Origin of the sequence: Sphingosinicella flava (assembly GCF_016025255.1) — a bacterium.
Lineage (GTDB): Bacteria > Pseudomonadota > Alphaproteobacteria > Sphingomonadales > Sphingomonadaceae > Allosphingosinicella > Allosphingosinicella flava.
This window is the reverse complement of the sequence record NZ_CP065592.1, coordinates 956,012-1,008,701: the sequence shown is the minus strand read 5'-3', so window position 1 is coordinate 1,008,701 and position 52,690 is coordinate 956,012. Positions and strand designations below refer to the sequence as shown.

Here is a 52,690-nt window from a genome sequence, read left to right as displayed (position 1 = left end):
GGGCGAGGTAGAGGTGCCCGCGCTTCACGATCTCCGGCATTTCCTGGAAGAAAAAGGTCATGAGCAGGGTCGCGATATGGGCGCCGTCCACGTCCGCGTCGGTCATGATGATGACACGATCATAACGGAGCGCATCGGGATCGCAGCGGTCGCGGAAGCCGCAGCCGAGCGCCAATCCCAGGTCCGCGATTTCCTGGTTGGCGCCGATCTTCGCGCTGTTGGCGCTGGCGACGTTCAATATCTTGCCGCGGATTGGCAGGATGGCCTGCGTCTTGCGGTCGCGCGCCTGCTTGGCGGAGCCGCCCGCGCTGTCGCCTTCGACGATGAAAAGCTCGGTGCCGGCCGGATCGTCGTTGGAACAATCGGTGAGCTTGCCGGGCAGGCGGAGCTTGCGCGAACTGGTCGCGGTCTTGCGCTTGATCTCGCGTTCGGCCTTGCGCTTCAGCCGTTCGTCCATCCTGTCGAGCACGAAGCCGAGCAGGGCGCGGCCGCGCTCCATATTGTCGGCGAGATAATGGTCGAAATGGTCGCGGATCGCCGATTCCACCAGGCGCGCAGCGTCGGGACTCGTCAGGCGGTCCTTGGTCTGGCTCTGAAATTGCGGGTCGCGGATGAAGACAGACAGCATGATCTCCGCGCCGGACACGATGTCGTCGGCCTGGATGTCCTTGGCTTTCTTCTGCTGTCCGACCAGCTCGGCGAAGGCCCGAATGCCCCGGGTTAAAGCCGCGCGAATGCCCTGTTCGTGGGTGCCGCCGTCGGGCGTCGGAATGGTGTTGCAATAATAAGAGGATCCGCCCTCGCTCCAGAGCGGCCAGGCGACGGCCCATTCGACGGAGCCCTGGCTGTCCGGAAATTCCTGCCGTCCCTTGAAGAATTCGTTCGTCGCGCAATTCCGCGTGCCGATCTGCTCCTTCAGATGATCGGCAAGGCCGCCGGGGAATTGGAACACGGCCTCGGCGGGAACGCTGGCGCCCTCGATCAGCGCAGGGTCGCATTTCCAGCGTATTTCCACGCCGGCGAACAGATAGGCCTTGGACCGCGCGAGCCGGTACAGGCGCGCGGGCTTGAATTTTGCGTCGGGGCCGAAGATTTCGGGATCGGGCGTGAAGGCGATCGTCGTGCCGCGCCGGTTTTGGGTCTGGCCGATTTCCTCCAGGCCGCTGGTGGGATGCCCCTTGGCGAAGGTCTGGCGGTAGACCTTCTTGTTGCGCGCGACCTCGACGGCCGTGTCGATCGACAGCGCGTTCACCACGCTGACGCCAACGCCGTGCAGGCCGCCCGACGTGGCATAGGCCTTGTCGCTAAACTTGCCGCCCGAATGGAGCGTGGTGAGGATCACCTCCAGCGCCGACTTGCCCGGATATTTGGGGTGGGGGTCGATCGGGATGCCGCGGCCATTGTCGGCGATGGTGAGGCGATTGCCCGGCTCCAGCGTTATTTCGATACGGGTCGCGTGGCCCGCCACCGCTTCGTCCATGCTGTTGTCGAGCACTTCGGCGGCGAGATGGTGGAAGGCGCGCTCGTCCGTCCCGCCGATATACATTCCGGGCCGCCGCCGGACGGGCTCCAGCCCTTCGAGGACTTCGATGGCGGAAGCGTCGTAGGTTTCGGGCGTGGACGAGGAAGGCGACGCGAACAGGTCAGTCATGCCCGACCTATAGATGCGCGCGTTCGTCGTGCAAAGCGGGGTGATTCGTAGAAAGATCGTTGAGACCGGGCCCGGAATGACGGAACCGGCGGAAAGGCAAAAAGTTAAGGAATCATGACCGTCATCAAATCGGACCACGTTCAGGATGCAAGGCGGGTTATTTTCCCGGCCATCGCCGCCGTGCACTCGTCTGATGCGGGGGATTTTCAAAAAGGCATAACCCACGCCCCAGCAAACGGCGATACGATTGGCTTCAATTCGCTGGCCTGGAAAAACGCGTGCCGCCTCACCTATGCGGCCTGCGAATCGCCTTCTTCGCTGTATATGCGGTCCAGATACGCCGTCGCCATCTGATAATGCGCCTGCACGGCTGCTTTGCTCTTCGCTTTCTGCGCCAGCTCGAGAGCCGCTTCGGCCCGGCTCTCATAATATTCGACTTCCTCGCGCGACATCGCCCGATTCCCAAATCCATCAATGTTAAGAAGCCGGGCGCTGAGGCCCGGCATCAGGAGTGACCGCTAAAACGGCGAGAATCCGGGACAGTTCCCCGGATTTCTAACGGATTCGCGGGCCGCCGAACGGCAGCGGCGGCGGGGGGCGGCGGTCGCGGCGCGGCATCTGGGCCTGATAGGCGACGCCGCAATGTTCGACGCAATAGGGAAAGCCGGGATTGGCCGGATTGCCGCAAAAATGGAAATCCGGCTCGCCCGGATGACCCATCGGCCATTTGCAGATCTTCTCGTTCAAATCGAGGAGACTCGTCTTGTCGGCGACCTCGGCGCTCGGCTTGGCGGGCACCAGGCGGCGCGGCGGGGCGGGCGGGATCGGCGCCTGCTGCTCGCTCGGCGTCTGACGGATGAAGCCGCCCGGGCCGATGGAGCGGATGATGGGCTGCGATTCCGGTGCAACCTGCGAACGGGCGGGGGCGGCGGCAGCTGCCGGAGCTTCCGCGCGCTGCGTGGGAGCAGAAGGTGCGGCTTCGACGCGCGGCTTGGGCGCGGGCGTTTCCGCCGCGGGCTTCGGCGCAGCTTCCGGCTTGGCTTTCTTCGCCTTGGCCGCGGGTTCGTTCGCCTTGACCGGCGACGGGCGCGACTGCAGGCCGAGGCGATGGGCCTTGCCGATCACGGCGTTGCGGGAAACGCCGCCCAGCTCGTCGGCGATCTGGCTCGCCGTCATGCCCTTGGTCCACAGGGCCTTCAAGCGATCGATCCGTTCATCGGTCCACGACATATCTCATCCTTCAATCGGCTTCACGGGCTTGCGGCTCACAGCGTCCTAAAGTAGCGACGGCGCGATGAACGACCAGCCTTCGAATTGGGTTAGGACCGCCCCCGGCGTCCCCGTCATACGGAGCGTGAACTGGGGCGGCCTCAAGACTCTCTATTTGAAGGAGGTGAGGCGTTTCTTCAAGGTCCAGCTGCAAACCATCTGGGCCCCGTCGATCACGACCCTGCTGTTCCTCATCATTTTCACCGTCGCTCTGGGCGGCGCGGGGCGGACCGTCCTCGGCGTGCCCTTCGCCGATTTCATCGCGCCCGGCCTCATCATCATGGGCATGATCCAGAACGCCTTCGCCAATTCCAGCTTCTCCCTGCTGGTCGGCAAGATCCAGGGCACGATCGTCGACTATCTCATGCCGCCCCTGTCGGTCGGGGAGCTGATCGCCGCCCTGGTCGGCGCCTCCGTCACCCGCGCCATTCTGGTCGGCATCACCGTCTGGCTCGCCATGCTGCTCTGGCCCGGCGTCCATGTCGCGCCCGTCCATCCGCTCGCGATCATCTGGTTCGGCCTGATGGGCAGCATGATGCTCGCTTTCTTCGGTGTGCTGACCTCGATCTGGGCGGAAAAGTTCGACCATGCCGCCGCCGTCACCAATTTCGTGGTGGCGCCGCTGTCGCTGCTGTCGGGCACCTTCTATTCGATCGAAAGCCTGCATCCCACCTTCCAGGCGGTGAGCCATGCCAATCCTTTCTTCTACGTCATTTCCGGTTTCCGCTACGGATTCCTGAGCGAAGCCGACTCGCCGGTCTTGTTCGGCGCCTTGCTGCTGCTCGGCATCAACGTCGCGCTTTGGGCGGCCTGCTACACGCTCCTGCGCAGTGGATGGAAATTGAAGAACTGATACAAAGCCGCGACGTTGTTACGCGGCTGAACCGAGGCTGACAGGTCCGTTCAGAACTCGAACAGCCGCGAATCGGTAAAAGCCTCCTTGTGAATACGGCAAGGAGTATGTGTCATGCGTAAGGTTCTTCTTTCTCTCGTCGCGGTGTCGACGCTGGCCGTCGCGGCCCCCGCCTCCGCCCAGCATTACAGCCATCGCGGCTCGGGCATCGAACGTCAGTTGGACGAAATCGCCAACCGCATCGAGCGCGCCGAACAGCGCCGTGCCATTTCGCGCCGTGAAGCCGCTTCGTTGCTGCGGCGCGCGGACCAGATCGACCGGCTGCACGATCGCTACGCCCGCAACGGCCTCGACCGCCGCGAAATGGCGCAGTTGCAGCGCCAGATCCACGACCTGCGTCAGGATCTGCGTTTCGAACGCCGCGACCGCGACGGCCGGCGGGGCTGATTTTTTCCCGCTGGCTTGGGGGGAGGGCCGGTCCTGTAATTGACTGGCCCTCCCGTCAAACCCTATAGAAGGGGCATGAAAGGCGACCGTCATGGTCGCCTTTTTTGTACAATTGCGATGAAGGAATTCGCCATGGCCATCACCCCGCTCATGCCCGTCTACCCGCGTTCGCCGGTGCGGCCGGTGCGCGGCGAGGGCGTCTATCTCTATGGCGAGAATGGCGAGAAATATCTGGATTTCGCCAGCGGCATCGCGGTGAACCTGCTGGGCCACGGTCATCCGCACCTCACCAAGGCGATCCAGGATCAGGCGGCAACCCTGATCCACGTGTCGAACCTCTATGGCAGCCCGCAGGGCGAGGCGCTGGCGCAGCGGCTGGTCGACGCGACCTTCGCCGATACCGTCTTCTTCACCAACTCCGGCGCGGAGGCGGTGGAATGCGCGATCAAGACCGCGCGCCGCTACCATCATGCCAAGGGCAATCCCCACAAGCACAAGCTCATCACCTTTTCCAACGCCTTCCACGGCCGGACGATGGCGACGATCAGCGCGACCAATCAGGAAAAGCTGCGCGACGGCTTCGCGCCGCTCCTTCCCGGTTTCGAGGTGGTGGAATTCGACGATCTCGACGCGGCGCTGGCCGCGGTCGACGATCATACGGCGGGTTTCCTGCTGGAGCCGGTGCAGGGCGAGGGCGGCATCCGTCCGGGAAGCCGCGAATTCATTCAGGGCCTCCGCCAGGCTTGCGATGAGCGCGATCTGATGCTCGTGTTCGACGAAGTTCAGTGCGGCTATGCCCGCACCGGCAAGCTCTTCGCCTATGAACATTACGGCATCGAACCGGATATCATGGCGGTCGCCAAGGGCATTGGCGGCGGCTTTCCGATGGGCGCCTGCCTTGCGACCGAAAAGGCCGCGGCGGGGATGGTAATCGGCACCCACGGTTCCACCTATGGCGGCAACCCGCTCGCCTGCGCCGCCGGTCAGGCGGTGCTGGATGTCGTGAACACTCCGCAATTCCTCGATCATGTCACCCGCATGGGCGAGCGCTTGCGCGGCGCGCTGGAGCAAATGATCCCCAATCACGACGATCTGTTCGAAGGCGTGCGCGGCATCGGCCTCATGCTCGGCATCAAGATGAAGGCGGACAGCCGCGCCTTCGTCACTTATTTGCGCGATCACGGCCTCCTCACCGTCTCGGCGGGCGACAATGTGATGCGCATCCTGCCGCCGCTCGTCATCGAAGAGGCGCATATCCAGGAATTCGTGGAAAAGCTGTCCCAGGCCGCCCGGCAATATGAGGTGCCAAAGGCTGCCTGACTTATACCGTCACTTCCCGGATCAAGTCCGGGGTGGTGCCCTAAGAGGGGATGGCTCGGCCGCCAAATCGCAATGGGGCTGAAATCTTCACCTTCGCTTCCTAAATCAGGCTCATGGTTTCCGATTCCGACACTCTTTCGCCCGCCGCCCATCTCGATCAGGCGGTCGGCTTCACGATTCCCGATCGTCATGCCCGGGGCCGCGTCGTGCGGCTGGGCCCGGTGCTCGACGACATTCTGTCCGCGCACGATTATCCGGCGCCGATCGCGCGCATCCTCTCCGAAGCCTTGGTGCTGGCCGGTCTTCTCGGCGCGATGCTCAAGGATGCGGGCGGGCAATTGACGCTTCAGGCGCAGACCAAGGACGGCATCGTCGACCTGCTCGTCTGCGACTATAAAGGCGGCGAATTGCGCGGCTATGTCCGTTTTGACAAGGACCGCCTGGCGGCCCAGCAGCAGGTGCCGCATCTGCAGGAGCTGTTCGGCGAGGGCTATCTCGCCATCACCTTCGACCAGGTTGCGACCGGCGAGCGCTATCAGGGCATCGTGCCGCTCGAAGGCGCGAGTCTTGCCGAAGCCGCGGAAAGCTATTTCGGCCAGTCGGAGCAGATACCGAGCCTCGTTCGCCTTGCCGTGAACGATACCGGCCATGTCGCAGGCGGCATTCTCATCCAGCATCTTCCCGAAGGCGAAGAGGGGCGGGAGCGTCTGCACACCCGTCTCGATCATCCGGAATGGGAGCATGTTCGCGCGCTCGCCGAAACGACGAAGGCGCACGAATTGTTCGATGCGGACCTGCCCCTCGAAACCCTGCTCTGGCGGTTGTTCCATGAAGAGGAGGAGGTGCGCGTCACCAATGGAATCGCATTGTCCAAGGGATGCCGGTGCAGCTTCGAATATATTCAAAGCGTCATCTCCCGCTTCGGCGCGGAAGAGCGCGGGGACATGGCGGACGACGATGGTTTCATCAGCGTCGATTGCGAATTCTGTTCGCGCGTTTTCCCGATCAAGATGACGGACCTGGATGCATGAGGAGCTTGTTGCTTCGCGCGGCTTTGGGATTGGGGATCGGTCTTGCCGCGACAGCGGCGGCAAGCCCTGAAACAGCACGGGATCTTTCCGCTCTATCGGCGCTCGATTCGGGGCGCTGGCAAATTCGCGATCTCGATAGCGGTGCCTCGCAGACCCTGTGCGTCGGCGATCGCCGGGTGCTCATGCAGATCCGCCATGGCGCCGCGCAATGCGAATGGACAGTGATCCGCAACGAAGCGCGGCAATCGACCATCACCTACAGCTGCCCCAATGGCTCGGGCCGTACCGCGATGCGCTTGGAAACGCCCCGGCTGGCGCAAATCGACTCGCAAGGGGTGCTGAACGGCATTCCTTATGGAATGCGGGCCGAGGCGCGGCGGACCGGCGCCTGCCGCTGACGCAGCCCGGCGCCCGATTGTTAAGCCCCCGTTTAACCTGCGGAGCGTACAGCATTTTTCGTGCCGAGAAGGGCACGCTTTCCTCCCTTGGACCCATAGGTCCGACCTGGGCCGTCTCGAATGAAAAGAGGCGGCCCGTCTTTTTCGCGTTTGCTTGCGCTGACCGGCCAACAGGATTAGCCCGCGCGCCATGAATGCATCGTCCCCGCTTGCCGTGGTTCTCCTGTCCGGCGGCCTCGATTCGATGGTCGCCGCTGGCCGCGCGCGGGCGGACGGCTATCGCGTGCTGGCCCTCACCGTCGATTACAACCAGCGCCATCGGATCGAAATCGCCGCCGCCCGCCGCATCGCCGCTGCGTTGGACGTGGAGCGGCACATCGTCCTGCCCCTCGACCTGACCGGCTTCGGCGGCTCCGCGCTCACCGCCGACATCGCCGTGCCGAAGGGCGGCGTGGTGGACGGCGAAGTGCCGGTGACCTATGTCCCCGCCCGCAATACGATCTTCCTGTCCCTCTCGCTCGGCTGGGCGGAGGCGGCGGGCGCGCGCTCCCTCTATATCGGCGTCAATGCGCTCGATTATTCGGGCTATCCCGATTGCCGCCCGGATTTCATCGCCCAGTTCGAACGGTTGGCCAATATCGCGACCAAGGCCGGCGTCGAAGGCGACCGCTTCAAGATCGAAGCGCCGCTTCTCCACATGAGCAAGGCCGATATCGCCGCCGAAGCCGCGCGTCTCGGCCTGGATGCCGGGCTTTCCTGGTCTTGTTACGATCCCACGCCGAAGGGCGAACATTGCGGCTATTGCGACAGCTGCCGCCTGCGCGCCAAGGGCTTCGAGGAAGCGGGCCTCTCCGATCCCACGATCTACGCCGCGCATCCATGAGCTACGCGGTCAAGGAAATCTTCCTGACCCTGCAGGGCGAAGGCGCGCAGGCCGGTCGACGCGCCGTCTTCCTGCGCTTTGCGGGCTGCAACCTGTGGACGGGCCGCGAACAGGATCGGGCCGGCGCCGCCTGCACCTTCTGCGATACCGATTTCGTCGGCATGGATGGCGAAAATGGCGGCCGCTACGATGCCGATGCGCTGGCGGCGAAGGTTGCCGCGCTGTGGGGGGAGGGGGAGCGCCCCTATGTCGTCCTGACCGGCGGCGAGCCGCTCTTGCAGGTTGATGCCCCCCTGATCGCGGCGCTCCATGCGCGCGGCTTCGAGATTGCGGTGGAAACCAACGGCACGCAGCACGCGCCGGACGGGATCGACTGGATCTGCGTCAGCCCGAAGGGAAATAACCCGGTCGTCCAGACGCATGGCGACGAGCTGAAACTGGTCTGGCCGCAGGACGGCGTCGATCCCCGCGCGATGGAAGGCTGGGCCTTCGATCATTTCCTGATCCAGCCGAAAGATGGGATGGATCGAGACGTTTGGCTGCGCGAGGCGATCGCTTTCGTGATGGCCCATCCGCGCTGGCGGCTATCGCTTCAGACCCATAAATTGCTGGGGTTGCCGTAACTCCCCCGCGTCATTCTCGACGCTCCCGCGTCTCTTACCTCCCCCACGTCATTCCGGCGAAAGCCGGAATCTCATAACGGAAAAGGCCCTACCCACAGGAAATCCCGGCTTTCGCCCGGGTAGCGGCATCGAGTTACACCGTGACGTATTGCCCCCGGCACTTCTTCCGCAGCCGGTCCTTCTTGTCATAACATTTGGGATCGAAGGTCGGCAGGACGAGCTGGCGGACCATGGTATGCGGATTATATTGCCACGTCCGCGCGCCGCCGGCCGGGATCAGGCTGTTGCGCAGCTCCCGCATGCGCTGTTCGGCGGTGACGTGAAATTCGCCCTTGGGCCGGCGCAGGGCGTCCTTCGCGATGTCGGCCGCCGTCTGGCAAAAGCCGACCTGCGCGTGGAGCGTGGAGAAATTATTGTAGGTGATGGTCGAATAATCGTCGAACAATTTCTGGCCCGGCTTCGCGCCGTGGACGCGCTTAAAATAGCTGCCGACGGTGGTGTAGGCGTTCATCAATTCCTTCGAATGATGCGCCAATATGTCGTTATAATTGTCGACGACGCGCAGATAAGGCGAGAATTGGCATTGCAGCGCCGCGACGTTGAGGCCGGCGCGCAGGTTCCAGACCAGGCTGGCGGCATATTCCTGCGCCGTCGCGCCGGGAAGGGGAAGGCCGACCAGCGGATCGCTCGCGCTGATCGCGCCGGGCTTGAAATCGGGATTGTTGAAGAAAAGCTGCGCGGACGCCGCCTGCGGAAACGTCAGGCCCGTCATGGTTGCCGCCGCCAACAGGATTTTTCCGACCCGATACGCCATTTCACTCTCCGCACGGCGGTTTAGCCGTCTCTTCCTGCCATTATGCTTAACGGGAGCGATGCCGCAATGCCAGAGCGATAGGACGAATGATCCTTTCGGAGATTGGACCGGAAATCCCCTCCTGACGCCTTAAGCATGGAAAAGGGGCCGCCCGGCATGCCGGGCGGCCCCTTCCCAAAAAAGAACCAACGGAAAATTACATTCCGTTGGTCATGTCCGCATCGGCGGTGGTGTTGGTCGCGGTAGTCGCGCCGGTCGTGTTGGTCGCCGACATGTTGGCGTCCATGGTCATGTTGCTGTCCATGGTCATGTTCGCGCCGGAATCGACGGCCTGCATGTCGTTCGTCATGCCGTCCATCATCATGTCGTTGCTGTCCATTTCCGTCATGGCGGTGTTGTTGACAGCAGCGTCTTCGCTGCCGCCGCACGCCGCGACGAGAAGGGCCGCACCGGCAACCATCGAACCGGTCATTACCTTCGAAAGAAGTGCACGCATCCAATTAACTCCCTCGTTAGATGATTTGGTCGGGGTGGCCCCTTTTCTGCCAAATCGACTGCTTAATAATCCGAAAGGAAAGGGGCCTCAACCCTCCTTGATCGTCAAGTCCAACGATCCAAGGAAGGCGGGCAGCGCGTCTTTCAATGCAACATCGAAACGCGTCTTGCCTTCATTTACGCCCAGCTCACTCAGACTGGTCACCGGAAATTCGGCGATCCCGCAAGGCACTATGCCCGAGAAGTGGGAAAGTTCCGGATCGGCGTTGATCGAAAAGCCGTGCATCGTGATCCAGCGGCGCACGCGGACGCCGATCGCGCCGATCTTCGCTTCCGTCCCGCGATGATCCACCCAGATGCCGATCCGGCCCTCGGCCCGGCGGGCGGTGACGCCCAACTGCCCGAGCGCCGCGATCAGCCATCCTTCCAGGCTGTGGACGAAATGGCGCACGTCCCGGCCGCGGCGGTTGAGATCGAGGAGGATGTAGCCCACGCGCTGCCCCGGCCCGTGATACGTGTAACGGCCGCCCCGGCCCGCATCATAAACGGGAAATCCGTCCGGATTGAACAATTCGGCCGGATCGGCGCTCGTCCCCGCCGTGTAGAGCGGCGGATGTTCGAGCAGCCAGATGAGCTCGGGCGCTTCCCCGGCCAGGATCGCCGCCTGCCGCATTTCCATCTCGGCAAGCGCGTCGGGATAAGGCGTCAGGCCCGGCGTCTCGCGCCATTCGATATCCGTTCCGGTCACGCGCGGCATGTGGCCTGCCCGGTGCGGCGGTGCAAGAGCCGCATTGCGCGCCCGAAACTATTGCGGCTATCGTCCGGAGCGAACAGGGGAGTGCTGCCATGAAACCGCTTTCGATATCCGCCGCGTGGAACGAAACCGCCGCCTTCGTGAAGCGGGAAGCGGGATTGCTTTTCCCCATCGCGCTCGCGTTTCTCGCCTTGCCGAGCATCGTCGTGCAATTTTTCATGCCGGAAGCCGCGCCGGGCCAGCAACCGGAATTGGGTGCCTGGATGTTCTTGCTCCTGCCGCTGATCCTGCTGACGCTGATCGGTTCGCTCGCCATCACCGCCCTCGCTCTGCGCCCCGCGCAGAGCGTTCAGGAGGCGATCGGGCATGGCATGCGCCGCATCCTTCCCGTCCTTGGCGCCGCCTTTTTGCTCGGCCTCGGCAGCTTTACCATCGCCTTGCCCGCGAGCATTCTCATCGCCCTCCTTGGTTTGGCCGAGCGGACGACGACGATCCTGATGGTTCTCCTCTTCCTCGCAATCCTCACCTTCCTCTGGATTCGTTTCATCCTGCTCACGCCCGCCGCGGTCGCCGAACCGCTGGGGCCGGTCGCTCTCTTGAAGCGCAGCTGGAACCTGACGAGGGGCCATTTCAGCAAGCTGATCGGCTTCATCACCGTGCTGACCATCGTCGCCCTGATCATTCTCATCGCGGTCAGCCTGATCTTTGGCACCGTCATCGCCCTGCTGTTCGGGGCGCCGGAGCCGCGCAACCTGTCCTATGTCCTGACCCTGATCGTCAGCGGCGTGGCAAGCGCGGTCTTCTCGGTCTACATAACCGTCGCCATCGCCCGCATCTATGCGCAGCTGGCGGAAGGCTCGACGAGCGGGATCTGAGGTGCGATATCGCACGGCAGCAGGCCGGAAAGACGCGGATCGGGAAAGCTCTCGAAAGCGCGGCGGCAGGCGGTGAAGCCAGCCTTCAGATAAGCGGGCAAAGCGGCGGGATGATCGAGCGTACAGGTGTTGACGATCACCCGTTCGACCCCCGCCCGCCACGCAAGCTGCGCGACCTGCGCGAACAGCCAGCGGCCATGCCCTTTGCCCGCCAGTTCCGGCACCAGTCCGAGGAAGCGGATGAGGCAGGTGCCTTCCTGCGCGAAATCGAGCTCGATCATGCCGACTTCGACACCGCGCGGATCGAGCACGGCATGCACCTCGCAGATCGCCGCGGTGAGCGCCCGATCGTCCATCGCCAGCCGCGAATACCAGAGCCAGCGGCCTCCGACGCGTTCGAACAGCAGCCGATATTTGCGCGGATCGGCCTCCGCCCAACGCTGCAAGCGGAGCGGCGAGGGCGGCACTGGCCGCGGCTTCGGCCGTTCCGTCATTTCAAGGAAAGTCACCACCGTGCCGACATGACCCGGCGGGATGTCGATGATCTGCTCGCCGCTCATAATAGCCCTCCCCCATCAAGGGGGAGGGGCTTCGGAAGAACGACCTTCAATTCCACGTCGCCTCCGGCGGCAGGCTCATCAGGATCGCGTCGACATTGCCGCCGGTCTTGAGCCCGAACAAAGTGCCCCGGTCGTAGATCAGGTTGAACTCCGCATAGCGCCCGCGCCATTCGAGCTGACGGGCCTTGTCCTCCGGCGTGAAGGGCGTTTCCATCCGCCGCCGCACGATCGCCGGGAAGATGTCGAGAAACGCCTCGCCGACCTCGCGGGTGAAGGCGAAATGCGGATCGAATAGCCCTTCGAGATGGTCGTAGAAAATGCCGCCGACGCCACGATGGACACCCCGGTGCGGGATGAAGAAATATTCCTCCGCCCATTTGGAAAAGCGCGGATAATAAGTCGGGTCGTGCGCCGCGCAGGCCGCCCGCAGTCGCGCGTGAAAGGCCTCGGTGTCGTCGTCATAGGGCAGGGGCGGATTGAGGTCCGCGCCGCCGCCGAACCAGCGCTTGGTCGTGCACAGGAACCGCGTGTTCATGTGCACCGCGGGCACATGCGGGTTCGCCATGTGCGCAACAAGGCTGATGCCGGTCGCGAAGAAGCGGGGATCCTCTTCGGCGCCGTTGATCGTGCGCGCGAATTCCGGGCTGAACGTGCCGCCGACGGTGGAGACGTTGACGCCCACCTTTTCGAACACCTTGCCCTTCATCAGCCCGCGCACGCCGCCGCCGCCGGGCGCGTCGCTATGGTCTTTCCGATCCCAAGGCAGATATTGAAAGGCCGCGTCGCTGCCCGCCTCCCGCTCGATCGCTTCGAATTCCGCGCAGATGCGATCCCGCAGCGATTCGAACCAGGTCTTCGCCGCCAATTGCTCTTCGTCGAGCTCGATCATAGGGGCCACCCTTCCGTCTGTCTCAGCGCCTCGCCGAGCGCGATGCCCGCGGCGACGGCGATATTCAAGGACCGGGTGTCCTCTACCTGCGGAATCCGCACCCGCGCGTCGGCCCGGGCGTGGACATCGTCCGGCACCCCTCGGCTTTCGGACCCCAATAAAAGGATGTCGCCGGGCAGGAATTGCGCTTCGTCGAGACGCACGCCGCCTTTGGTGGTCAGCAGCACGATCCGTCCGCCCGCCGCCGCCTCGAATGCCTCCCAGCTCGCATGACGCGTGACATTCGCCATTTCGGCATAATCCATCCCCGCCCGTTTTAGCGCCCGGTCGGAAAACGGAAACCCGCACGGCTCGATCACGTCCAGCGGCACGCCAAGGCACGCGCAAAGCCGCAGGATCGTCCCGACATTGCCCGCTTGATCGGGCTGGTAGAGGGAAAGGCGCATGTGTTGCCCTTAATTCAAAACTTCGATCCATAAAGCCCTCCCCCTTGATGGAAGTGTCGGATGAACAGCGCCCCGCGCTGTTCAGGCCATGCCGGGGGCATGGCCGACCCGGCGCTGGTTGGGTGGGGGTGATGCCTCCGGAAACACTCCGCTTTACGTCGTAGATCACCCCCACCCAGCCTCCCCCATCAAGGGGGAGGAGCTTCCCTGCGAAAATCGCTGTTGGCAAAGCGGCATGGGGGCGGCTATCAGGCCGCAAGCCGCGACAGGGGGAACCAGGAGCGGTCATGCGGAAAACCGCCGTTTCCGAAGGATTTCGGGAGGGGCGGCATATTCGCATCCTCATATTGAATCGCTTGAAGGGTGATGATGGCGACGGTCGAAAACACCGATGGAACGGCAGGAGGGGCGCCCGACGGCGTTCGCCGCCGCGATTTCATCAATATCGCAGCAGTCAGCTTCGCCGGGGTCGGCGCGGCGGCGGTGGTCTATCCGCTGGTCAATCAGATGAACCCGTCCGCCGACGTGCTGGCGCTCGCCTCGGCCGAGGTCGACGTGTCGCAGATCCAGCCCGGGCAGGCGATCAAGACCATCTGGCGCAAGCAGCCGGTCTTCATCCGCAATTTGACGGAAAAGGAGATCGCGGAAGCCAACGCCGTCAGCGTCGGTTCCTTGCGCGATCCCCAGACGCTTGCCGAGCGGACCAAGGAAGGCAAGGCCAATTGGCTTATCACCCTGGGCGTCTGCACCCACTTGGGCTGCGTGCCGCTGGGCGCCGCCGAGGGCGAGAATAAGGGCGAGTTCGGCGGCTATTTCTGCCCCTGCCACGGTTCGCACTACGATACGGCCGCCCGCATCCGCAAAGGTCCGGCGCCCAAGAACCTCGAAGTGCCGGAATATGAATTCACCTCCGACACTGTTGTCCAGATCGGCTGAGGAAGAACGAGATGAGCTTTCCCTGGGCGGAACATTATACCCCGAAAATGCCGCTGATGCGCTGGCTGGACGAACGTCTGCCGCTGCCGCGCCTCGTCTATAATGCGGTCGGCGCCGGTTATCCGGTTCCGCGCAACCTCAATTATTTCTGGAATTTCGGCGTGCTGGCGGGATTCGCGCTCATGCTGCAGATCGTCACCGGCATCATCCTCGCCATGCATTATGCACCGGCGGGCGCGATCGCCTTCCAGTCGGTCGAGCATATCATGCGCGACGTCAATCAGGGCTGGCTCTTGCGCTACGCCCACGCGAACGGCGCGAGCTTCTTCTTCATCGTGGTCTACATCCACATCTTCCGCGGCCTCTTCTACGGATCGTACAAGGCACCGCGGGAAATGGTGTGGCTCCTCGGTCTCGTTATCTTCCTGCTGATGATGGCGACGGCGTTCATGGGCTACGTCCTTCCCTGGGGCCAGATGAGCTTCTGGGGCGCGAAGGTCATCACCGGCCTGTTCGGCGCCATCCCGCTCGTCGGCGAGCCGATCCAGCAATGGCTCTTGGGCGGCTTCGCGCCGGACAATGCGGCGCTTAACCGCTTCTTCTCGCTTCACTATCTGCTGCCGTTCGTGATCGCGGGCGTCATCATCCTGCACATCTGGGCGCTGCACATTCCGGGCTCGAGCAACCCAACCGGCGTGGACGTGAAGGCGCCGCAGGACACCGTGCCCTTCCATCCTTATTATACCGCAAAGGACGGTTTCGGACTCGGCATCTTCCTGATCGCCTATAGCCTGGTGCTGTTCTTCGCGCCCAACTATCTGGGTCACGCGGACAATTACATTCCGGCCAACCCGCTCTCGACCCCGGCGCATATCGTTCCCGAATGGTATTTCTGGCCGTTCTACGCGATCCTGCGCGCCTTCACCGTCGACTTCATCCTGCCCGCGAAGCTCTGGGGTGTGCTCGCCATGTTCTCGGCGATCCTGCTGCTGTTCTTCCTGCCGTGGCTGGACAAGTCGCCGGTGCGCTCGGGCAATTACAGGCCGCTGTTCAAGAAGTTCTTCTTCTTCGGGCTCATCCCGTGCGTGCTGATCCTCGGCTATTGCGGCGGCGCTCCGGCTGAAGAGCCCTATGTCATGATCAGCCAGATCGCGTCGGCTTATTATTTCGCGCACTTCCTCATCATCCTGCCGCTCATTTCGAAGTTCGAGAGGACGCTGCAGCTGCCCAATTCGATTTCGGAATCGGTGCTGCACGGCGAAAAGCAGGAAGCGGCGCCCTATGGCGTCGACAGCACGAAGCCCGTGACGGCTTAAGGGGGACTAAAAAATCATGGTTCGTTTGATTGGTTTCCTGGTCGGCCTCGGCTTCGTCGGCGTCCTGATGATTTCGTTCATCAGCGGCGCGGTTACCTTCGCCACCGAAGAGAAAGTGGAAAGCGTCGAGCATCGCTTCCACAAACCTGTGAAAGAGGTGCATTTCGCCTCCGACGGCCCGCTTGGTCATTACGACCGCCAGCAGCTTCAGCGCGGTTTCCAGGTCTACAAGGAAGTGTGCGCCGCCTGCCACAGCCTGAACCTCGTCGCGTTCCGCAACCTTGCGGATCTCGGCTACAGCGAAGCGGAAGTGAAGGCGATCGCCGACCAATGGCAGATCGAGGTTCCCTCGATCGACCCGGCGACCGGCGAACCGAACACCCGCAAGGCCATTGCATCGGATAATTTCCCGAGCCCCTATGCCAATGAGACGGCTGCCCGCGCCGCGAACAACAATGCGCTGCCGCCCGATCTGTCGCTGATCACCAAGGCGCGTCATCACGGCCCGGCCTATGTCTATTCGCTGCTGACCGGATATCAGAACCCGCCGGCCGACCTCCCGGCGGAAAATCGTCCGGGCACGGGGCTGCACTACAACCCCTATTTCCCGAACCTCAACATCGCGATGCCGCCGCCCATCACGTCGGACGGCCAGGTCACCTATGCCGACGGCACCAACGCCACGGTCGACCAGATGGCGAAGGATGTCGCCGCTTTCCTCACCTGGACGGCGGAGCCGAAGCTGGAGAATCGCCACCGCACCGGCATCGCGGTTCTCTTCTTCCTGCTCATCGCGACGGGCCTCGCTTATATGGCATATCGCAACATCTGGGCGGAAAAGAAGTACCGCTGAGGCGCGACTTCCCGGAACATAGTAAAGGGCGTCGCGGCTGGCCCGCGGCGCCCTTTCTTTTTGCGGCTGCTCCGCTGCCGGTTCAGCCCAAGTTCAAGCCGATTGTGCAATCTTTTTAACGGGATGGTGAGCGGGCATTCGGGAGAATGACGATGCTTGTATCGCGTATCAAAACCCTCACCTTGGCCGCCCTCATTCCCGTGACCCTCGCGGCCTGCGTCTATGACGATAATCGTTACGGCTATGGCTATAATCGCGTCGCGGTCGGCTATGGCAGCGGTTACCGCACCAGCCCTTATTACGGCTGGTACGGCGATTATTATTATCCCGGCCGCGGCGCCTATGTCTGGAACCGCCATGGCGACCGCCACCGCTGGAACGACCGTCAGCGCCGCTATTGGGAAGACCGCCGCCGCGAATGGCGCCGCGAGCATCGCGGCGATTACCGCGAAAATTGGTCCGGCTACCGGCGCGACTGGCGGCGGGACCGGGATCGCCGTTCTCGCAGTGACGAAGATGCCCGCCGTTACTGGCAGGACCGGCTCGGCCGCGACGATTGAGTGTTAAAGGGTGGCGCCGATCGCCCGCGCGGCCCCGTCCGGATCGTCCGCCTGGGTGATCGGCCGCCCGATCACCAGCACGCTGGCGCCATTGTCCAGCGCCGCGCGCGGCGTCATCACGCGCTTTTGATCGCCCGCCTGCGCGTCGGCGGGGCGCAGGCCGGGCACGACGAAGAAGCCGTCCGGCCACAGCGCCTTGGCGGCCGCGACCTCATTGCCGGAACAGACCACGCCGTCCAGGCCGGCCTCCCGGGCGAGGGCGGTCAGCCGCTCCACCTGGGCATAGGGTTCGGACGCGACGCCGATGGCGGTGAGATCGCTCGCGTCGAGGCTGGTGAGGACGGTGACCGCCACCACCTTCGTGCCCTCGGGCGCCGCCGCTTTGGCATCCTCCATCATCGCCCGCCCGCCGGCGGCATGGACGGTGAGGATGGCCGGATCGAGCGGGCGCAGAGCCTGCACCGCCTTTGCTACCGTGTTCGGAATGTCGTGGAGCTTCAGGTCCAGGAAGATGGGCAGGCCGATCTCCGCCATCTCGCGGATGCCCTGCCGCCCGTTGGCGGAAAAGAATTCAAGGCCGAGCTTCAGGCCGCCGACATGGTTCCGGACCTGGCGCGCAAGCAATTTCGCGCGTTCGATATCCGGCGTGTCGATGGCGACATAGACCGGGCTGCTCATATCACCGGCCCCTCCTCATCGCCGGAAACGGGCGCGGGTGCGGCCGGAGCGGACAAGGCGGAAGCCTGCGTGTCGAGCTTTGCCTGCCGCTCATAATTGCCGAGGCGGCGGTGGAGGGTCCAAAGCCGCGTCCGGAAATAGGCGAAGGTCGGTACGAAGCCCAGCAGGAAGGCCGCGAGGATCAGCACGGGCAGCTTCACGTCCGCCTGCAGCCCGCCCCAGAGATTGAGCGTCACCGGATTCCAGTTCGCGCTTGAAAACAGCACGACGGCGACCGCGAGCACGACCCAGAACAGGGTTTTCAAAAAATGCATCGTCTCACCTCCTCGGCGCCTTCTGCCTTACGGCAAAAACTCCGCGTGTCGAGAGGGGGAGGAGGACATCCTCGTTTCCATCCTCGTCACCTCGATCAAGTCCCGGGTGATGGAGCCGCGCGCTGCCCAATCTCCACCGCCAGTTCGTCCAGCAGGGAGCCGATGCTGAGGCACCGGCCGCGCTCTTCCTCCAAAATTGTCGCGAACGCGTCCTTTTTGAATTGCGCTACCCGCCCGGCCGCCAAATGCGCGCCTTCGGGGAGGGCCGACACGACGATGTCGATCAGCCGGTCCGCGCCGTGCAGACGGCCCCAGACATAGTCGTTCTCGCGATAGGCGCGGCTGAAGAAGGCGCCGAAATTGTTGAACTGGATGCCCTTCAGCGTTGCCTCCGCGCCGCCTTCGCGGATCGCGGTCGCGTCGTCGGGGGAAATGCGGTCGACCTTGACGGGGTCGAATTCGTCCAGCCCTTCGCCTTGCAGCAAGGGCAAGGTCGCAATGTCGTAAAAGGGGAAGCCGAGATAGCTCAGGATCAACGTCCGCCGTTCGGGCCCGGGCAGGGCCCCCAGCGCCTCCGCCAAGGCGGTATCCGCCGCCGTGTCGAGCGCCTGGAGATCGAGCAGGTCGCCGAGCGCCGTCATCGCCCCATCCGGATCCTCGACGACCGCCGCGAAGCGTGCTGTCATTCCCTTATCCGCGGTCGCCGGGGTGGCGCGATAGCGTCCGATCAGGCGATAGATGGTCTCACGCGCGCCGTCCGCGGCCGGGCGCGGCATCTCTCCCCCCTCGTCCAGCGCGCCAAATCGCCGGGCCAGAAAGCGCAGCCGCCGCATTCGATAGGAAAGATCGTAGCGCCGCATGAAATCGATGACGTCCGCCCGCGCCCCGCGCGCCGTCAGGGCGTCGGTTGCATCGATTCCCATGGCGCGGACGCGTGCCCATAAAGCCTGGCGCACCGCTTCATGCCGATGGCGACCGCCACCGCCGCCAAGGCGGAAAATGGTCTCCGCCATTTCCTCGACAACCACCGACAGCTTGAGGTGGCCGTAAGCGGGATAAGCGAAACCCGATTCCCGGGCCGCGATGGTGTTCGCCTTGAAACGCCATCCGGCGATGCGGCCGGGTGTCGGGCGTGTGAGGAGCAAGGTGCGGCCGAACGCGCGCTCGATCGCCGCTTCCACTTCCGGCTGCATCGCGGCGACGATCCGCGTCATCCGCCGGATGCGCGACGAACGCTGGTCGATCGCCTCCAGATTGTCGCGGATCGGCTGTTCGCGCGGAATATCGGACAGCGCGCCGAAAATGGTGGCGAAGAAACCCGGCTTGTCGCCTTCGCCGCCGCGCATGCCGACGCTCTTATGCCCCGGGGTCGGGTCGATATAGACGAAGCGCCGGTCCACCTCGCGCCGCACCGGGCGGTCCGCCAGCGCGCCGAGCGCAGGACGGAAAGGCGCGTTGGCGAGGACCGATCCGTCGATCAGGGTCGCATTGTCGGCATCGCCGATCGCGACGTGGCGGGGAAGGGCGCGCTCCAGAAATTGCGCCCGCCCCGGCCAATCCTGCCCCCGTTCCTTCAGCACCGCATCCAGTTCGGTCACGCGAAACGGCGGAAAAGCGCCCGGAAAGCTCGCCGTGGCACGCGCGGCGAAGGCCAATTCCGCCGGATCGGCGAGCCGCCGTTCAACCCCGCCCTCATCGTGGAAGGAAAGGGTGATGCGATGCTCGCGCTCGACGACCTCCGGCGGGCTGTGCAGCCGCAGCCGCTGCGGATAGCCGTGGAAGTCGGTCACCGTGACGAACAGGTCGAGCGGTTGATAATCGGGCAGCAGCGGCTTGCCCTTCGGTCCCTCTCGCATGGCATCCAGCGCGTCGAGGATGAGGTTCGTGAAGATCGTGCCGCCGAACGGCGGGTCGAACCAGCGCGCGCGCACGAAATTGGCGAGCTTGGCCCGCACTTCGCCGCGATGTTCGGCCTCGACCGTCTTGTCGACCGTCCCGCCGCGCTTGGCGGACAGCATCCAGGCGAAGGGCACGGCCGCCGCCTTGGCGAAGCGGGACATCGCGCTCACCTCCGGATCGACCAATTTGTCGACATCCGCGGTTTCCAGCCACAGGTCGGTCACCGGGTCGAGCGAGGCGCCCGACGCGATGGCTTCGGCGAGGAAAATGGCGTTGATCCCGCCCGCGCTCGCGCCCGCCAAAATATCGACGATGACCCGCAGCTCGATGTCGCATTCGCCGGCAATGGCTTCCAGCAGGGTGCGGTAGACATCCGACGTGCTGTCCGCGGCATCCCCGTCGTGAAAGGCGCGGCTCGCGCGGGCGAGGCGCCAGACCTCCTTGGTGATGCCGTGCATGTAGACGGCGAGGCTGATGCCGCCGTAGCAGACGAGCGCCAGGCGAAGTTCCTTCTCGCGCATATCCTCACGCTGACAGCTTGAAAGGACGAAAGAAAGGGGCTTTCGACTATTCGGCCGAACCAGACCCGAAACGCGCGCGATAATCCTCCGGCGTCACGCCCAGCGCCTTGCGGAATGCGCGACGGAGATTCTGTTCGTTCCCGAACCCGGTTTCACGGGCGATGGCCTTGGCGGACTGGCGGGACGTTTCGAGCAACGAGCGCGCCCGCTCGATCCGCAAATGGGTGAGGTAGGCGACAGGCGCCATCCCGAATTCCGCCGTGAAGCGCCGGGTGAAGTGACGGCTGCTGATGCCCGCTTTCTCCGCGAGCGCGTCGAGGGACAGCGGCTGGCCGAGATGTTCGATCATCCACAATTGAAGCTCCCCGAAAGGGCCTTCCCGCTTTTGAGCCTCCAATTGCCGGCTGAATTGCGATTGGCCGCCCGGCCGGAACAGATACATGACAAGCTCCTGGGCGACGCGAAGGGCGATGGCGCGGCCCATATCCTCTTCCACCAGGGCCAGCGCCATATCCATGCCCGCGGTTACCCCTGCCGACGTATAGATATTGCCGTCGCGCACGTAGAGCGTATCCGCCGATACCGAACAATTGGCGACGCGGGACAGCTCCTGGCAATAAGCCCAATGCGTCGTCGCCCGGCGGCCATCCAGCAGTCCCGCCGCCGCCAGGATAAACGCCCCGGTGCAGATCGATCCGACACGGTCCGAGCGGGCGGCCGCACCCTTCAACCAGGACAGGATCGCTGCATTGGCCGCCACCTGCCGATGGCCGACGCCCCCGGCGACAAGCAGCGTATCGGCCCGATCCACATCGAAACAGGATCGCGACGCCATGATTTCAAGGCCGCTCGACATGCGGACCGAACCCGCCCGTTCCGCCACGATTTCGACGCTGTAGGGCGTCCATCCCGCTTCGACATGCTCTTCCGTCCACCGCGCCGTGCGGGAGAAGATTTCCAGCGGTCCGGTCACATCCAATATCTGCGCGTCGGGAAAAGCCAGCATGACGATGCGGTGCGTGTCTCGATGCGTGGCTTGCTGCATGGGGACGCTTCGACGCAATCCTGCGCGAAAGTCAATTGCTCGCTTATCCAGCAGCAGAGCGCGACCGGCCCGCACATGCCTGGCCATCGCAGCCTGCTCGCTGTCCGCAGCTTCGACGAATGGCATAGGGCGTTCGATGTAAAGGACGGAAAGCCGTATCTGCCCCCTGAACAACGGCTGAAAGTCTGGTAAGCATGAAGCGGCGGAGGCTTCCCCCTCCGCCGCTCTTTTGTTTTTCAGCCGTGAAGGGAGAGGTTCGCTGAGCCGGCGAATCCATTATGCGCTTGCGGGCATATTGCTCGTCATTCTCGTCATCCTCGTCGCTTCGGGCGGATCCGGAAAGGGGGCCGGGACCGAAGGCGGCATGGCGAAAGCATCGGGCCTGAAGGCGGCGCTCACGCGAATCGTTGATGCCGAGCCCCGGCCAAGCAAGGTCGATTATGCCCGGCTCGACCGGCTTCTTACCGAATTGGCGGGGCGCAAGCCGGTCGTCGGTCTCGCCGTCGCGGTGGTCGAAAATGGCGAAATCCGCTTCATGAAGGGTTATGGGGAGACCGTCGCGGGCAGCGGCGATCCCGTCACGACCAGCACCGTGTTCCGCTGGGCCTCGGTATCGAAGGGTGTGGCGGCCGATATGGTCGCGAAGCTCGCCGCGGAAGGCGAGTTGTCGCTCTACGATCCGGCCGGCAAATATGCGCCCTCGCTCCGCCTGCCGGGCGCGGCCGAGCAAAAGGCGACGGTGTCCGACATTCTGTCCCACCGTCTCGGCCTTTTCGCCCATGCCAACGATTCGAAGCTGGAGGACGGCATGGACGCGCGCCTCCTTCGCAGCGAACTGGCCACCCTCAACCTCATCTGCCCGCCCAGCCAATGCCATGCCTACCAGAACGTCGCCTATGACGCGGCGAGCGAGATCGTCGAGAAGGTGACGGGCCAGCCTTATCCGCAAGCGGTGCGCGAGCGCCTGTTCATGCCGCTAGGCATGACCAGCGCGACCGCGACCCGCGAAGGCCTCTATGCCGCGAAAAGCTGGGCCAGGCCGCATCGCGGCGGCAAGGAGTCCAAGCCGGTCGAGGTCACCGATTCCTATTATCGCGTGCCCGCCGCGGGCGGCATCAACAGCTCGATCAAGGATCTGGCGCTCTGGATGATCGCGCAGATGGGCGGCATGCCGGACGTGCTGCCGGAGGGCGCGCTGGAAGCGGTGCAGACGCCGCTCACCGCCACGCCGGGCGAACTCGGCCGCCTCCGCATCGCTCGCGAGCGGCTGAAATCGGCGCAATATGGCCTCGGCTGGCGCATCTACGATTATGCCGGCCACCGCGTCGTCGGTCATCGCGGCGGCGTCACCGGCTACCGCTCGCTGATCCTCTTCGATCCCCAGCAGAAGAGCGGCGTCGTTGCGCTGTGGAACAGCGCGACCAGCCAGCCCGCGGGGATCGAATTCGAAGTGCTCGACATGCTTTACGGCCTGGAGCCCAAGGACTGGCTAAAGCTGGAAAGCTAAAAATCATCCCCGTACCGGGGGGGATCCAATCACGGCCGTATCCGCGCCCAAATCGGCAAATGGTCCGAGGCTTTCCGCGCCGACGCGCTCTGGTGCGCACCGCTCTCCAAAATCTCGACTCCTCCCGAAACCATGATCCGGTCGAGCTGCGCCACCGGCCGCCGCGCGTGGAAGCTCTTCCCGCAATCGGCAAGGCGATAGTGGTGCCCGAAATCGCGCAAGCATCCCCCCTTGGCGCTCCATTCGTTGAGATCGCCCATCAGCACTGTCGGCAGCCCCCTTTCTTCATGCTCCAGTCGGTGGAGGATCGCATGCGCCTGCCGCCGCCGCCACAGGCCGGAGAGATCGAGATGCATGCCGACGACCCGCAGCGCCTCGCCATGCACCCGTACGTCCGCCATCACCGCGCCGCGCGGTTCGAGCGAGGGGAGGTGGAGCATCGCATGTCCGGTCACCTCGGCATCCTTCCGCACCAGGATCGCATTGCCGTGCCAGCCGAGGCTGCCGTCGCGCGCGCCGAATGGGACCGGGCGATAATCGCTATGCTCTTCGATCATGTGGAGGGGGAGGGCGCTCTGCCGTTCGCCGAAGCGCCGGTCGGCCTCCTGCAGCGCCACCACGTCCGCCCCCACTTCGTTCAGCACGTCGAGAATGCGATCCGGCCGCCGCCGCCGGTCGGTGCCCACGGCCTTGCGCATATTGTAGCTGGCGACGAGGATCATTACGCCCCTGTGTGGTGATTGCCGGTCGCCGATGCAACGCGGCAGCCCTCGCTTCTTTCCCCCATCCTGCTAACAAGCCTTCATGGCGAAACCCCGGAAACGTTATGTCTGCCAGGCCTGCGGATCGGTCTCCAGCCGCTGGCAGGGCCAGTGCGCCGACTGTTCGGAATGGAACACGCTGGTCGAGGACGCGTCCGAAATCGTGACTCCTTTCTCCGCCAAGCACAATCTCCGTTCCGGCGGCCGCGCGGTCGCTCTCGTCGGCCTCGACGCGGACATCGCGCTCCCCGACCGGACAAAAACCGGCATCGCCGAATTCGACCGCGCGCTCGGCGGGGGCGTGGTGACGGGTTCGGCGACGCTCATTGGCGGCGACCCCGGCATCGGCAAATCGACCCTGCTCCTCCAGGCCGCGGCCAACATCGCCGCGCGCGGGCTCTCCGTCGCCTATATCTCCGGCGAGGAAGCCGCCGATCAGGTCCGCCTCCGCGCCCGCCGCCTCGGCCTGGGTCAGGCTCCGGTCCAGCTCGCCGCCGCCACGTCCGTCCGCGACATCCTGACGACTTTGGGGGAGGGCGCGCCGCCCGCCTTGCTTGTCATCGATTCGATCCAGACCATGCATTCCGACTTGATCGAGGGCGCCCCCGGCACGGTGAGCCAGGTCCGCGCCTCGGCCCAGGAATTGATCCGCTTCGCCAAGGAAAGCGGCACCGCGCTGATCCTCGTCGGCCACGTCACGAAGGACGGCAGCATCGCGGGGCCCCGCGTGCTCGAGCATATGGTCGACACCGTCCTTTCCTTCGAAGGCGAGCGCAGCCACCAATATCGCATCCTCCGCGCCGTGAAGAACCGCTTCGGCGGCACCGACGAGATCGGCGTTTTCTCGATGCAGGAAGAGGGGCTGCAGGAGGTCGCCAACCCCTCGGCCCTCTTCCTCACCCATCGCGGCGAGGCCGTGTCCGGCGCCACCGTCTTTCCCGCGCTTGAAGGCACGCGCCCCGTTCTGGTTGAAATCCAGGCGCTCACCGTCCGCCTCGCCAGCGGCGCCACGCCGCGCCGCGCCGTGGTCGGCTGGGATTCGGGCCGCCTCGCCATGATCCTCGCCGTGCTGGAGGCGCGCTGCGGCCTCAGCTTCTCGACGGCCGAAGTCTATCTGAACATCGCGGGCGGCTACCGGGTCGGCGATCCCGCCGCCGATCTCGCCGTCGCCGCCGCCCTCGTCTCCGCGCTGTCCGAACGCCCCGTGCCTGCCGACACCATCGCGTTCGGCGAAGTCTCGCTTTCAGGCGAACTCCGCCCCGTCGCCCATGGTGCCCTCCGCATGAAGGAAGCCGCCAAACTGGGCTTCGAACGCGCGCTTGTTCCGGCTTCCTTGAAGGGTGAGAAGGGGCCGCTTGCCCTCACGGGCTTCCGCACCTTGGGCGAGCTGGTGGATCATATGCTGGGGCGCTAGCACCTCGCGTTCCTGCGCCCCTAGGAGCACAATGAAACAGGCGAAAACCCCTCTTCCCCAACTTCTCCGCACCCCTTAGCAGGAACCGCATGACCGCACTCGATATCATCACCCTGCTGCTCGTCGGCGGCGGCCTCGTCCGCGGCTTTCTGCGCGGCTTCGTCACCGAAGTGCTGGCGCTGGCCGCCTGGATCGCGGCCATCGCGGCGCTGAAGCTCTTCCACACCCCGCTCGCCGCGCGGCTGGAGGAACCGGTCGGCACCGTGTCGGGCGCGTCCGTGCTGGCCTTCGCCGTCATCTTCCTCGGCGTGTTCGTCACCGGCAAGCTCGTCTCGCACCGCATCGGCGGCGCGACCCGCAAGTCGATCGTGGGGCCGGTGGACCGCGTACTCGGCGGCGGTTTCGGCGCACTGAAGGGCTTGATCGGCGCGACCCTGCTCTTCCTCGCCGCGAGCCTTGCCTACGACCTGTTCTACGGCCGCGATGCCGAGCGTCCGGAATGGATGATGAACTCGCGCACCTATCCTCTGCTCAACGCCAGCGGCCGGGCCATCGTCGATTTCGTCGAGACGCGGCGCGGCAGAGAAGCCGACATCGAGGATCGGGAAGCTGCCGTGGAGAACCGTCAGTGACGGAAATCCGCCTCCACGACACATTGGCGCGGAAAAAGCGGGCCTTCGTGCCCGCCGATCCAAGTCGGGTGACGATGTATGTGTGCGGTCCCACCGTCTATAACCGCGCCCATATCGGCAATGCGCGCCCCGCCGTGGTGTTCGACGTCCTCGCCCGCCTCCTGCGCCACGCCTATGGCGAAGGTACTTTGGTCTACGCCCGCAATGTGACGGACGTCGATGACAAGATCATCGACGCGGCGAAGGCTGAAGGCGTCGATCCCTCCGTCATCACGCGGCGCTATGAGGATTTCTATCTCGCCGACATGGGTGCGCTGGGCGTCCTTCCGCCCACGCTTGCGCCCAAGGCGACCGAGAATGTGGGCGAGATGATTGCCATGATCGCCCGCCTGATCGAAACCGGCAATGCTTACGAAGCGGACGGCCACGTCCTCTTCCACGTTCCCTCCGATCCCGATTACGGCGCATTGGGTCGCCGCGACCGGGATGCGATGATCGCCGGCGCCCGCGTCGAGGTCGCCTCCTACAAGAAAGACCCCGCCGACTTCGTCCTCTGGAAACCTTCGGCGCCCGAAGTCATCGGCTGGGACAGCCCCTGGGGCCGCGGCCGCCCCGGCTGGCACATCGAATGCTCGGCGATGATCGAGCGGCATCTGGGCGAGACGATCGACATTCACGGCGGCGGCCTCGACCTCATCTTCCCGCATCACGAAAACGAAATCGCCCAAAGCCGCTGCGCCCACCACGGCGCCCCGCTCGCCCGCTACTGGATGCACAACGGCTTCCTGTCGATGGCGGGAGCCGAGAAGATGTCGAAATCGCTCGGCAACGTAGTGACCGTCGCCGACCTGCTCGCGCAGGGCCACAAGGGCGAAACCCTTCGACTCGCTCTCCTGTCGGCCCACTATCGTCAGCCGCTTGAATGGTCTGACCAGCTCATCGCGCAATCGAAAGCGACTTTGGACCGGCTTTATCGCGCGGCGGGCGACGCCGAGCCCGCCAGCCCGGATGCGGCCGTGATCGAAGCCATCGCCGACGACCTAAACACGCCGCTCGCTCTATCCCGCCTCGGCGCGATCGAGGATTCCGGCGTGCTGAAGGCAAGCGCCGCCCTTCTCGGCTTCCTCACCGAAAGCGCCGCCCACTGGTTTCAGGGCGAAGGCGACGCCCGGATCGACGCCCTGATCGCCGCCCGCACCGAAGCCAAAAAAAGTAAGAACTTCGCCGAGGCCGACCGCATCCGCGCCAACCTCGCGGCGGAAGGAGTCGTGCTGGAAGACGGCTCCGGCGGAACCACCTGGCGACGCTCCTGAAGCGCATTTTGCGCGCCGCGCTGACCGCAGTTCACAACGTCAAAACTGTATTAATTCGGCATTCACCTCTTTTTTGTGACATGCCCGTCATGATTTTGGATTGGTGAGGAGTCTTATGAAAGTACTGACCTTTTTTGCCATTCTGTTTGCTCCGGTGGCTGCCGCGATGGCGCAAGACGCCCAGAATTCGGCTCGCCCTGCCATTGCCGCGCCTGCTCGTCACCTGGTTATGATGACGCGAGCCGGGCCGAATTTCGCCAAATTGCGTGACCATATGGAAGAGGCAAAAGCTCACCAAGCGATCTACGAGCGCCTCGCAGCCGAAGGGCACACGATCGCGGGTGGAGCCTTCGAAGGGCAGCCGGTATTGGGCATGACGATCTGGACCGAGGGAGTGGACGAAGCGAAGGCGCGTGAGCTTATCAAGGACGATCAGCTGCCGAAGCTCGGCATCGTGGAATATGAGTTTCGCGTGCTGGGCGTCCGCATGGGCTCGTTCAAAAAATGAGTTCTCAATAACTCACGCCCAGCTCCGCTCGGCACTCGTCCGAGCCTGAGGCTGGCAAGCTGGGGCAGTTCGCTTCTCAAGTGTGAAAGATCGCCCGTTTCACTCTCCGGATGGCGCATTGCTGGCGCGGGGCCGCGCGCGGCTCTATATGCTCCGCATGACCACGGCGCTCTACAACCGGGACATTCTTCGGCTCGCGGCTTCCATCCCGCATCATGTGCGGCTTGCCGATCCGCAAGCGAGTGCAGAACGCCGATCGCCGGTGTGCGGCAGCCGGATTGTCGTCGACCTTGTCCTCGACCATGACGGCCGCGTCGCAGCGCTGGGACAAGAGGTGAAGGCCTGCGCGCTGGGGCAGGCCTCGGCTTCGCTGATGGGCGCTTCAGCCATCGGCCGCACCGCCGCCGATCTTGCCGCCGCCCGCGCCGCGCTCGCCGACTTCTTTGGCCGCCGCCGCGGCGATCCGGGCGATTGGCCGGGCATCGCCATTCTGAAGGACGCGCTGCCTTACACCGCCCGCCATCCTTCGATCCTCTTGCCGTTCGATGCGGTCGCGGCTGCGGCTGCGGAAGCGGCGGCAGCGAACGGCCCTCTCAAAGCCGGAGGACGATGATGGAAGGAAGCGGCGCCACCGCCTTGATGCTGCGCGACGGCGTGCTGCTGCTCGGCGCGGCCTTGGTGTTCGTCACCTTGTTCCGGCGCCTCGGCCTCGGCGCGGTGCTTGGCTATCTTGTCGCTGGCGCGCTCGTCGGGCCGCATGGGCTCGGCCTTGCGGGCGAGGCGGAGGCCATTCTGCACATCGCCGATCTCGGCATCGTCCTCCTTCTTTTCCTCGTCGGCCTGGAGCTGAACCCGAGCCGCCTCTGGCGCCTGCGCCGCGATATGTTCGGTCTCGGATCGCTTCAGGTCGCGGTGAGCGGGCTCGCGATCAGCGCGCTCGTCTATGTCGCCACCGGTTTCAGCGTCGCCGCCGCGCTCGCCATCGGCCTGCCGCTCGCTTTGTCCTCGACCGCGCAGGTGCTGCCCAGCCTCCGCCCGGATGCGATCAACACGCCTGCGGGGGAGCGGGCCTTTTCGATCCTCCTGTTCCAGGATCTCTCGATCGTCCCGCTCATCACGATCATCGCCGCCCTTTCGCGCGCCGATCCCGATCCGTCCGCGCCGCCGGGCTGGCAGCTCGGCCTCCTGACGGTCGCCGCGATTGCCGGCCTGGTTCTGGCCGGACGCTTCATCATCAATCCCCTGTTCCGCATCGTCGGCCGGGTCAGCGAGCGCGAATTGTTCGTGATCGCGGGACTGTTCACCGTGATGGCATCCGCCGTCGTGATGCAGTCGCTCCATCTTTCGACCGCCCTCGGCGCCTTCGTCGCGGGCGTGATGCTCGCCGATTCGCCCTACCGGCACGAATTGGAGGCGGACATCGATCCCTTCCGCTCGATCCTGCTCGGCTTCTTCTTCATCGCGGTCGGCATGATGCTGGACCTGCACGTGATCGCCGAACGGCCCTTCTTCGTCATCGCGCTCACCATCGGCCTGATCGCGATCAAGGCAAGCGTCCTCTACGGCCTCGCACGGCTGTTCGGCATGGACGGGCGCAAGGCGGTGAAGCTCGGCCTGCTCCTCAGCCAGGGCGGCGAATTCGCGTTCGTCCTTTTCGCCGAAGCGCAGCGCGCGGTCCTGATCGCGCCCGAAGCCGCCAGTCTGTTCAGCGCCGTCGTCACCCTTTCGATGGCCACGACGCCATTCCTGATGATGTTCAACGCCTGGCGCGACAGTCGCGTCCGCCCGGCGACGGATCATCTCGACGGACCGGAAACGTCGCCGGTCACAAAAGCCATCGTCATCGGTTACGGACGGTTCGGGCAGACGGTGGCGCAGATGCTGATGGCCAGGAACATCAGCGTCACGATCATCGACCGCAAGCCGAGCCAGATCGAAATTGCGGGCACGTTCGGCCAAAAGATTTATTATGGCGACGGGACGCGGCTCGACCTGCTGCGCCAGGCCGGGGCAGGGGAGGCACAGGCCCTGTTCTTCTGCGTCGACGGCCGTGGTCTCGATGCCCACCGCCTCGAGCCGATCCTGGAAGCCTTTCCACACGCCGCCGTCCACGTCCGCGCCTTCGATCGGGTTCACATCATGAGCCTTGATGGCGTCGATGTGGCGGGCACCTATCGCGAAGTATTTGAATCGGCGGTGCTGATGGGCCGCCAGGCACTGATCGGCTTTGGCTGCAGCGAGGAAGAGGCCGCCGCGATTGAGCACGAATATCGAAAGCGCGATGCCGAACGGCTGGAGCTTCAGTCCAAATCCGGCGATCTCCATGCGCTGAAGGAACGGATGTTCACCCCCGCCAATCCGATGCAGGAGACGTGATCGTTTCCCCCGCGCATTCGGTTCGGAGAAAGGCGCGCAGCCGCTCCTCCGGTACCTGATCGGTGACGAACGCCTGGCCGATCCCGCGCGACAGGATGAGCGTGATGCGCCCGTCCTTATTCTTCTTGTCCTGCCGCATATGGGCGATCAGCCGGTCCGCAGCCTGGCCCGGAATGCCGGTCGGCAGGCCCATGACGCGCAGGTGCCCGGCGACCCGCATCGCATCTTCGTCCGGACACAGTCCTTCCGCGACCGACAGCCGCATGGCGAGCGCCATGCCCGCCGCCACCGCTTCGCCGTGCAGCAATGCGCCGGAATAGCCCGCCTCCGCCTCCAGCGCATGCGCGAAGCTGTGCCCGAAGTTGAGCAGGGCGCGCCGCCCCGTCGTTTCCCTCTCATCCGCGCCGACGATCCGCGCCTTCGCCCGAACCGAAGTCTCGATGGCATGAAGCCGCGCCGCCGGGTCGCCGGAAAGCAATGCCGCGCCTTCATATTCGCACCAGCGGAAGAAATCGGCGTCGTCGATCAGGCCGTATTTCACGACCTCCGCATAACCGGCGGCCAGTTGCCGGCCGGGCAAGGTGTCGAGCAAGGCGGGATCGATGAGGACGAGGTCCGGCTGATGGAAAGCGCCCACCAGATTCTTCCCCGCCGCGACATTCACCGCCGTCTTGCCGCCGACCGACGAATCGACCTGGGCGAGCAAGGTAGTCGGGATCTGGATCAGCCCGCATCCGCGCTTCAGCAACGCCGCCGCGAGGCCCGCAAGGTCGCCGACCATGCCGCCGCCGAACGCGACGATATGATCGCTCCGCTCGATGCCGAGCGCGAGCAGCCGGTCGAGCACGCCGCCCAACGTCGCCCAATTCTTGCTCGCCTCGCCCGCCGGAACGACGATCGGCAAGGCCTCGATCCCCTCAGACCCCAGCGCCGCCGCCAGCCGTGCGCCCCATAGCCGCCACACATCATCTTCGCTCACCACCGCGATACGGCCACGGGCATAAGGGGCAAGGAGCTCGCCCGCCCGGTCCAGCAGCCCCGCCGCGATCCGCACGGGATAGGCATTGCCTCCCGCCGCCACGTCCACGACCGTCACGCCGCGCTCCGCAGCGCGCTTAGCGCCTTCAGGATATCGGCCACCGCGCGGTCGTGCGGTGAGGGGAGGGTGCGGATATGGATATGGGCCTCGGCATAAATGGGGTTCCGGATCTCGGCGAGGTCGCGAAGGAAAGGCAAAGCTTCCTTGTCGCGCAAGAGGGGGCGAGTGTCGCGGCGCGAGACTCGTTCGGCCAATATTTCGGGCTCGGCGTCCAGCCACACGGCGATGCAGCGCGACAGGATCAGCCGCCGGGTCCGCTCGTTCATGAACGCGCCGCCGCCGGTCGCGATCACCTTGGGCGGTCCTTCGATCAGGCGGGCGATCACCCGCCGCTCGCCGTCGCGAAAGCTCTCCTCGCCATATTGCTCGAAGATTTCGGCGATGCTTCGGCTGGCGGCGGTTTCGATCTCATGGTCCGAATCGACGAAGGGCATTTTGAGCCTTCGGGCGAGCCGTCGCCCGACCGTCGACTTGCCCGCGCCCATCAGGCCGACGAGCACGATCGAGCGGTCGAAGGAGGAGATTGGTCTCGCCATGCCGCCGGGGCTATACATAGGGGCGCATCGTGAGGCAAAAGGCCCGCATCGTCCAATCCCTTGTGCCAATTTTACGGGAAAGCTGATGCCGCGATCCGTCCTCCTTCTCCTCATCATCCTCATCGCGCTCGTCGCCGGCGCGGTCTATCTGTCCCGCAGCGCGACCGAAGTGCCGACCACGCGCATGGAGCAGGACGTGACGAATGAAGCGCTGGCGCAATAAGGCCCTGATCCTGGCGGGAATCTCTCTCGCCGCCGCGATCCCCGCGATCAGCCAGGAAACGCCCGAATCGCTGTTGCCGCCTGGCTTCGAGGATCCGGAAACCCTGCCTCCGCCAGTGCAGAACGTTCAGGCGCCGGCACAGGGACAGCGCCCGCCCGCGCAAGCCCCTGCGCCGTCCGCGGCCGCGCCGTCGGATGTCGTGATCAGCGACACGCCCGACGCGGCGTCGGAAGAGCTCGCCGCCCGTCCGCCCCAGCAACCCGGCGCCTTCGACCTGCCCGAAGGGGCGCGGCGCGATCCAACGATGGTCGGTGTCCTCGGGCCCGATAATTGGGGGCTCGGCGCCGACGCCTTCCGGGGCGCGAGCGGCCCCTTCCTCTTCTCGCTGATGCGGCGGATGGATGCGCCGCTGCCGTCACGCTGGGCTTCGATCCTGTTGCGCCGGGCCTTGCTGACCCAGGCCGCCGCGCCGCCGGGCGTGCAGCCTGCGTCCTGGGCGGCGGAACGGGCTTGGCTGCTGCTTCGCATGGGCGAGGCGGACGCCGCCCGCATGCTGGTGCAGCAGGTCGATGTCGATCGCTACACGCCGCACATGATGGAGGTGAGCGCGCAAACCGCGCTCGCCACCGCCGATCCCGCCGCGCTTTGCCCGCTCGTCGAACCGGCGAAAGCGGTGTCCGATGCATCGACCTGGCCGCTTGCCGACGCCATGTGCGCCGCGCTCGCCGGCGAATCGGGGCGGGCAAGCACGTTGATCGATCAGGCGCGTCGGCGCGACGGCTCCGGCATCGATCTGATGCTCGCCGAAAAGATCGTCGGTGCGGGATCCAATACGCGCCGCGCCGTCAATCTCGACTGGGCTGGCGTCGACCGCCTGACGCCCTGGCGTTTCGGCCTCGCGGCGGCGGCGGGCACGGAAATCCCCGCCACGCTGATGCAGGGGGCAGGCCCGCGATATTGGGCCTGGCAGGCGCGCGCGCCGATGCTGCCGCTGGAGCAGAGGTTGGCGGCCTCCCACATCGCCGCTTCTCTCGGCGTATTTTCGAGCGCGGCGCTGGTCGAGCTATACAGCCTCATCGGCGACCGCACCGATCCTGCGGACATGCAGGGCAGCATGGCGCAGCGCCTGGGCCGCGCTTATGCCGGCCCGGTCGACGATCGCATCGCCGCCCTGCGCGAATTGTGGGAGGGCGGGGACACGCCGGCCGAACGTCATGCGCGGCTCATCATGACGGCGGGCGCCGCCGCGCGCATTGCACCGTCTAAGGATCGGGAGGACATTGCGGGGCGGCTCGTCGCCGCGATGCTGACGGCCGGCATGGACCGCCGCGCGGCCCGGTGGCTGCCGGTCGCGGCCGAAATGGACGGCGAGAGCGGCCATCTCGCTTGGACGTTGCTGGCGGTCGGCGCGCCGGATGTCACGGTGGACGCGGGCAGGGTCGGCGACATTGTCGATGCCGACGAGACCGCGGAACGGAAACGGTCGCGCCTGCTGGTCGCGGCGCTCGCGGGGCTGGGCCGGATCGATGCGGCCACCGCCGGGCGTTTTGGCGAAGACCTCGGCATCGCATTCACGCGACAAAACGCCTGGACGCAGGCGTTGGAGGAGGCCGCCTCGCGCCGTCAAAAAGGCACCGTCGCGATCCTGTCGGGCATCGGCATGCAGACCGGGGCGTGGACGGGCGTGCCGCCGGAACATCTTTACCGCATCGTTCGCGCGTTGCGCTCGGTCGGCCTCGAATATGAAGCCCACATGATTGCCGCCGAGGCTTTGTACCGGGCCTGATTGGATGAGCGAGGATCGCCAGCAGATCGCCGCCTTCCTGGAAATGCTGGCGGCGGAGGCGGGCGCCGCGCGCAATACGTTGCTCGCTTATGCCCGCGATCTTCACGGCGCGTCGGAATTGCTGGGGGGACGGCTCGCCGTCGCGACATCCGGCGATGTGTCGAAACTCGGCGGAGAATGGATGGCGCTGAAACGGGCGACCGTGGCGCGCAAGGCCGCGGCGCTCCGCCGGTTCTACGGGTTCCTGCTGGATGAAGGATATCGGAAGGACGACCCGTCCGCAGCCCTCCCGCGTCCGGCAAGCGAGCGGCCCTTGCCGAAAATCCTCGATCATCGTTCGGTCGACGCCCTGTTCGCCGAGCTGGAGCGGCGCAAGCGGGAAGAGGAAAGCAGCGGCACGATCCGCATGATCGCGCTCGTTGAGCTGCTCTACGGATCGGGCTTGCGCGCCACGGAACTGGTCTCGCTGCCGCGCAACGCCGTGCAGCCGGATAAGCCGTTCCTGATCCTCAAGGGCAAGGGCGGACGGGAACGGCTGGTGCCTTTGTCCGACCGCGCGCGCGCCGCCGTTGCGGAATGGAGCGCCTTCGTGCCCCGGGATTCGCTTTGGCTGTTTCCATCCGGCAAGAGCCATTTGAGCCGGGTGCGCCTTTACCAGCTTCTCAAGGATCTGGCGGCAGCCGCCGGAATTCCGCCCGACCGGGTGAGCCCTCACGTCCTGCGCCATGCCTTCGCGACTCATCTGCTGGAGGGCGGCGCCGACCTGCGCGCGCTCCAGATGCTGCTCGGCCACGCGGACATCGCGACGACGCAAATCTACACCCATGTCGACAGCCGCCATCTGGTCGAGCTGGTGAACAGCCGCCACCCGCTCGTTGACGTAACGACAAAGCGGCCGTAACCCCGCGCTCCATGGCGACTTATCTCGATTTCGAAAAGCCGATCGCGGAGCTGGAAGCGCGCGTGGCCGAGCTGCGCGACACGGCGGCGGCGGGGGAACTCAACATCGACGCCGAAATCGGCAAGCTCGAGGCGAAAGCCGAGAAATTGCTGCGCGAGACTTATGGACGGCTGACGCCCTGGCAGAAAACGCAGGTCGCGCGCCATCCCGAACGGCCGCATTTCAAGGATTATGTGGCGGGCTTGATCGAAGATTTCGTGCCGCTGGCCGGAGACCGCGCTTTCGCCGACGATCAGGCGATCATTGGCGGGCTCGGCAAATTGGGCGGCCGCAAGGTCATGCTGATCGGCCACGAAAAAGGCGATGACACGGCGAGCCGCATCAAGCACAATTTCGGCATGGCGAAGCCGGAAGGCTATCGCAAGGCGATCCGCCTGATGAAGCTCGCCGATCGTTTCGGCATTCCGGTCGTCACCCTGGTCGATACGCCCGGCGCCTTTCCGGGCGTGCAGGCCGAAGAGCGCGGCCAGGCCGAAGCGATCGCGCGGTCGACCGAGGAATGTCTTTCCCTGTCCGTGCCGATCGTCGCCGTGATCGTCGGCGAGGGCGGGTCCGGCGGCGCCATCGCGCTGGCCGCGGCGAACCGCGTGCTGATGCTCGAACATTCCGTCTATGCGGTGATCTCGCCCGAAGGTTGTGCCTCGATCCTGTGGCGCACCGCCGAAAAAGCGGCGGACGCCGCCGAAGCCATGCGCGTGACCGCGGGCGACCTCAAGGCGTTGGGCGTCATCGATCGCATCGTCGACGAACCGGTGGGCGGCGCGCACCGGGAAAGGGCGGGCGCCATCGCCGCTCTAGGCGCGGCGGTCGGCGAGGAACTGGACCGCTATGCGGCGATGAGCGCGGCCGAAATCCGCACCGAACGCCGCCAGAAATTCCTCAACATCGCCTGATCGGCGGCGCGTCCAGCCCGGTGCTGGACGGAACCCCAAGCAAATTCCTGTGTTCATTTCGGATCGTAAATTTCCCGAATAGAATCAGGAGTGCCGGTTCATGAAGACCAAGATGCTAGCCGTGCTGTCCGCCTCTCTTCTGGCGGTCGGCTGCGCGACCGGAGGACTCGTGGGCGAAGGGCCCAATCGCCAGATTTCTCAAAGCGCGGCGCAGACGGCGGCGCAGCAGCACCCGCAGATCATCGAGGAGTTCGGCGGCGCCGAAACCAGCGCGCGGAGCTCCTATGTCACCAGCGTCGGACGCCGGGTCGCGGCTCAATCGGGCGTCCGGGGCGCAGGGGCGGGCGCCTATACCTTCACGACACTGAATTCGCCGGTTCTCAATGCCTTTGCGGTGCCGGGCGGCTATATCTACATCACCCGCGAGCTGCTGGGTTTGATGGACGACGAGGCGGAGCTTGCTTCCGTCCTCGGCCACGAAATCGGCCATATCGCCGCGGACCACTCAGCCCAGCGCTCCAGCCGGTCGCAGATCAGCCAAGTGCTTGCCGCTCTGGCAGGCGTGGTGACCGGATCGAGCCAAGTCGCGCAGGTCGCGAGCACCCTCAGCCAAGGCCTGGTCCTCAATTACTCCCGAAGCCAGGAATTCCAGGCCGACGATCTCGGCATCCGCTACATGGCGGGCGCCGGCTATGATCCGGGCGCATCACCGACTTTGCTAACCTCGCTCGGGGCCGCCACATCTCTCGAAACACGCGTGTCGGGCGGTCCGGACGAACGATCGATCCCGTCCTGGGCGCGAAGCCATCCGCTCAGCGCCGATCGCGTCACTCGTGCTACGCGCCAGGCGAACGCGACGGGCCTCGCCAATCGCGGCACGCGCAATCGGGATCAGTTCCTCGCGCAGATCGATGGCATGTTGTGGGGCGACGATCCCGCGCAGGGCGTCGTCGAAGGCCGCAATTTCTTCCATCCCGACCTGCGGCTTCGTTTCACAGTTCCCAATGGCTACGGTATCCAAAATGGAACGCGCGCCGTGACGGTGTCGGGCGCCAACGGCCAGGCTATGTTCTCTGGCGGACGCTATCAGGGCGATCTGGGCAGCTATATCGCGCAGGTTTTCCGCGGTTTGGCCGGCCAGACCCAGCTCAATTTTTCACAGCCGCGCGCGACGACGGTGAACGGCATTCCCGCCGCTTATTCGACGGCGCGTGTCGCCACTCAGCAAGGGCAGGTCGACCTCACCGTCTTCGCCTATCAGTGGGATTCGAATACCGCTTACCATTTCGCGACGCTGACGCGGGCGGGAACCGGGCTTGGGCCGTTCAGTTCGCTGGTGGGTTCCGTCGCACGGCTGTCGGCCACGGAAGCCGCGGCGATCCGGCCGCGGGTCATCGATGTCGTGACGGTCCGCGCGGGCGATACGGTGCAGAGTCTCGCCAGCCGCATGGCGTATAACGACTTGAAGCTCGAACGCTTCCTCGTCCTCAACTCCCTCGCCGCGAACAGCCAGCTTCGCGCGGGGGACAAGGTGAAATTGATCGTCTACGGCAATCGGAGCTGACACGAAAAAGGGCGGCAGGAAGCCTGCCGCCCTTCTCACTTTATATTATGAAATATTAGCTCGCCGCGTTAGCCAGCGCGCCGTTGACGTCTTGGAATGTGTTTTCAAGCTGGTTGCCAACACTGGCCATAGCAGTGATAGCGGCAACGGCGATGAGGGCCGCGATCAGGCCATATTCGATGGCGGTCGCGCCCTTGGCATTCTTCAAAAGATTGCGAATTTTCAACATTTCCGATCTCCTTGTCCGTAGGAAGTGTCCACTCTTCCTGCCTCGCCCTAGGGGGTTAAGCTGTTCGGGTTTACGATTGAGAAGTTGCAAAAAACTTAACATCAACGCGCCATTGCGTTCGCGACGTCATCATAGACTTGGCTGAGCATGCCATTGGATTGGCCGCCCACTTGTGACATTACGCCCACGATAGACAAGGCGATCAGGCTCGCCACCAAGCAATATTCGATGGCGGTCGCGCCTGAGCAACAATGAGGCAGTTTTTTCAGCATTCATCATCCCCCCAAGCGGAATGTCGCACGAATACCTGCCTTAAATCCAGATTATTTCTTAAGGAATGAATGGAATTCATGCTTAATTCGACGTTAACCGTAGTTGCGGTTGCCTTGGTCGATAGCCAAGGTCGTGTTTTACTTCAGAAAAGATCCGCCCATCGCGCCATGGCGGGTCTCTGGGAATTTCCCGGCGGCAAGGTCGAGGCGGGCGAGCGGCCGGAGGTGGCGCTGATCCGCGAGCTGAAGGAAGAATTGGGGATCGACACGGACGCCGCCTGCCTGGCGCCCGCCACCTTCGCGAGCGCGGATCTCGGCGAACGGCACCTCCTCCTGCTGCTCTACGTCTGCCGCAAATGGCGCGGCACGCCGGAGCCGCTGGATTGCGATGGCCTCCAATGGGTTCGTCCGCACCAGATGTTCGCGCTCGATATGCCCCCCGCCGACAAGCCGCTGATCGGCCTGCTCGACGCGCTGATCTAGGGGCGGCCCGGCACAGCCCCCTTCAGCGCATCGGCGAGCGAAACCCGGCCGCTTCCGCGGGGGGCGGGCTGGGGCTGATCGGGTGCCGGAGCCCAGCCCGAAAGATAGATGATTTCGAACGTTTCGCCGGTCTTGCCGTCCGGATCGGCCAATTCGGAAAATCGGCTGAGGGCAGCGAGGAGGCCGGCCTTCAGCACCGGCCGGCGCGGCCTGTTGGCCAGGACGTTCGTCGCGCCCATCGCTCTTAAGTCCGACACAAGCCCCATCAGATGCGGAAAGCGGACCGGGACGGCCGCGCTGTCCGCGACGGGGAGCGCGAAACCGGCCCGGGTGAGGAGGTCGCCCGCCGCTCGGAGGTCGATCTGGGGATGGATATGCGGCGCTGCGGCGCCCGCGCTTTCATCCGCCGCCATCATGGCCGCGCGCAACGCGGGTAGGCTGCGGGCACCCGCGAACGCGGCCAGAAACAAGCCGTCGGGCCGCAGGGCGCGGCGGATCAAGGTCAGGGCGCCGGGCAGGTCGTTGACGCTGTCGAGAACGCCGACCGACATGACGAGATCGAAGGATTCGGGAGGAAAAGCCAGCTTGTCCTCGTCCGCGCATATCCCGCCCGCCGCTTCGGCGAAGCGCGCGCCCGCGTCGAGCGGCGTGACGGTCATGCCCCGCGCGCGAAGCTGGCCAGTCAAATATCCCCCGCCGCAACCGAGATCCAGGACATCGCGGAAATCCCGCTTCACCAAATCGAGCCGGTCCAGCAATTCGTCGGCGGCAAGGCGGTGAAGATAGTCGGCACTCGCGAACCGGGGCTGGGCGCGATCGCGGCGCAGGCGGCGCAGGGCGCGGTCGAAAGGCGTGTCGATGCTCACGCGCGGGCTTGTGCAGCGCGGCGGGCTGGATGACAAGAAAGCGATGATGGCGGCGGCGGCAAGAGGATTGAGCTGGGCGTTGCGGCGCGCTGTGGATTACGCCCTGCCGCCCCGCTGCGGCGCGTGCGGAACGGTGACCGACGGTCCGCACCGCTTTTGCGTCGCCTGCTGGCAATCGTTGCATTTCCTGGGCGAGCCTTGCTGCGTCCGCTGCGGCTTCCCATTCGATTTCGCGCGGGACGCGGAGGAGGAATGCGGCGCTTGCCTCGCCGATCGGCCGCCGTTCGACCGGCTGCGCGCCGCCGTCGCTTACGGCCCGGTCGCGCGAACGGTCGCGCTGAAGCTCAAATATGCCCGCCGCCCCGGTGTCGCCGAAACGCTGGCGCGCTTCATGGCCCGCCATGCCCGCGACCTTGCCCCCGATGCCGTGATCGTGCCGGTGCCCCTGCATCGCTGGCGAATTTGGCGCAGGGGCTACAATCAGTCGGCGTTGATCGCGGCGGCGCTCGCCCGCCTCACCGGCCGCGCGGCCGTGCTGGACGGGCTGCGCCGGGTCAAGCCAACGCCGCCGCTGCGCGGCATGGGCCGCAACGCGCGGGCGCGGGCGATGCGCGGCGCCTTCGCAGTGACGCCGGAGGGAAAGGCATGCTTTGCCGGCCGCCCCGTCCTCCTGGTCGACGATGTCTATACCAGCGGCGCGACGGCCCGCGTCTGTGCGGCCGTCCTGAACCGCGCGGGCGCGGCGCGGGTGGACATAATCTGCTGGGCGCGGGTTATTCGTGACGATTGACAAGCCTGCGGGCGCGCCGCACGTCCGCCCGCAAGACAGTAAGGAAGATTGAATGGCCCGCGTCGAAATCTATACGAAGATGTTCTGCCCTTATTGCGCCCGCGCGAAGACATTGCTTGCCGCCAAGGGCGTCGATTTCGCCGAATATGACATCACCATGGGTGGCCCGCAGCGTCAGGAAATGCTGGGCCGCGCCAACGGCCGCACCACGGTCCCGCAGATTTTCATCGACGATCGCCATGTCGGCGGTTGCGACGACCTCCATGCCCTCGACCGGGATGGAAAGCTCGATCCGCTGCTGGACGCCTGAATGAAGATTGCCTTGTACCAAGCGCGGACCGGCATCGATCCGGATGCCAGCGCGCGGGACATCGGCCAGGCCGTGCGCGATGCGGCGGCGGCCGGTGCCGTCATGCTTTTCACGCCGGAAATGAGCGGCATGCTGGACCGCGAGCGTGAACGGGCGCGCGCCAACCTTCGGCCGGAGGCTGAAGATGCGGTGCTTGCCGCCGCCCGCGCGGCGGCGCGGGATGCGGGCATCTGGGTCCACCTCGGATCGCTCGCCTTGAAGGACGAGCGCGCCGACGGCCGCCTCGTCAATCGCGGCTTTGTCATCGACGGGGCGGGCGAAATCCGCGCGCGCTACGACAAGATGCACCTGTTCGACGTCGACCTTCCGACCGGCGAAAGCTGGCGCGAATCGGCGGCTTACGGCGCGGGGGAGGGGCCGGTGGCGGTGGAAACGCCGCTTGGGCTTCTCGGCCTCTCCATCTGTTACGACATTCGCTTTCCGGACCTGTATCGCGCCCTCACCGATGCCGGGGCGGTGATCCTCTCCATCCCCGCCGCTTTCACGGTGCCGACGGGCGAGGCCCATTGGCACGCCTTGCTCCGCGCGCGGGCCATCGAAGCCGGCGTGTTCGTCGTCGCGACGGCGCAAAGCGGCCGCCATGCGGACGGCCGCGAAACCTTCGGTCATTCGCTGGTGGTCGGCCCTTGGGGCGAAGTCCTGCTCGACATGGGCGATGCAAACGGGCTGGGCTTTGCGGAGATTGACCCGGCGGCGGTGGAAGCCGTCCGCGCTCGCGTCCCCGCCATCCGCCATCGCAGGGCCATAGGCCCGGTCAGGGTCGTGCGATGATCGTCTTCGACCTCCGCTGCGGCCAGGATCACGTCTTCGAAATCTGGTTCGGTTCGTCCGGCGATTATGCGGACCAGAAAGCGCGCGGTTTGGTGGCCTGCCCCTATTGCGGCGATACGGATGTCGACAAGGCGGTGATGGCCCCGCGCGTGTCCGCAAAGGGCAATCGCGCCGCGCCTGATATGCGGCCTGTCGCGAGCCAAAATCCGGAGGCGATGAAGGACATGATGGCCGCCATGGCCGCCCTTCAGAAACGGATGCTCGCCCAATCCACTTATGTCGGGGGCCGCTTCGCCGACGAAGCGCGCGCCATCCACCATGGCGAAAAGGATGCCCGTCCGATCCACGGCAAGGCGACGGCGGCGGAAACGCGGAGCCTGATCGAGGAAGGCGTGCCCGTCGCGCCGCTCCCTTTTCCGGTTCTCGATCCGCGCGACGAGAATTGACCGCCGCCCGCTCCCGGCCTAACCCACCCCCGGCTGGCCCCGTAGCTCAGCAGGATAGAGCATCAGATTCCTAATCTGAGGGCCACTGGTTCGAATCCAGTCGGGGTCACCATCTTCGCTTCGCCGGACCTTGGCGAAGCGCCTACTTCCGCAATGGCGCGATCCGGGTCATCGGTGTGGATGGGCCGAATTCCTTGGACAGGCGCTCCGCATCGGCGCGCGCGACGCCGCTGCGGACGAGCGTTTCGATCAATGCCTGTTCGGCTGGAACCTCGACGTCCGGGGCAACGCCGATGCCTTCCCAACCCTCGCCCGTCTCCGGGTCGAACGTGCGGCCGACCGGAATGAAGGCGCGGTAACCGCCGCCAAGGTCCGCATCGTTCCCGAAATGCCCGGCCCCGGCCGTCGTCTCGCCGATCAGGGTCGCGCGGCCGGTGCGTTTCAGGGAAAGGGCCAGATGCTCCCCGGCCGACGCCGTGCGCGGCGACACGAGCAGATAGACCTTGGCCGTGCGAAGGCCGCTCGCTTGCCCGGCGGGAACGACTTTATGTTCCCGGCGGACGACCGTGTCCGGTCCCGCAATCCTCTTCAGGTTCGGCCCGTCCTGGAGGGCGCCGCGGCTCGCTTGTTCCACGGCAAGGCGCGTATCCATTTGCACCAGGGTTGTGGGTTTGGCGTAGAGGGCGGGGAACAGCACATCCATCTCGTTCAGGCCGCCGCCGCGATGCGCGCGCGCGTCGACGATCAGGGTCTTGGCGCCGCCATGATCGGTGAGGAACTGGCGAAGCCGGGCCAGCGTCGGCTCATCGCCCTGAAAGGCATCGAAACTGATATAGGCGATGTCGGGAGCGATCCACCCGGCCTTCTGAATGCCGACGGGCGGTGATCCGCGCCGCGCCTGCTGTCCTGCCGGGGCGGCATCGGGCGCGGGGGGCGGGCGAAGCCGCAAGTGGCCGTCATAATAAATGGCCCGCAAATCCTCGGTCACCTTGTCCGCGAATGCCCGCGCATCCGGAAAAGCGTCATAGGCGCCGCTCGCCAGGTTCTTGCGCAGCATCTTCGCGTAGGACTGACCGGTCTCGGGAAACACGAAATCGGCTTCGAGCCGGGTCGCCAGCGTCTCGACCGCCTGCCGCGCCTCTGCCGCATTGAAGGCCGCCGACGGTGCGGGCGCTGCGGCGGGCGATGCCTGCTGCGCCGCCGGAGCCGCGGCGGCGGTGGCGAGAAATATGGCGGCGAGATATTTCATGAATTCGATTCCCCCGATGAGCCTTGGTGGCAAACAGGCGAAGGCTCATGCCATCATGGCATAGGGGAAAGGAAGGGTCTATCGGGCGTCAATGCCTCGCCAAGGGCATCGTCAGGCAGTGCACGCCGCCGCCGCATTGGGTGAACTGACCGATGTCTGCCTCGATGACCTCATAGCCGAGCGCCCTGAGACGGCCATTGACGTGCGCATTGTCGCGGGTCGACAGGATGCGCTTCTTGCCGAGGCTCAGCACATTGCAGCCGAGCTTGCGGGCTTCCTTGTAACCCACCGGCACCAGGTCGATGCCGAGCGCGCCGAGCCGGGCGAGGAAGTCGTCGTCGAGCACGTCGGTGCAGGCGAGCGCTCTTGCCGAATCCACCATGCAGAAAATGGTGTCGAGATGCAGGAAATGCGGGTCGTAGCGATAGACGATCGCTTGCCAGCCCTTTCGTTCGAAAATGCTGGCGAGCGCCTTCGCTCCTTTTTCGTCGGTGCGTTCGCCCGAACAGCCGATGATGACGAGGCCGGGGCGGACGATGCTGACATCGCCGCCCTCGACGGTCCCTTCCTCGATCCGCCCGAGAAGGGGGAAGCCGATATTTTTCACGATGCCCGCGACATAAGGCGCTTCGGCCCGGCGATGTCCGGCGGCGGGGCGGAGCTCGACGAGGCCCCAGGGCGTCATCAGCGTCGTATCGCGGGTGAAGGCGAGATCGGGCAGATCGGGTTTTGCGGGCACGACATGCGTACGGACGCCGCAACCGGCCAGCGCCTCCGCCAGCATGGCATGCTGGGCGCGCGCATGCCGGGTGGAGCAGCACAGGCCGTTGCGCAGGCTTTCGCGGCTGACCGAATTGGCGGGCACGATCGACAGGTGGCAGGGCGCTCCGAGCAGGACGGTGTCGAGCACGCCGCTTTCGGAACTGACGCCGAAGCGGGGAAGGGCATGGCCGCCCGCGCCCCAATCCTCGCCGAATATGGTGTGCTCGCGGCGCATGAGGAGGTCGGGCCTCCCTTCGGCGATCGGGCGGGAGAACATCATCGCCCTGCTCACCACAATTCCGCCCGGTAACGCTCGAAACAGCGCGCGCCGCATGTGAGGCGGATGAGCGCGCCTTCCGCGATCGCGGTGGCGCGCCTGGGATCCTCGGCGACCAGGGGCTGCAACGCCTCCCGGTTCCACGCCTCGCTATGTTTCACGTCGAGAACGGCGTGGAGGTCGAAATAGCGCCGTTCATCGGCGCTGAAGCCAAGGCGGCGGAGGCCCGTGGCAGTTGCGGCGGAGCGGCCAGGCGCGGTGAGCTCGATCACGCCCAGGGCGCCGACGCTGTGCCAGGCGTAGCGGCGGCTCGTCGCCATCGCGGTCATCGCATTGGCGAGCGCGAGGCTTTCCCAGACCGTATTGTCGATCCGGGCGTCGAGCTGGAGCGCCGCGATCAGCCCGTCGAGCATCGGGCCGTGCACGCCCTTGGGATTGCCGCGTCCCATTTCGTCCCAATAATTGCGGGCGAGTTCGAGCTTGGCCTGCTTTGGCAGCTTCACCTGCGTATAGGCGACGAGGTCGTCGAATCCGGCTTCCCCGGCGGCTTCCTGTTCCAGGAACCAGCTGAGCTGCTCGCGAGTCGCCTCTTCCGCGATCCAGGGGAAGAGGGGATCGCCCTGGCCCGGCCCCTTGTCCTGCAATGCTTCGAACCAGGCGACGAAGCCGTCCGCGTCCGTCGGGGCGGATGCGGCCTCCTGCGCGATTTCCGCGCGCAGGCTTTCGAGGAAGGCGCCTTCAAGGCGAATCATCCGCGCGTCGCGGTCGAGCATTTGCTGCCAATCCGCCTCCGGAAAGGCGGGCGCCAGGCGTTCGTGGTTCCAGTGGGCGAGGCCGCGCTGGAAGGAATCGGTCAGGAACTGCGCGCCGTGAACGGGGCGCGCGGCGTCTTTTGGCAAAGTTGCCATGGATGATTTTCCCAAATCTGTTCAAGGATGTTGGGAAGAGAACAACCGGGTGGCGCGCCTGTTCCCTCATGCCGGCTTCGCCTTCGCCGCATGAACGTGTATCGGTGGCCGAAACGAATAATGGAAAGCCCAAATTGAGCCACGCAGCACCCGAAGACGGCGACCTCGTCGAAGCTCCCGCCAAAATCCCCGTCCCCGACGATGTCGCGGAGGCCGTGCGCACGCTCATCCGCTGGACGGGCGACGACCCCGACCGCGAGGGCCTGCTCGACACGCCCGCCCGCGTTGCCCGCGCGTGGAAGGAATATACGCGGGGCTATGGGGAGGATCCGGCGCACCATCTCAGCCGCACGTTTGAAGAGGTGGGCGGCTATGACGAGATCGTCCTTTTGAAGGACATCCCGTTCCAGTCCCATTGCGAACATCACATGGCGCCGATCATCGGCAAGGCGGCGATCGCCTATCTGCCCCGCGACCGGGTCGTCGGCATTTCGAAGCTCGCCCGCGTCCTCCACGGCTTCGCGCGGCGCCTTCAGGTGCAGGAGCGGCTGACCGCGCAGGTCGCTGATTGCGTGTGGGAGCATCTTCAGCCCAAGGGCGTCGCGGTGATCATCGAGGCGAGCCATGCCTGCATGAGCGCGCGGGGCGTCAACACGCCGGGCGTGATGATGACGACCAGCCGGATGATGGGCACCTTCCGGTCCGACGAGCGAAGCCGCCGCGAAGTCCTGGCCCTGATGGGCTATTGATATGGGCAGGCGCCCCTTGCTCTCCGTCCTTCTGCTCCTCGCGGGATGCGGGGATGGCGGGGAGGGCGCGTCGAACGCCGACAATCCCGCTTTGACCAACGAGATCGAAGACCTCGCCGTCCTTGAAACCGGCGAGGCGGAAGAGAAAGCGCCAAGGCCTTCCTTCCCGCTCCAGCCGATCGCGATCGATGAGGTTCATGCGGCGCTGGATCCGGGCGCCGGCTGCGACCTGACGCGCGGCGGCGATTATCTGCTCGTCGCCGCCTTGAACGGCGACGCCATCGTCAAGGTGAACGGCAAGATCGCCCGCTTGAAGGGCGAAACCCGCCCCGGCCCCACCGGCGGCTTCTTCGAAGGGGAGGGTGCAACCGTCAGCATCGGCCGCATCGCTGAAGAGCCGGGCGCCACGTTGGACGAAACGACGAGCTGGCCCGTCGAAGCCGCGGTCCGCCTGAAGGGGGGGGATAAACCGGTGACCGTCCGCGCCTCCTGGCGTTGCGGAGCTTAACGCAGGAAAGGTTCTGAACCGCCCTTTGCCCATGCCGATAGAAAAAGGCCGCCGATCTTGCGATGGGCGGCCTTGATTCTGTCCAGACGAGTAACCGTTTTAGGCGGCTTCGCCCTCGGCGGCCGGAGCGGCTTCCTCGTCGGTGACGATCGTGCCGGGTTCGGCATTGGCGTCATACTCTTCGGTGAAGCTCGCCGTGTCCTTTTCGAACATCTGGGCCATGACGTCGACGCCCTGGGCCTGCAGCTCGGCTTCTTCCGGCGAGCGGGCGACGTTCACCTTGACGGTGACGGCGACTTCCGGGTGCAACGCGACCTTCACGTCCTGCACGCCGATCGCCTTGATCGGACGGTTGAGGACGATCTGGTTCTTCGCGATCTTGTGGCCGTCGGCTTCGAGGGCCTCGGCGAGGTCGCGGGCCGAAACGGAGCCGTAAAGCTGGCCGGTGTTCGACGCCTGGCGGATGAGCTGGATCGTGACGCCGTCCAGAGTCTTCGCCTCTTTCTCGGCGGCGCTGCGGCGCTCCGCATTCTGCGCTTCGATCTTCTCGCGATTGGCTTCGAAGACCTTGCGGTTGGATTCGTTGGCGCGCAGGGCCTTGCCGTTCGGCAACAGGAAGTTGCGGGCATAGCCGTTCTTCACGTTGACGACGTCGCCGATGGCGCCAAGCTTCTCGATGCGTTCGAGCAGGATGATCTGCATGGGATCCGCTCCTTATTTCACGACATAGGGAAGAAGGCCGAGGTGGCGGGCGCGCTTGATCGCCTGGGCCAGCTCGCGCTGCTTCTTCGTGGATACCGCGGTGATGCGGCTGGGGACGATCTTGCCGCGCTCGGACACGAAGCCCTGGAGCAGACGAACGTCCTTATAATCGATGCGGGGAGCGTCCTTGCCGGAGAAAGGGCAGCTCTTGCGGCGGCGGAAAAAGGCTCGTGCCATGATTGCTGGTCCTTTCCTTACGCTTCTTCATATTCGTCGCGGCCGCGGCGTTCGCCGCGGTCGCCGCGCTCACCGCGATCTTCGCGGCGGCTGCGGTCGCGCTCGTTACGGCGCATCATCGCGGACGGGCCCTGTTCGTGGGCATCGACGCGGATGGTCATGTAACGGATGACGTCTTCGTTGATCTGGGTCTGGCGCTCCAGCTCCGCGATCACATTGGCCGGTGCCTCGAAATCGAGGGCGACATAATGCGCCTTGCGGTTCTTCTGGATGCGGTAGGCGAGGTTGCGCAGGCCCCAGGTCTCGGTCTTCACGACCTTGCCGCCATTGTCCTGGATGATGTTGGTGGCGGTTTCCGCCAGCGCATCGACCTGGGCCTGGGCCAGATCCTGACGCGCGAGAAACACATGCTCGTAAAGCGGCATGTCATACGTCCTTCATATTGGCCGATCGCTGACGCCGCCCCGTGCGGACGCCCCTCCGGCTGTCGTCTCAAGCAATAAAACCGGGGCTGGAAGCCTGCGCCTCCGCCCCGGATGGACAGGCCTATGGCGGAACGGGCCTGAAAAGGCAAGCGGCTTGCACAGGCGCGAGGGGCTGGCTAGGCGAGGCAAGGCCGATGCGGCCGAAGGGGAGAGCGGCGGACCTCCAGATTTGCTCGCTTACCACGGCCGCATGGATCGCCAACGTACAAATAGGGGCGCAACCGGAGCGGCTCCGCTGCCGGCACGAAAAAGGAAGGAATGCAATGCGCGCATATCTATTTCCAGGGCAGGGCAGCCAGGCGGCTGGCATGGGCAAGGCTCTCGCCGAGGCAAGCGTCGCCGCGCGCGCGGTGTTCGAAGAGGTGGACGAAGCGCTCGGCCAGCATCTCGCGCGGCTGATGTTCGAAGGCCCGCAGGACGATCTGACCCTCACCGAAAACGCGCAGCCCGCGATCATGGCCAATGCCATCGCCACCCTGCGCGTGCTGGAGAAGGAAGCGGGGATCGCGCTCGCCGACAAGGCCGATTTCGTGGCCGGACACAGCCTCGGCGAATATTCCGCCCTCTGCGCCGCCGACGCGTTCGATCTCGCGACGACCGCGAAGCTCCTGAAGCTGCGCGGAAGGGCGATGCAGGCGGCCGTCCCGGTCGGCGAGGGCGCGATGGCCGCGATCCTCGGCGCGTCGCGCGAACTGGCGCAGGAAATCGCCGACGCCGCCGCCGAAGGCGAAGTCTGCACCGTCGCCAACGACAATGATCCGAGCCAGGTCGTCATATCCGGCCACAAGGCCGCCGTCGAACGCGCGCTTCCCATCGCCAAGGAAAAGGGTGCCAAGCGTGCGATCCTGCTCCCCGTCTCCGCGCCCTTTCACTGCCCGCTGATGCAGCCTGCGGCCGATGCGATGGCCGAGGCGCTGGGGCAGGCCGTGATGCGCCCGCCGGTTGTTCCGGTCTATGCCAACGTCATCGCCGCTCCGGCCGCCGATGTTGCGGAAATCCGCACGCTGCTGGTCCAGCAGGTGACCGGCATGGTCCGCTGGCGCGAAAGCGTCGCGGCGATGGCGGAAGCGGGCGTTACCCATTTCGTCGAATTCGGCGGCAAGGTGCTCGGCCCTATGGTCAAGCGCATCGCGCCGGATGTGAATGTGACAAGCGTGGTGTCGATGGACGATATCGAAGCGCTGACGAAGGAAATCTGACGAAAGCCCTGTAAAAAAGCGCCTTATAAAATGCCTTGTAAAACGTCACTCCGGCGAAAGCCGGAGTCTCGGCACGGAAGGCGCCAAGTCGCAGGGAGATTCCGGCTTTCGCCGGAATGACGAATGAAAGAAAGACGTCGCTCCGGCGAAGGCCGGGTCTCGGCACGGAGAGGTGTGAAGTGGCAAGAAATTCCGGTTCTTGCCGGAATGACGAATGAAAGAAACGCAGCGTCACTCCGGCGAAAGCCGGAGTCTCGGCACGGAAAGACGTCAAGCCGCAACGAAAGTCCGCCTTTCGCCGGAATGACGGATGAGGAAAGTGGGAGAGATAAGAATGTTCGACCTTTCGGGAATGACCGCGCTGGTGACCGGCGCATCGGGCGGCCTCGGCTCCGCCATCGCCAAGGCGCTCGCCGCGCAAGGGGCGAAGGTCGCGCTGTCCGGCACGCGTGAGGACGCGCTGAAGGCCGTGCAGGCGGAAATTGGCGGGGATAGCGTGATTCTCCCCTGCAACCTCTCCGATGCCGAAGCCGTCGACGCTCTCATCCCCCAGGCCGTCGAGGCGCTGGGCGGAAAGATCGACATCCTCGTCAACAATGCCGGCGTCACCCGCGACAATCTCGCCATGCGGATGAAGGACGAGGAATGGGACACCGTGATCCGCGTCAACCTGGAAGCCGCCTTCCGCCTCGCCCGCGCCGCGCTAAAGCCGATGATGCGCGCCCGGCATGGCCGCATCATTTCCATCACCTCCGTCGTCGGCGTGACCGGCAATCCGGGGCAAGCCAATTATGCGGCGTCGAAGGCGGGCCTGATCGGCATGTCGAAGGCGTTGGCGCAAGAGGTGGCGAGCCGGGGCATCACCGTCAACTGCATCGCCCCGGGCTTCATCGCCTCGCCGATGACCGACGCCCTGCCCGACGCGCAGAAGGAGGCGCTGCTCGGCCGCATCCCGGTCGGCGCGCTCGGCACGGGCGACGACATCGCCGCCGCCGCCGTCTATCTTGCCAGCAAGGAAGCATCCTACGTCACCGGCCAGACGCTGCACGTCAACGGCGGCATGGCGATGCTCTAAAATAGAGCGAAACCCGGCTTACGAATTAACCGTCCCTTGCCGCCGCCTCTTGCCAGCGGGCCGGGAGAGCGGCTAGGGCAACCGCAAACAAACTGAGGAAGGCTTATATCATGAGCGAGACCGCTGAGCGCGTTAAGAAGATCGTTGTGGAGCATCTGGGCGTCGAAGCCGAGAAGGTCACCGAGGAAGCGAGCTTCATCGACGATCTCGGCGCGGACAGCCTCGACATCGTCGAGCTGGTCATGGCGTTCGAGGAAGAATTCGGCGTCGAAATTCCGGACGACGCGGCCGAAAAGATCGCGACCGTGAAGGACGCCATCGACTATATCGATCAGAACAAGGCTTAAGCCTTACGACCCGCGAGGCTTGCAGCAAAACCCCGTTCCCCGGCGGAAGCCGGGGTCCAGCGGCACTGAAGGTGAGGCTGGGTTCCGGCTTTCGCCGGAACACGATAGGCAGGAAAGCCTTCACGCGGAGTGATTGACGAAAGCGGCTCCCAGCCATGAAAGGCCGGGAGCCGTTTTCCGTTTTCCTACACCGTTTCTTCCTGTCATGGTCAGTCAAACCGCAATGCGTTCGGGACAGGACGGAAATTGACAAAATTGACGGAATCGCCGTGCGAAAGCATCAAAGCCGTCACTTTACGCGCGTGGCGGGCGGGAGGCCCGGTCCCGTCAGGGGCGGGAAGCCGATTGACGTAGCGTCTCCCCGCCATCAAAGGCCATGGAGCCGTTTTTACTTTTGACGAACAAGGGAGTTTAGCGGATGCGCCGCGTTGTTGTAACCGGACTTGGACTTGTGACCCCGCTGGGCGCGGATGTCGAAACCAGCTGGAAGAACATCCTCGCCTCGAAAAGCGGTGCCGCCCGCATCACCCGCTTCGATCCGACCGATTATGCCTGCACCATCGCCTGCGAGGTGAAGGCGCCGGATCACGAATATGGCTTCGATCCGGGGAAGCGCGTCGATCACAAGATCCAGCGCCAGGTCGATCCGTTCATCGTCTACGGCATCGACGCCGCGGGCCAAGCGCTGGAAGATGCCGGCCTTACCGATATGCCGGAAGAGCAGCGCTATCGCGTCGGCTGCTCGATCGGTTCGGGCATTGGCGGCCTTCCGGGCATCGAAAAGGAATCGATCGTCCTCCACGAAAAGGGCCCACGCCGGGTTAGCCCGCATTTCGTCCACGGCCGCCTCATCAACCTCATCTCCGGCCAGGTTTCGATCAAATATGGCCTGATGGGCCCGAACCACGCGGTCGTCACCGCCTGCTCGACCGGCGCCCACTCGATCGGCGACGCCGCGCGCATGATCGCGCTCGACGATGCCGACGTGATGGTCGCGGGCGGCGCGGAAAGCGCTTTGTGCCCGCTCGGCATTGCCGGCTTCGCCCAGGCGCGGGCCCTCTCCACCAATTTTAACGACCAGCCCGAAAAGGCGAGCCGCCCCTGGGACAAGGCGCGCGACGGCTTCGTCATGGGCGAGGGGGCGGGCGTCGTGATCCTCGAGGAATATGAGCGCGCGAAGGCACGCGGCGCCAAGATTTACGCCGAAGTCATCGGCTACGGCATGTCGGGCGACGCCTATCACGTCACCGCCCCCCATCCGGAAGGCGCGGGCGGTTTCCGCGCGATGCAGGCCGCGATGAACCGCTCCGGCCTCGCGCTTGAGGACATCGACTATATCAACGCCCACGGCACTTCGACCCCGCTTGGCGACGAGCTGGAGCTTGGCGCGGTGAAGCGCCTGTTCGGCGACGCCGTTGGCGGCCTGTCGATGAGCTCGACCAAGTCCGCTATCGGCCACTTGCTGGGCGGTGCGGGCGCGGTCGAGACGATCTTCGGCATCCTCGCCATCCGCGACCAGATCGTGCCGCCGACCCTCAATCTCGACGATCCGGAAGAAATCACGCAGGGCGTCGACCTCGTCCCGCACACGGCGAAGGAGCGGAAGGTGAGGGCGATCCTCAACAACAGCTTCGGCTTCGGCGGCACCAACGCCAGCCTGGTGCTGCGCGCCGTCTAATGTCCGTCCGGGTCAAGGCCCTTCTCGCTTACGCTGCGCTGATCCTGGCGGTTCTGGCCGTCGGATTCGTCGTCAAGACCTGGTGGGGCGAGGGGCCGATGTCCCGCGACCGCAATTTCGTGGTGGAGCAGGGGGCGACCCTGACCGGCACCGCGCGGAAGCTGGAGGAGAAGGGCCTGATCCGGTCCGCCGGCGCCTTCACGAAATTCGCCGCCGTGCTGGGATCGAGCGACCCGGTCCGCGCGGGCGAGTTCACGATACCGGCGGGCGCGAGCGGCTCGCAGATTCTCGACATCCTGCAGCATGCCCAGCCGATCCGGCGTCTGGTGACGATTCCCGAAGGCATGCCTTCGATCCTCGTCCATGAACGGCTGCGCGGAGAGGCGCGGTTGGTGGGCCCGGTGCCCATTCCCGCGGAAGGCAGCGTGCTGCCGGACAGCTACAGCTATGAAAGCGGCGAAACCCGCGCTGCCGTGCTGAAGCGCATGCAGGACGCGATGACCAAGGAGCTGGACCGGCTCTGGGCGGGGCGTAAGCCGGGCAGCGTCGTCAAATCGAAAGCGGAAGCAATCACGCTCGCTTCCATCGTCGAAAAGGAAACCGGCAAGCCGTCCGAACGGCGCATGGTGGCGGGCGTCTATTCCAACCGCCTCCGCATCGGCATGAAACTGGATGCCGACCCGACCGTCATCTATCCGATCACGAAGGGCAAGCCGCTCGGCCGCCGCATCCTGCGCTCTGAGCTTCAGGCGAAGAACGGCTACAACACCTATGCCAGCCCCGGCCTGCCGGTCGGCCCGATCGCCAATCCCGGCCGTGAATCGATCGCCGCCGTGCTCGATCCGGCACCGACTAAAGCGCTTTATTTCGTCGCGGACGGCACGGGGGGGCACATTTTCGCGGACACGCTGGAACAGCATAATGCGAACGTCCGCAAATGGTATGAAATCCGCCGCGCGCGCGGAGAAATGTAGGTCAGGCCTTCAACCGGTCCGCCGGGACGTAGCCGACCAGATGGTCGGAAAGCCGATATCCCCAGGCCCAGCCGCCGGTAATGTCGAGCAGTGCGAAATTTTCCTCGCCAAGGTCGGCGACGATATTCGAGGCGGCATCAGCTTTTTGGTGAAGCGGCCCGGCGTTCACGACGCGGGTCACCGGCTTCACATAATGGGGCGCGAAATGGGCGCTGGCGAGCGCGATGTCGGCAAGGTCGCCGCGCCATGCGTCGCGTGCGGGGTCGAGCGGTTTGGACGGGCCGCTCAGGGTGAATCGATCAACCGTGCT

General features: G+C 65.1%; 63 protein-coding genes and 1 tRNA gene (3 of these 64 running past the window's edge). 38 read left to right on the top strand and 26 right to left on the bottom strand.

Translation table 11 applies throughout. From position 1 onward, the window contains the following. Nucleotides 1-1,651, bottom strand: partial view of a DNA topoisomerase IV subunit B gene (gene parE, locus IC614_RS05295; RefSeq protein WP_200972855.1) — the 5' portion only. 335 nt of this gene lie to the left of the window's left edge; only the first 1,651 of its 1,986 coding nucleotides appear in the window; its start codon is at nucleotides 1,649-1,651; the stop codon falls past the left edge of the window. Nucleotides 1,652-1,765: 114 nt separating this feature from the next. Here parE and IC614_RS05290 point away from each other — a divergent pair, with 114 nt between their 5' ends. Next, the gene (locus IC614_RS05290; protein WP_200972854.1) at nucleotides 1,766-2,005 is read left to right on the top strand and encodes a hypothetical protein; all 240 of its coding nucleotides are present in this window, start codon (nucleotides 1,766-1,768) and stop codon (nucleotides 2,003-2,005) included. A gap of 201 nt (nucleotides 2,006-2,206) precedes the next feature. Here the strand turns inward: IC614_RS05290 and IC614_RS05285 are convergent, their stop codons facing one another. Continuing rightward, complete coding sequence (locus IC614_RS05285) at nucleotides 2,207-2,881, bottom strand: GcrA family cell cycle regulator (RefSeq protein WP_200972853.1); 675 nt, start codon at nucleotides 2,879-2,881, stop codon at nucleotides 2,207-2,209. A gap of 64 nt (nucleotides 2,882-2,945) precedes the next feature. On the opposite strand from IC614_RS05285, the gene IC614_RS05280 reads away from it, so the two are divergent. The 7 genes from IC614_RS05280 to queE all read left to right on the top strand — a co-directional run bounded on the left by IC614_RS05280 (nucleotide 2,946) and on the right by queE (nucleotide 8,475). Beyond that, nucleotides 2,946-3,773: an ABC transporter permease gene (locus tag IC614_RS05280; RefSeq protein ID WP_200972852.1), complete on the top strand. Its 828-nt coding sequence runs from the start codon at nucleotides 2,946-2,948 to the stop codon at nucleotides 3,771-3,773. 114 nt (nucleotides 3,774-3,887) lie between these two features. Then, nucleotides 3,888-4,220, top strand: coding sequence for a hypothetical protein (locus IC614_RS05275; RefSeq protein ID WP_200972851.1), 333 nt, complete (start codon nucleotides 3,888-3,890; stop codon nucleotides 4,218-4,220). Nucleotides 4,221-4,352: 132 nt separating this feature from the next. Then, the gene (locus IC614_RS05270) at nucleotides 4,353-5,540 is read left to right on the top strand and encodes an aspartate aminotransferase family protein (protein WP_200972850.1); all 1,188 of its coding nucleotides are present in this window, start codon (nucleotides 4,353-4,355) and stop codon (nucleotides 5,538-5,540) included. A gap of 113 nt (nucleotides 5,541-5,653) precedes the next feature. Then, nucleotides 5,654-6,571: an Hsp33 family molecular chaperone HslO gene (gene hslO / locus IC614_RS05265; RefSeq protein ID WP_200972849.1), complete on the top strand. Its 918-nt coding sequence runs from the start codon at nucleotides 5,654-5,656 to the stop codon at nucleotides 6,569-6,571. Then, nucleotides 6,568-6,969: a hypothetical protein gene (locus IC614_RS05260; protein ID WP_200972848.1), complete on the top strand. Its 402-nt coding sequence runs from the start codon at nucleotides 6,568-6,570 to the stop codon at nucleotides 6,967-6,969. Before hslO ends, IC614_RS05260 begins: the two co-directional genes overlap by 4 nt. A gap of 190 nt (nucleotides 6,970-7,159) precedes the next feature. Further along, a complete protein-coding gene (queC, locus tag IC614_RS05255; protein ID WP_200972847.1) occupies nucleotides 7,160-7,852 on the top strand; it encodes a 7-cyano-7-deazaguanine synthase QueC in 693 nt (230 codons plus the stop codon). Continuing rightward, nucleotides 7,849-8,475 (top strand): 7-carboxy-7-deazaguanine synthase, encoded by a 627-nt coding sequence (gene queE / locus IC614_RS05250; protein ID WP_200972846.1) that lies wholly within the window; start codon nucleotides 7,849-7,851, stop codon nucleotides 8,473-8,475. The genes queC and queE overlap by 4 nt, the downstream gene beginning before the upstream one ends. Before the next feature lie 133 nt (nucleotides 8,476-8,608). Here the strand turns inward: queE and IC614_RS05245 are convergent, their stop codons facing one another. From IC614_RS05245 to lipB, 3 genes are all read right to left on the bottom strand, one after another. Further along, entirely contained in the window at nucleotides 8,609-9,289 is a 681-nt protein-coding gene (locus IC614_RS05245; RefSeq protein WP_200972845.1) for a hypothetical protein, read from the bottom strand. A gap of 196 nt (nucleotides 9,290-9,485) precedes the next feature. Beyond that, nucleotides 9,486-9,785, bottom strand: a complete 300-nt coding sequence (locus IC614_RS05240) for a hypothetical protein (RefSeq protein WP_200972844.1) — start codon at nucleotides 9,783-9,785, stop codon at nucleotides 9,486-9,488. Between the two features lie 87 nt (nucleotides 9,786-9,872). Beyond that, complete coding sequence (lipB, locus tag IC614_RS05235; RefSeq protein ID WP_200972843.1) at nucleotides 9,873-10,541, bottom strand: lipoyl(octanoyl) transferase LipB; 669 nt, start codon at nucleotides 10,539-10,541, stop codon at nucleotides 9,873-9,875. A gap of 89 nt (nucleotides 10,542-10,630) precedes the next feature. Between lipB and IC614_RS05230 the strand changes: the two genes are divergently transcribed. Beyond that, a complete protein-coding gene (locus IC614_RS05230) occupies nucleotides 10,631-11,413 on the top strand; it encodes a glycerophosphoryl diester phosphodiesterase membrane domain-containing protein (RefSeq protein ID WP_200972842.1) in 783 nt (260 codons plus the stop codon). Here the strand turns inward: IC614_RS05230 and IC614_RS05225 are convergent. Genes IC614_RS05225 through IC614_RS05215 form a run of 3 tightly spaced genes read right to left on the bottom strand, consistent with a single transcriptional unit; the run spans nucleotide 11,374 to nucleotide 13,308 of the window. Further along, nucleotides 11,374-11,973 (bottom strand): GNAT family N-acetyltransferase, encoded by a 600-nt coding sequence (locus tag IC614_RS05225; RefSeq protein WP_200972841.1) that lies wholly within the window; start codon nucleotides 11,971-11,973, stop codon nucleotides 11,374-11,376. The two genes, IC614_RS05230 and IC614_RS05225, sit on opposite strands and share 40 nt — an antisense overlap. 46 nt (nucleotides 11,974-12,019) lie before the next feature. Further along, nucleotides 12,020-12,862, bottom strand: a complete 843-nt coding sequence (hemF, locus tag IC614_RS05220; RefSeq protein WP_200972840.1) for an oxygen-dependent coproporphyrinogen oxidase — start codon at nucleotides 12,860-12,862, stop codon at nucleotides 12,020-12,022. After that, on the bottom strand, nucleotides 12,859-13,308 hold the full coding sequence (locus tag IC614_RS05215; RefSeq protein WP_200972839.1) for a tRNA (cytidine(34)-2'-O)-methyltransferase: 450 nt from the start codon (nucleotides 13,306-13,308) through the stop codon (nucleotides 12,859-12,861). Before IC614_RS05215 ends, hemF begins: the two co-directional genes overlap by 4 nt. A gap of 369 nt (nucleotides 13,309-13,677) precedes the next feature. Between IC614_RS05215 and petA the strand changes: the two genes are divergently transcribed. The 4 genes from petA to IC614_RS05195 all read left to right on the top strand — a co-directional run bounded on the left by petA (nucleotide 13,678) and on the right by IC614_RS05195 (nucleotide 16,973). Then, a complete protein-coding gene (gene petA / locus IC614_RS05210; RefSeq protein WP_200973105.1) occupies nucleotides 13,678-14,244 on the top strand; it encodes a ubiquinol-cytochrome c reductase iron-sulfur subunit in 567 nt (188 codons plus the stop codon). Nucleotides 14,245-14,255: 11 nt separating this feature from the next. Continuing rightward, a complete protein-coding gene (locus IC614_RS05205) occupies nucleotides 14,256-15,560 on the top strand; it encodes a cytochrome b (protein ID WP_200972838.1) in 1,305 nt (434 codons plus the stop codon). Between the two features lie 16 nt (nucleotides 15,561-15,576). After that, nucleotides 15,577-16,413: a cytochrome c1 gene (locus IC614_RS05200; protein ID WP_200972837.1), complete on the top strand. Its 837-nt coding sequence runs from the start codon at nucleotides 15,577-15,579 to the stop codon at nucleotides 16,411-16,413. A 152-nt stretch (nucleotides 16,414-16,565) separates the two neighbouring features. Further along, on the top strand, nucleotides 16,566-16,973 hold the full coding sequence (locus IC614_RS05195; RefSeq protein WP_226372737.1) for a hypothetical protein: 408 nt from the start codon (nucleotides 16,566-16,568) through the stop codon (nucleotides 16,971-16,973). A 3-nt stretch (nucleotides 16,974-16,976) separates the two neighbouring features. Here IC614_RS05195 and pyrF read toward each other — a convergent pair whose 3' ends face one another. From pyrF to IC614_RS05175, 4 genes are all read right to left on the bottom strand, one after another. After that, the gene (pyrF, locus tag IC614_RS05190; RefSeq protein WP_200972836.1) at nucleotides 16,977-17,651 is read right to left on the bottom strand and encodes an orotidine-5'-phosphate decarboxylase; all 675 of its coding nucleotides are present in this window, start codon (nucleotides 17,649-17,651) and stop codon (nucleotides 16,977-16,979) included. Continuing rightward, on the bottom strand, nucleotides 17,648-17,965 hold the full coding sequence (locus IC614_RS05185) for a LapA family protein (RefSeq protein WP_200972835.1): 318 nt from the start codon (nucleotides 17,963-17,965) through the stop codon (nucleotides 17,648-17,650). The genes pyrF and IC614_RS05185 overlap by 4 nt, the downstream gene beginning before the upstream one ends. Nucleotides 17,966-18,060: 95 nt before the next feature. Further along, the gene (locus IC614_RS05180) at nucleotides 18,061-20,385 is read right to left on the bottom strand and encodes a patatin-like protein (RefSeq protein WP_200972834.1); all 2,325 of its coding nucleotides are present in this window, start codon (nucleotides 20,383-20,385) and stop codon (nucleotides 18,061-18,063) included. 46 nt (nucleotides 20,386-20,431) lie between these two features. Further along, a complete protein-coding gene (locus IC614_RS05175; RefSeq protein ID WP_200972833.1) occupies nucleotides 20,432-21,430 on the bottom strand; it encodes a GlxA family transcriptional regulator in 999 nt (332 codons plus the stop codon). A 229-nt stretch (nucleotides 21,431-21,659) separates the two neighbouring features. Here IC614_RS05175 and IC614_RS05170 point away from each other — a divergent pair, with 229 nt between their 5' ends. Beyond that, entirely contained in the window at nucleotides 21,660-22,937 is a 1,278-nt protein-coding gene (locus IC614_RS05170) for a serine hydrolase domain-containing protein (RefSeq protein ID WP_207791156.1), read from the top strand. A gap of 29 nt (nucleotides 22,938-22,966) precedes the next feature. Here IC614_RS05170 and IC614_RS05165 read toward each other — a convergent pair whose 3' ends face one another. Beyond that, complete coding sequence (locus tag IC614_RS05165) at nucleotides 22,967-23,659, bottom strand: endonuclease/exonuclease/phosphatase family protein (protein WP_200972831.1); 693 nt, start codon at nucleotides 23,657-23,659, stop codon at nucleotides 22,967-22,969. 82 nt (nucleotides 23,660-23,741) lie between these two features. Here IC614_RS05165 and radA point away from each other — a divergent pair, with 82 nt between their 5' ends. From radA to IC614_RS05135, 6 genes are all read left to right on the top strand, one after another. Continuing rightward, nucleotides 23,742-25,112, top strand: coding sequence for a DNA repair protein RadA (radA, locus tag IC614_RS05160; RefSeq protein WP_200972830.1), 1,371 nt, complete (start codon nucleotides 23,742-23,744; stop codon nucleotides 25,110-25,112). Between the two features lie 89 nt (nucleotides 25,113-25,201). Then, nucleotides 25,202-25,744 (top strand): CvpA family protein, encoded by a 543-nt coding sequence (locus IC614_RS05155; protein ID WP_200972829.1) that lies wholly within the window; start codon nucleotides 25,202-25,204, stop codon nucleotides 25,742-25,744. Continuing rightward, nucleotides 25,741-27,057, top strand: coding sequence for a cysteine--tRNA ligase (gene cysS, locus IC614_RS05150; RefSeq protein ID WP_200972828.1), 1,317 nt, complete (start codon nucleotides 25,741-25,743; stop codon nucleotides 27,055-27,057). Before IC614_RS05155 ends, cysS begins: the two co-directional genes overlap by 4 nt. A 115-nt stretch (nucleotides 27,058-27,172) precedes the next feature. Next, nucleotides 27,173-27,565, top strand: coding sequence for a YciI family protein (locus IC614_RS05145; RefSeq protein ID WP_200972827.1), 393 nt, complete (start codon nucleotides 27,173-27,175; stop codon nucleotides 27,563-27,565). Nucleotides 27,566-27,722: 157 nt separating this feature from the next. After that, entirely contained in the window at nucleotides 27,723-28,178 is a 456-nt protein-coding gene (locus IC614_RS05140; RefSeq protein WP_200972826.1) for an iron-sulfur cluster assembly scaffold protein, read from the top strand. After that, complete coding sequence (locus IC614_RS05135; RefSeq protein ID WP_200973104.1) at nucleotides 28,178-29,941, top strand: cation:proton antiporter domain-containing protein; 1,764 nt, start codon at nucleotides 28,178-28,180, stop codon at nucleotides 29,939-29,941. The genes IC614_RS05140 and IC614_RS05135 overlap by 1 nt, the downstream gene beginning before the upstream one ends. On the opposite strand, the gene aroB is transcribed toward IC614_RS05135, so the two are convergent. Further along, nucleotides 29,910-31,037, bottom strand: coding sequence for a 3-dehydroquinate synthase (gene aroB / locus IC614_RS05130; RefSeq protein WP_200972825.1), 1,128 nt, complete (start codon nucleotides 31,035-31,037; stop codon nucleotides 29,910-29,912). The genes IC614_RS05135 and aroB overlap by 32 nt on opposite strands. Beyond that, nucleotides 31,034-31,576, bottom strand: a complete 543-nt coding sequence (locus IC614_RS05125; RefSeq protein WP_200972824.1) for a shikimate kinase — start codon at nucleotides 31,574-31,576, stop codon at nucleotides 31,034-31,036. The genes aroB and IC614_RS05125 overlap by 4 nt, the downstream gene beginning before the upstream one ends. 85 nt (nucleotides 31,577-31,661) lie before the next feature. On the opposite strand from IC614_RS05125, the gene IC614_RS05120 reads away from it, so the two are divergent. The 5 genes from IC614_RS05120 (at nucleotide 31,662) to IC614_RS05100 (ending at nucleotide 37,003) form a co-directional block, all read left to right on the top strand. Then, on the top strand, nucleotides 31,662-31,799 hold the full coding sequence (locus tag IC614_RS05120) for a hypothetical protein (protein WP_200972823.1): 138 nt from the start codon (nucleotides 31,662-31,664) through the stop codon (nucleotides 31,797-31,799). Continuing rightward, nucleotides 31,780-33,585: a hypothetical protein gene (locus IC614_RS05115; protein WP_200972822.1), complete on the top strand. Its 1,806-nt coding sequence runs from the start codon at nucleotides 31,780-31,782 to the stop codon at nucleotides 33,583-33,585. Before IC614_RS05120 ends, IC614_RS05115 begins: the two co-directional genes overlap by 20 nt. Before the next feature lie 4 nt (nucleotides 33,586-33,589). Continuing rightward, nucleotides 33,590-34,486, top strand: a complete 897-nt coding sequence (locus IC614_RS05110; protein WP_200972821.1) for a tyrosine recombinase — start codon at nucleotides 33,590-33,592, stop codon at nucleotides 34,484-34,486. A gap of 11 nt (nucleotides 34,487-34,497) precedes the next feature. Continuing rightward, the gene (locus tag IC614_RS05105) at nucleotides 34,498-35,439 is read left to right on the top strand and encodes an acetyl-CoA carboxylase carboxyltransferase subunit alpha (protein ID WP_200972820.1); all 942 of its coding nucleotides are present in this window, start codon (nucleotides 34,498-34,500) and stop codon (nucleotides 35,437-35,439) included. 100 nt (nucleotides 35,440-35,539) lie between these two features. Then, nucleotides 35,540-37,003: a M48 family metalloprotease gene (locus IC614_RS05100; protein ID WP_200972819.1), complete on the top strand. Its 1,464-nt coding sequence runs from the start codon at nucleotides 35,540-35,542 to the stop codon at nucleotides 37,001-37,003. A gap of 55 nt (nucleotides 37,004-37,058) precedes the next feature. Here IC614_RS05100 and IC614_RS05095 read toward each other — a convergent pair whose 3' ends face one another. After that, nucleotides 37,059-37,232 carry a Flp family type IVb pilin gene (locus IC614_RS05095; RefSeq protein ID WP_200972818.1) on the bottom strand — a complete coding sequence of 58 codons (174 nt, stop codon included), beginning with the start codon at nucleotides 37,230-37,232 and terminating at the stop codon, nucleotides 37,059-37,061. Nucleotides 37,233-37,333: 101 nt separating this feature from the next. Next, entirely contained in the window at nucleotides 37,334-37,504 is a 171-nt protein-coding gene (locus tag IC614_RS05090) for a Flp family type IVb pilin (protein WP_200972817.1), read from the bottom strand. Nucleotides 37,505-37,582: 78 nt separating this feature from the next. Here IC614_RS05090 and IC614_RS05085 point away from each other — a divergent pair, with 78 nt between their 5' ends. Then, on the top strand, nucleotides 37,583-37,987 hold the full coding sequence (locus IC614_RS05085) for a (deoxy)nucleoside triphosphate pyrophosphohydrolase (protein WP_200972816.1): 405 nt from the start codon (nucleotides 37,583-37,585) through the stop codon (nucleotides 37,985-37,987). Here the strand turns inward: IC614_RS05085 and IC614_RS05080 are convergent. Further along, nucleotides 37,984-38,853, bottom strand: coding sequence for a methyltransferase domain-containing protein (locus IC614_RS05080; RefSeq protein WP_200972815.1), 870 nt, complete (start codon nucleotides 38,851-38,853; stop codon nucleotides 37,984-37,986). The two genes, IC614_RS05085 and IC614_RS05080, sit on opposite strands and share 4 nt — an antisense overlap. A 46-nt stretch (nucleotides 38,854-38,899) precedes the next feature. On the opposite strand from IC614_RS05080, the gene IC614_RS05075 reads away from it, so the two are divergent. From IC614_RS05075 to IC614_RS05055, 5 genes are all read left to right on the top strand, one after another. Next, nucleotides 38,900-39,643 (top strand): ComF family protein, encoded by a 744-nt coding sequence (locus tag IC614_RS05075; protein ID WP_200973103.1) that lies wholly within the window; start codon nucleotides 38,900-38,902, stop codon nucleotides 39,641-39,643. Between the two features lie 52 nt (nucleotides 39,644-39,695). After that, nucleotides 39,696-39,953, top strand: a complete 258-nt coding sequence (gene grxC, locus IC614_RS05070; RefSeq protein ID WP_200972814.1) for a glutaredoxin 3 — start codon at nucleotides 39,696-39,698, stop codon at nucleotides 39,951-39,953. Next, nucleotides 39,954-40,784, top strand: coding sequence for a carbon-nitrogen hydrolase family protein (locus tag IC614_RS05065; protein ID WP_200972813.1), 831 nt, complete (start codon nucleotides 39,954-39,956; stop codon nucleotides 40,782-40,784). It begins immediately after the preceding gene. Further along, nucleotides 40,781-41,230 (top strand): DUF1178 family protein, encoded by a 450-nt coding sequence (locus tag IC614_RS05060; protein ID WP_200972812.1) that lies wholly within the window; start codon nucleotides 40,781-40,783, stop codon nucleotides 41,228-41,230. Before IC614_RS05065 ends, IC614_RS05060 begins: the two co-directional genes overlap by 4 nt. A gap of 35 nt (nucleotides 41,231-41,265) precedes the next feature. Continuing rightward, nucleotides 41,266-41,342 (top strand) — tRNA-Arg (locus IC614_RS05055). Between the two features lie 30 nt (nucleotides 41,343-41,372). On the opposite strand, the gene IC614_RS05050 is transcribed toward IC614_RS05055, so the two are convergent. The 3 genes from IC614_RS05050 to IC614_RS05040 form a co-directional block, all read right to left on the bottom strand. Next, complete coding sequence (locus IC614_RS05050) at nucleotides 41,373-42,479, bottom strand: S41 family peptidase (protein ID WP_200972811.1); 1,107 nt, start codon at nucleotides 42,477-42,479, stop codon at nucleotides 41,373-41,375. Between the two features lie 88 nt (nucleotides 42,480-42,567). Then, nucleotides 42,568-43,533: a dimethylarginine dimethylaminohydrolase family protein gene (locus IC614_RS05045; RefSeq protein ID WP_200972810.1), complete on the bottom strand. Its 966-nt coding sequence runs from the start codon at nucleotides 43,531-43,533 to the stop codon at nucleotides 42,568-42,570. Continuing rightward, nucleotides 43,530-44,426, bottom strand: a complete 897-nt coding sequence (locus tag IC614_RS05040) for an iron-containing redox enzyme family protein (protein WP_200972809.1) — start codon at nucleotides 44,424-44,426, stop codon at nucleotides 43,530-43,532. Before IC614_RS05040 ends, IC614_RS05045 begins: the two co-directional genes overlap by 4 nt. A gap of 104 nt (nucleotides 44,427-44,530) precedes the next feature. On the opposite strand from IC614_RS05040, the gene folE reads away from it, so the two are divergent. Together folE and IC614_RS05030 are read left to right on the top strand one after the other, a co-directional pair. Next, complete coding sequence (folE, locus tag IC614_RS05035; protein ID WP_226372736.1) at nucleotides 44,531-45,175, top strand: GTP cyclohydrolase I FolE; 645 nt, start codon at nucleotides 44,531-44,533, stop codon at nucleotides 45,173-45,175. Between the two features lies 1 nt (nucleotide 45,176). Next, on the top strand, nucleotides 45,177-45,683 hold the full coding sequence (locus tag IC614_RS05030; protein ID WP_200972807.1) for a hypothetical protein: 507 nt from the start codon (nucleotides 45,177-45,179) through the stop codon (nucleotides 45,681-45,683). A 99-nt stretch (nucleotides 45,684-45,782) separates the two neighbouring features. On the opposite strand, the gene rplI is transcribed toward IC614_RS05030, so the two are convergent. From rplI to rpsF, 3 genes are read right to left on the bottom strand one after another with little or no spacing between them, the layout of a single operon-like run. Then, nucleotides 45,783-46,385: a 50S ribosomal protein L9 gene (rplI, locus tag IC614_RS05025; protein WP_200972806.1), complete on the bottom strand. Its 603-nt coding sequence runs from the start codon at nucleotides 46,383-46,385 to the stop codon at nucleotides 45,783-45,785. Nucleotides 46,386-46,397: 12 nt separating this feature from the next. Further along, on the bottom strand, nucleotides 46,398-46,622 hold the full coding sequence (gene rpsR / locus IC614_RS05020) for a 30S ribosomal protein S18 (protein WP_106639674.1): 225 nt from the start codon (nucleotides 46,620-46,622) through the stop codon (nucleotides 46,398-46,400). 17 nt (nucleotides 46,623-46,639) lie between these two features. Beyond that, complete coding sequence (gene rpsF, locus IC614_RS05015; protein WP_200972805.1) at nucleotides 46,640-47,047, bottom strand: 30S ribosomal protein S6; 408 nt, start codon at nucleotides 47,045-47,047, stop codon at nucleotides 46,640-46,642. A 323-nt stretch (nucleotides 47,048-47,370) separates the two neighbouring features. On the opposite strand from rpsF, the gene fabD reads away from it, so the two are divergent. The 5 genes from fabD to mltG all read left to right on the top strand — a co-directional run bounded on the left by fabD (nucleotide 47,371) and on the right by mltG (nucleotide 52,380). Then, the gene (gene fabD / locus IC614_RS05010) at nucleotides 47,371-48,306 is read left to right on the top strand and encodes an ACP S-malonyltransferase (protein ID WP_200972804.1); all 936 of its coding nucleotides are present in this window, start codon (nucleotides 47,371-47,373) and stop codon (nucleotides 48,304-48,306) included. 334 nt (nucleotides 48,307-48,640) lie between these two features. Further along, a complete protein-coding gene (fabG, locus tag IC614_RS05005) occupies nucleotides 48,641-49,381 on the top strand; it encodes a 3-oxoacyl-[acyl-carrier-protein] reductase (protein ID WP_200972803.1) in 741 nt (246 codons plus the stop codon). 110 nt (nucleotides 49,382-49,491) lie between these two features. Continuing rightward, entirely contained in the window at nucleotides 49,492-49,728 is a 237-nt protein-coding gene (locus IC614_RS05000; RefSeq protein ID WP_200972802.1) for an acyl carrier protein, read from the top strand. 418 nt (nucleotides 49,729-50,146) lie between these two features. Further along, nucleotides 50,147-51,406, top strand: a complete 1,260-nt coding sequence (gene fabF, locus IC614_RS04995; RefSeq protein WP_200972801.1) for a beta-ketoacyl-ACP synthase II — start codon at nucleotides 50,147-50,149, stop codon at nucleotides 51,404-51,406. Continuing rightward, a complete protein-coding gene (gene mltG / locus IC614_RS04990; protein ID WP_200972800.1) occupies nucleotides 51,406-52,380 on the top strand; it encodes an endolytic transglycosylase MltG in 975 nt (324 codons plus the stop codon). Before fabF ends, mltG begins: the two co-directional genes overlap by 1 nt. Before the next feature lies 1 nt (nucleotide 52,381). Here mltG and IC614_RS04985 read toward each other — a convergent pair whose 3' ends face one another. Next, nucleotides 52,382-52,690, bottom strand: the 3' portion of a protein-coding gene (locus IC614_RS04985; RefSeq protein ID WP_200972799.1) for an SH3 domain-containing protein. 75 nt of this gene lie beyond the right edge of the window; the window shows 309 of its 384 coding nt (coding positions 76-384); the start codon falls outside the window, past its right edge; it ends in the stop codon at nucleotides 52,382-52,384. Beyond that, nucleotides 52,680-52,690, bottom strand: partial view of a MarR family winged helix-turn-helix transcriptional regulator gene (locus tag IC614_RS04980; RefSeq protein ID WP_200973102.1) — the end only. 331 nt of this gene lie beyond the right edge of the window; 11 of the gene's 342 nt are visible here — the last part of the coding sequence; the start codon falls outside the window, past its right edge; the stop codon is at nucleotides 52,680-52,682. Before IC614_RS04980 ends, IC614_RS04985 begins: the two co-directional genes overlap by 86 nt.

Excerpts from the sequence above, each read along its gene's own strand:
- IC614_RS05185 (WP_200972835.1), bottom strand. The coding sequence starts at position 17,965 with ATGCATTTTTTGAAAACCCTGTTCTGGGTCGTGCTCGCGGTCGCCGTC.
- hslO (WP_200972849.1), top strand. The coding sequence starts at position 5,654 with ATGGTTTCCGATTCCGACACTCTTTCGCCCGCCGCCCATCTCGATCAG.
- IC614_RS05085 (WP_200972816.1), top strand. The coding sequence starts at position 37,583 with ATGCTTAATTCGACGTTAACCGTAGTTGCGGTTGCCTTGGTCGATAGC.
- IC614_RS05245 (WP_200972845.1), bottom strand. The coding sequence starts at position 9,289 with ATGGCGTATCGGGTCGGAAAAATCCTGTTGGCGGCGGCAACCATGACG.
- IC614_RS05075 (WP_200973103.1), top strand. The coding sequence starts at position 38,900 with ATGGCGGCGGCGGCAAGAGGATTGAGCTGGGCGTTGCGGCGCGCTGTG.
- queE (WP_200972846.1), top strand. The coding sequence starts at position 7,849 with ATGAGCTACGCGGTCAAGGAAATCTTCCTGACCCTGCAGGGCGAAGGC.
- IC614_RS05240 (WP_200972844.1), bottom strand. The coding sequence starts at position 9,785 with ATGCGTGCACTTCTTTCGAAGGTAATGACCGGTTCGATGGTTGCCGGT.
- IC614_RS05040 (WP_200972809.1), bottom strand. The coding sequence starts at position 44,426 with ATGGCAACTTTGCCAAAAGACGCCGCGCGCCCCGTTCACGGCGCGCAG.
- IC614_RS05195 (WP_226372737.1), top strand. The coding sequence starts at position 16,566 with ATGCTTGTATCGCGTATCAAAACCCTCACCTTGGCCGCCCTCATTCCC.
- IC614_RS05155 (WP_200972829.1), top strand. The coding sequence starts at position 25,202 with ATGACCGCACTCGATATCATCACCCTGCTGCTCGTCGGCGGCGGCCTC.
- rpsR (WP_106639674.1), bottom strand. The coding sequence starts at position 46,622 with ATGGCACGAGCCTTTTTCCGCCGCCGCAAGAGCTGCCCTTTCTCCGGC.
- IC614_RS05115 (WP_200972822.1), top strand. The coding sequence starts at position 31,780 with ATGAAGCGCTGGCGCAATAAGGCCCTGATCCTGGCGGGAATCTCTCTC.
- IC614_RS05100 (WP_200972819.1), top strand. The coding sequence starts at position 35,540 with ATGAAGACCAAGATGCTAGCCGTGCTGTCCGCCTCTCTTCTGGCGGTC.
- IC614_RS05215 (WP_200972839.1), bottom strand. The coding sequence starts at position 13,308 with ATGCGCCTTTCCCTCTACCAGCCCGATCAAGCGGGCAATGTCGGGACG.
- IC614_RS05260 (WP_200972848.1), top strand. The coding sequence starts at position 6,568 with ATGAGGAGCTTGTTGCTTCGCGCGGCTTTGGGATTGGGGATCGGTCTT.
- queC (WP_200972847.1), top strand. The coding sequence starts at position 7,160 with ATGAATGCATCGTCCCCGCTTGCCGTGGTTCTCCTGTCCGGCGGCCTC.
- rpsF (WP_200972805.1), bottom strand. The coding sequence starts at position 47,047 with ATGCCGCTTTACGAGCATGTGTTTCTCGCGCGTCAGGATCTGGCCCAG.
- IC614_RS05145 (WP_200972827.1), top strand. The coding sequence starts at position 27,173 with ATGAAAGTACTGACCTTTTTTGCCATTCTGTTTGCTCCGGTGGCTGCC.
- IC614_RS05290 (WP_200972854.1), top strand. The coding sequence starts at position 1,766 with ATGACCGTCATCAAATCGGACCACGTTCAGGATGCAAGGCGGGTTATT.
- IC614_RS05225 (WP_200972841.1), bottom strand. The coding sequence starts at position 11,973 with ATGAGCGGCGAGCAGATCATCGACATCCCGCCGGGTCATGTCGGCACG.
- IC614_RS05090 (WP_200972817.1), bottom strand. The coding sequence starts at position 37,504 with ATGCTGAAAAAACTGCCTCATTGTTGCTCAGGCGCGACCGCCATCGAA.
- radA (WP_200972830.1), top strand. The coding sequence starts at position 23,742 with ATGGCGAAACCCCGGAAACGTTATGTCTGCCAGGCCTGCGGATCGGTC.
- IC614_RS05205 (WP_200972838.1), top strand. The coding sequence starts at position 14,256 with ATGAGCTTTCCCTGGGCGGAACATTATACCCCGAAAATGCCGCTGATG.
- rplI (WP_200972806.1), bottom strand. The coding sequence starts at position 46,385 with ATGCAGATCATCCTGCTCGAACGCATCGAGAAGCTTGGCGCCATCGGC.
- lipB (WP_200972843.1), bottom strand. The coding sequence starts at position 10,541 with ATGCCGCGCGTGACCGGAACGGATATCGAATGGCGCGAGACGCCGGGC.
- IC614_RS05275 (WP_200972851.1), top strand. The coding sequence starts at position 3,888 with ATGCGTAAGGTTCTTCTTTCTCTCGTCGCGGTGTCGACGCTGGCCGTC.
- fabD (WP_200972804.1), top strand. The coding sequence starts at position 47,371 with ATGCGCGCATATCTATTTCCAGGGCAGGGCAGCCAGGCGGCTGGCATG.
- IC614_RS05105 (WP_200972820.1), top strand. The coding sequence starts at position 34,498 with ATGGCGACTTATCTCGATTTCGAAAAGCCGATCGCGGAGCTGGAAGCG.
- fabF (WP_200972801.1), top strand. The coding sequence starts at position 50,147 with ATGCGCCGCGTTGTTGTAACCGGACTTGGACTTGTGACCCCGCTGGGC.
- IC614_RS05165 (WP_200972831.1), bottom strand. The coding sequence starts at position 23,659 with ATGATCCTCGTCGCCAGCTACAATATGCGCAAGGCCGTGGGCACCGAC.
- pyrF (WP_200972836.1), bottom strand. The coding sequence starts at position 17,651 with ATGAGCAGCCCGGTCTATGTCGCCATCGACACGCCGGATATCGAACGC.
- IC614_RS05095 (WP_200972818.1), bottom strand. The coding sequence starts at position 37,232 with ATGTTGAAAATTCGCAATCTTTTGAAGAATGCCAAGGGCGCGACCGCC.
- IC614_RS05030 (WP_200972807.1), top strand. The coding sequence starts at position 45,177 with ATGGGCAGGCGCCCCTTGCTCTCCGTCCTTCTGCTCCTCGCGGGATGC.
- IC614_RS05285 (WP_200972853.1), bottom strand. The coding sequence starts at position 2,881 with ATGTCGTGGACCGATGAACGGATCGATCGCTTGAAGGCCCTGTGGACC.
- IC614_RS05140 (WP_200972826.1), top strand. The coding sequence starts at position 27,723 with ATGACCACGGCGCTCTACAACCGGGACATTCTTCGGCTCGCGGCTTCC.
- IC614_RS05280 (WP_200972852.1), top strand. The coding sequence starts at position 2,946 with ATGAACGACCAGCCTTCGAATTGGGTTAGGACCGCCCCCGGCGTCCCC.
- IC614_RS05050 (WP_200972811.1), bottom strand. The coding sequence starts at position 42,479 with ATGAAATATCTCGCCGCCATATTTCTCGCCACCGCCGCCGCGGCTCCG.
- IC614_RS05065 (WP_200972813.1), top strand. The coding sequence starts at position 39,954 with ATGAAGATTGCCTTGTACCAAGCGCGGACCGGCATCGATCCGGATGCC.
- IC614_RS05120 (WP_200972823.1), top strand. The coding sequence starts at position 31,662 with ATGCCGCGATCCGTCCTCCTTCTCCTCATCATCCTCATCGCGCTCGTC.
- petA (WP_200973105.1), top strand. The coding sequence starts at position 13,678 with ATGGCGACGGTCGAAAACACCGATGGAACGGCAGGAGGGGCGCCCGAC.
- grxC (WP_200972814.1), top strand. The coding sequence starts at position 39,696 with ATGGCCCGCGTCGAAATCTATACGAAGATGTTCTGCCCTTATTGCGCC.
- mltG (WP_200972800.1), top strand. The coding sequence starts at position 51,406 with ATGTCCGTCCGGGTCAAGGCCCTTCTCGCTTACGCTGCGCTGATCCTG.
- IC614_RS05175 (WP_200972833.1), bottom strand. The coding sequence starts at position 21,430 with ATGCAGCAAGCCACGCATCGAGACACGCACCGCATCGTCATGCTGGCT.
- IC614_RS05110 (WP_200972821.1), top strand. The coding sequence starts at position 33,590 with ATGAGCGAGGATCGCCAGCAGATCGCCGCCTTCCTGGAAATGCTGGCG.
- IC614_RS05230 (WP_200972842.1), top strand. The coding sequence starts at position 10,631 with ATGAAACCGCTTTCGATATCCGCCGCGTGGAACGAAACCGCCGCCTTC.
- IC614_RS05135 (WP_200973104.1), top strand. The coding sequence starts at position 28,178 with ATGGAAGGAAGCGGCGCCACCGCCTTGATGCTGCGCGACGGCGTGCTG.
- IC614_RS05180 (WP_200972834.1), bottom strand. The coding sequence starts at position 20,385 with ATGCGCGAGAAGGAACTTCGCCTGGCGCTCGTCTGCTACGGCGGCATC.
- IC614_RS05125 (WP_200972824.1), bottom strand. The coding sequence starts at position 31,576 with ATGGCGAGACCAATCTCCTCCTTCGACCGCTCGATCGTGCTCGTCGGC.
- IC614_RS05200 (WP_200972837.1), top strand. The coding sequence starts at position 15,577 with ATGGTTCGTTTGATTGGTTTCCTGGTCGGCCTCGGCTTCGTCGGCGTC.
- IC614_RS05000 (WP_200972802.1), top strand. The coding sequence starts at position 49,492 with ATGAGCGAGACCGCTGAGCGCGTTAAGAAGATCGTTGTGGAGCATCTG.
- IC614_RS05270 (WP_200972850.1), top strand. The coding sequence starts at position 4,353 with ATGGCCATCACCCCGCTCATGCCCGTCTACCCGCGTTCGCCGGTGCGG.
- hemF (WP_200972840.1), bottom strand. The coding sequence starts at position 12,862 with ATGATCGAGCTCGACGAAGAGCAATTGGCGGCGAAGACCTGGTTCGAA.
- IC614_RS05060 (WP_200972812.1), top strand. The coding sequence starts at position 40,781 with ATGATCGTCTTCGACCTCCGCTGCGGCCAGGATCACGTCTTCGAAATC.
- fabG (WP_200972803.1), top strand. The coding sequence starts at position 48,641 with ATGTTCGACCTTTCGGGAATGACCGCGCTGGTGACCGGCGCATCGGGC.